This is a genomic window from Cellulomonas avistercoris, from assembly GCF_014836445.1.
In the GTDB taxonomy this organism is placed as follows: domain Bacteria; phylum Actinomycetota; class Actinomycetes; order Actinomycetales; family Cellulomonadaceae; genus Cellulomonas; species Cellulomonas avistercoris.
This window is the reverse complement of record NZ_JACSQV010000007.1, coordinates 38,567-94,586: the sequence shown is the minus strand read 5'-3', so window position 1 is coordinate 94,586 and position 56,020 is coordinate 38,567. Positions and strand designations below refer to the sequence as shown.

The following is a 56,020-nucleotide window of genomic DNA, read 5'->3' as shown; positions in this document are numbered from 1 at the left end:
CCGAGGTGACCCTGGCGCGCGAGCAGCTCGCCGCCACCGTCGACGCGCTCGTCGCCGAGGCGGACCCCCGGCGGCAGGTCGAGCGCCTGCAGCAGAAGGGCCGCCGCCTCGTCTTCGACGCCACCGACGACGCCGCGCTGCCCGAGGACCGCGCACGCGCTCGCAAGGTGCTCGTCATCGCCGGCGCGGTCGTGGCCCTGGTGGTCGTGGGCGTCGTGCGGCGGGCGACCCGGCACTGACGGGGGCGGGCGGGCCTGGCGCCTGCGAGGCGCCCTAGGACCCACCGATGCGCCCCTGCGCGCACGACAGCCGCAGACGCGACGACGGCCGCTGCCAGGCTTCCCCGGGTCCCGGGGCCACCGGCAGCGGCCGTCGTACGTGCGGTCCCGCCGCTGCCCCACCGTGGTGGGGCGGCGGAGCCCGGCCGTCGGTGTCACGCGCACTCCCCCGCGGTGCGCGCCGGACCTCCGGGCGGTCGGCTCCGTGGAGCTCAGGACTGCGGGTTGGACCTCGGCTGGGGAACGCCGTTCAGCAGCTCACGGACCTCGGACTCGCGGTAGCGGCGGTGACCGCCGAGCGTGCGGATCGAGGACAGCTTGCCGGACTTGGCCCAGCGGGTGACCGTCTTGGGGTCGACCCGGAACAGGGTCGCCACCTCGGACGGTGTCAGCAGGGCCTCTGCATCGGACGAGTGCGTGGTGGACACTGCGTACCTCCCTTGTCTAGCCGCCCCGACATGCGCCTTCCGGACACGTTGCGCCTCGGGGCTGCGCGGCTTGGTACTGAATCTGACACATCGGGCACTCCAGGACACGTCGGCGACGTGCGCTCTGCCTCCAGACAGGTGACCCAGGGCGGTCGCGACCATCGCCACATCCCTGGGGCAGCGTCGATGCACCTACCCTAAACCCGTCCGAATCGGGACACATCTCCTCGGACGGCTGAGTCGTTGTCGCCTGTTCGTGTGACGTCCGTCGCGCGGCGGATTTCGCCCGCCCGAGGACGCACTCGGGGGCCGACGCCGTGACCAGCGCAGACGCGCCAAGTCGAAGCGCCTCGACGCTGCGACGTGGGTGAACACCTGGACCATGGACGCGCTCCCGCGCCGCGAAGGGTGCCATATTGTGATGTAACTCACATCCCGAGACGGCCGAAAACGGGCATGCGCGGGCCCCGGCCCGCCGTCGCGCGACCCCGGGAGCACCACGGAGTCACGAAGCGCTGCCCCACGGTCACGAAAACGCCGCACCGCCGGCGGACGTGGCGGAGCCCACCCGACGCAGGTGGTCGGAATGGATCGCGACCATGTACCGTTGCCACACGAAGAGACTCAACAGCACCCCGGGGCCGCACGTGTCAGCACGGAGCCGCCCCGCTTCCACGTTAGAGGGGGTCGATGCCATGGGGCGCGGCCGTCAGAAGGCAAAGCAGACGAAGGTCGCCCGGGAGCTGAAGTACTTCAGCCCCGACACGAACTACCGAGCCCTCGAGCAGGAGCTCTCGTCGCGTAGCCGCAACGATGTCGTCACGGACAGCCGCCGCAGCGCGGTGACCACGGACGACGACGACCCGCCCGGCTGGGGCTGGCCCGGTGACGAGGACCGCTGACCACGCGGGGCGGCGATCCTGACCCGGTCGCACGCCGCACCCGCCGCACCCGCGTCCTGACGGAGTCCCCTCGCACGCCGACGACCTGGCGCGAGCGGACGTCGCCCCGGCCTCGACGACGCCGAGGCTCACGGCCCGAGCAGACTTGTCTGCTCGGGCCGTGCCGTGTCGTCAGCCCTGCCGCGTGGTCGGCCGACGCGGCAGCCCGTGGTCAGCCCACGCGGTAGGCGCCGTGCAGGCGCACGGCGCCGCCCTGGACGCCCTTCGTGCCCGCCACGACGCCCGCGGCGGTCGCGTCGTCGTCCCGCTGCTCCCGCACGCTCCCCAGGACCCACGCGGGCATGCCGCGGAGCCCGGCGGCACGCTGCACGTCGTCGACGACGTCGGCCGACACGACGGCGACCATGCCGACCCCGAGGTTGAGCGTGTTCTCCAGGTCCCCCCAGGGGACCGCGCCGAGCCCCTGCACCAGGCTGAAGACGGGCGGCAGCACCCACGAGGCGCGGTCGACGTCGGCCACCAGCCCGGGCGGCAGCACGCGCGCGACGTTGGCCGCGAGGCCACCGCCGGTGACGTGGCTGAAGACGTGGACGCGGTCGGGACCGAACTCCTCGACGAGCGCCAGGCAGTCCGCCGCGTAGACCCGGGTCGGCTCCAGCAGCTCCTCGCCCAGCGTGCGTCCCAGCTCGTCCACGTGGCGCTCCAGGCCCCACCCGGCGACCTGCACCACGCGCCGCACGAGCGAGTACCCGTTGGAGTGCAGCCCGGACGACCCGAGGGCCACCAGGACGTCGCCCGCGCGCACGCGCTCGGGACCCAGCAGCTCGTCCGCCTCGACGACACCCGTCGCAGCACCGGCCACGTCGTACTCGTCGGGCCCCAGCAGGCCGGGGTGCTCGGCGGTCTCCCCGCCGACCAGCGCGGTGCCCGCGGCCGAGCAGGCGGCCGCGATGCCGCGCACCACGTCGGCGATGCGCTCCGGGACGACCTTGCCGCACGCGATGTAGTCCGTCATGAACAGCGGCCGCGCGCCGACCACGACGATGTCGTCGACGACCATCCCGACGAGGTCGAAGCCGATGGTGTCGTGCACGTCCATCGCCTGCGCGATGGCGACCTTGGTGCCCACGCCGTCCGTGGACGTCGCGAGCAGCGGCCGGCGGTAGCGCGTGAGGACCGAGGCGTCGTACAGACCGGCGAAGCCGCCGACGCCACCGAGGACCTGCGGTCCGTGGGTGGCGCGCACGGCGTCCTTCATGAGCTCGACGGCCCGGTCGCCCGCCTCGGTGTCGACGCCCGCGGAGGCGTACGTGACCGGCTGCGTGGCGCTCACGGGTGCTCGAGCGCGGTCGCGCCACCGGTCGCCGGGACGATGCTGAGCAGGCCGTCCTCCGGCTGCCCCAGGGGCAGCTCGTTCTGCTCGAGCAGGTGCTTGCCCAGCTGCTCCGACGGCGGCAGCTCGATCGGGTAGTGGCCGCTGAAGCACGCGGTGCACAGCTGCGACGCGGGCTGCTCGGTGGCGGTGATCATGCCCTCCTCGGACAGGTAGCCCAGCGAGTCGGCGCCCAGGGACCGGGCGATCTCCTCGACCCCCAGGCCGTTGGCGATGAGCTCGGCGCGCGACGCGAAGTCGATGCCGTAGAAGCACGGCCACTTCACGGGCGGCGCGGTGATCCGGATGTGGACCTCGGCAGCCCCCGACTCGCGCAGCATCCGGACCAGCGCCCGCTGCGTGTTGCCGCGCACGATGGTGTCGTCGACGACCACGAGCCGCTTGCCGCGGATGACGTCCTTGAGCGGGTTGAGCTTGAGGCGGATGCCGAGCTGGCGCAGGGTCTGCGACGGCTGGATGAACGTGCGCCCGACGTAGGCGTTCTTCGTCAGTCCCTGGCCGAACGGGATGCCGGACTTCGCGGCGTAGCCCACCGCCGCGGGCGTGCCCGACTCGGGGACCGGGATCACCAGGTCGGCCTCGACGGGGTGCTCGACGGCCAGGCGGCGGCCCATCTCGACGCGGGCCGCGTGGACCGAGCGGCCGTTGATCGTCGTGTCGGGCCGCGCGAGGTACACGTACTCGAAGACGCAGCCGGCGCGGTCGATGGGTGCGAACCGCGTGGACCGCAGCCCCTCGGCGTCGATCGCGATGAACTCGCCCGGCTCGACCTCACGCACGTACGAGGCACCGACGATGTCCAGGGCGGAGGTCTCGGACGCGACGACCCAGCCGCGCTCGAGACGGCCCAGCACGAGCGGGCGCACTCCCTGCGGGTCGCGTGCGGCGTACAGCGTGCGCTCGTCCATGAAGACCAGGCAGAACGCCCCGCGCAGGCGCGGCAGCACCTCGAGCGCCGTCGCCTCGAGCGTGTGGTCGGGGTCGCCCGCGAGCAGGGCCGTGATGAGCGCGGTGTCGGTCGTGTTGCCGCGCGCGAGCTCGCCGCGGCGCTGGCTGCCGTACCGCTCCGCGACGAGGTCGACGAGCTCGGCGGAGTTGGTGAGGTTGCCGTTGTGCCCGAGGGCGACGGTGCCCGCGGCGGTCGCGCCGAGCGTCGGCTGCGCGTTCTCCCACGTCGACCCGCCGGTCGTCGAGTAGCGCGTGTGACCGATGGCGATGTGCCCCTGCAGGGCGTTCAGCGCCGTCTCGTCGAAGACCTGGGAGACCAGCCCCATGTCCTTGTAGACGAGCAGCTGCGAGCCGTTCGACGTCGCGATGCCCGCGGACTCCTGCCCGCGGTGCTGCAACGCGTAGAGGCCGAAGTAGGTGAGCTTCGCCACCTCTTCGCCGGGAGCCCAGACGCCGAAGACGCCGCAGGCATCCTGCGGGCCTTTCTCGCCGGGTAGAAGGTCGTGGTTGAGACGTCCGTCTGCGCGGGGGGCCACGCCACCATGGTGGCACACCGGTGCCGCGACGCGCGCCGCGGGTCCACCGGGCGGTCGCCCGGCGGGGGTCAGTCCTGCGGCGCGGGGCGCCGACGCCGCAGGCTGCGCCGGTCGGCGAGCACCGCGAGCGCGCCCCCGACGAACGCGCCGACGACGGCGCCGGTGAGCGCCAGCACCCAGCGGACGCCGTTCTGGCCGCCGAGGAACGGCAGGATGCCGCCGTCCTGGCTGCTCACGCCGCTGTCGTGCGACGTCGCGAACGCCACCACGAGCGCGACGACGACGCCGACGAGGGCGCCTGCGACCATGAACGCGCCGTAGCGCGGTGCACGCCGCACGCTCGCCGGCACGGCGGCACGTGCGAGCTCGGCCTCGTCGGGGTGGCCGGAGGGCACGTCGTCCGGGCGGGGGTCGTCGGCGGGGCGGGGGTCGTCGGGCACCTGGCGATCCTAGGTCAGCGGGTCCGGGCGGCCTGCAGCGGCAGCAGGTGCGACAGGTCGGCGCGCTCGCCCGACGCGTGCACGCTGCCGGCGGCGACGGCCTCGTCCCAGGTCAGGTCGCCGGCTGCGAGCGCGAGCCACGTCGTGGGGTCCGTCTCGACGACGTTCGGGGGTGTGCCGCGGGTGTGGCGCGGGCCGGCGACGGCCTGCACGGCACCGTCGGGCGGCACCCGGACCTCGACGGCGTTGCCGGGGGCGACGTCGGCGAGCTCCTCCAGCGTGAAGCGCACGGCGGTGCGCCGCACCGGGGTGCCGGCTGCGGCGGGGTCGGCGCGCCACGCCTGCAGCGCGGCGCGGCCGTCGGCGGGATCGGTTCGACGACGCGGGGGCACGCCCCCATCCTCACCCACGGCGCGGCCCCGGACGACCGCCCGCGGGTCAGCCGCCGGTGGTGTCGGGGCCGTCGCGCAGCCACGCCAGCACGGCGCGCACGCGGCGGTTGTCGTCCGTGCCGACGGGCAGGTCGAGCTTGGTGAAGATGCTGTTGATGTGCTTGGCCACGGCCTTCTCGGTGACGACGAGCGCGGCCGCGACGGACGCGTTGCCACGTCCCTGGGCCATCAGCGCGAGCACCTCGCGCTCGCGTGGCGTCAGACGGTCCAGCGGTGACGCCCGCCGCGCCATGATCGCCGCCACGACCTCCGGGTCGAGCACCGTCCCGCCCGCGGCCACGCGGGCCACGGCGTCGACGAAGTCGGCCGGGTCGGACACGCGCTCCTTGAGCAGGTAGCCGATCGCGCCCTCACCACCGGCGAGCAGCTCGCGCGCGTACAGGTGCTCGACGTACTGGCTGAGCACGAGCACCGGGAACCCGGGGCGCCGCGCACGGACCGCGATCGCCGCGCGCAGGCCCTCGTCGGCGAACCCGGGCGGGAGCCGCACGTCGACGACCGCCGCGTCGACGTCCGGCTCCGCGAGGGCGGCCTCGAGCGCGGTGGCGTCCTCGACGGCGGCGACGACGTCGTGCCCGTACGCGGTGAGGAGCCGGACCAGGCCGTCCCTCAGGAGGGCGTGGTCTTCGGCGAGGACCAGGCGCACGGCACCTCCAGGACGATCCGGGTGGGCCCGCCGTGCGGGCTGTCGACGCCCATGGTGCCGTCGAACGCGGACAGGCGGCGCGCGACGCCCCGCAGCCCGGAGCCGGCCCCGGGGTCGGCGCCCCCGACGCCGTCGTCGGCCACGACGACGCGCAGGCTCGCCCCGCCGGCGGTGAGCTCGACGCGCACGTGCGTCGCGGACGCGTGCCGCACCGCGTTGGTGAGCGTCTCGGCGACCGCGAAGTAGAGCGCGGACTCGAGCGCCGCGGGCGGCCGGCCGGGCAGCGCGCTGACGACCGTGACGGGGACGGGCAGGTCGAGCGCGAGCGCCTGGACCGCGGCGGACAGACCCCGGTCGGCGAGGACGGGCGGGTGGATGCCCTGCACGACGTCGCGCAGGTCGGCCAGGGCGCCGGCCGTCGTCCCGCGGGCCTCCTCGAGCAGCGCGCGGGCGGCGTCGGGGTCGCGGTCGAGCAGGTCGGCGACCATGCCGAGCTGCATCCCGACCGACACCAGCCTGGCCTGCGCGCCGTCGTGCAGGTCCCGCTCGACGCGGCGCAGCTCGGCGGCGGCGTGGTCCACGGTGTCGGCACGCGACTCGGCGAGGTCCTGCACGCGGCGCTCCAGCACGGCACCGGGCCCGGGCGCGAGCAGCGCGGCCTCCGCCCGGGCCCGCAGCCGGGCGAGGGCGTCGGCCCACCACCACCACACCGCGGCGAGCACCACGGCCCCGCCGGCCAGGACCACGACCCACGCCGCGGGGATGCGGAGCAGCGGCGGCAGGACGATCGCGTCCACCGCCGCGCCGACCGCCGCCAGCGGCAGGAGCACGACCAGCAGCGTCAGCAGCGCGCCCCCGGTGGTCGCGAAGGCCAGCCACCCGAGCAGGCTCCACGTCTGCCCGGCGCGCAGCCACCGCCACCCGGTCCGGAAGGGCAGGGCGGCGAGCCGCGAGAGCCGTGCGGGGTCGTCGCCTGCGGCCAGGACGCGCCGCGCGTCGGTGCCGAGCAGCAGACCCCAGTCGGGCGGTTCCCCCGGGCCGTCGCCGGGCAGCGCCACGACCGGCACGTCCCGCCCCAGCGTCCGCGCGGCGAGCCGGGCGTGCACGCGGGCGAGGCCCTGCGCCCCCGCCAGCACCACGCAGAGCAGGGGCAGGCCGACGCCCACGACGCTCAGCACCAGCGCGAGCACCGCGGCGACCAGCAGGACCGCGGCGGGGAACCAGAGCAGGGCCAGGCCGACCGACCGACCGGTCGCGGGCCAGGGGGTGCGTCGCATGCGGCCATCCTGGCCGACCACCCGGGGCCCCGTCGGTGGTGCCAGCACCCCTGCTGACCAGGGACCTCGCGCTCCTGACCGCGGTACCCCTGCCGCGCGAGCGTGGTCGGTGCCCGCATCCCTGCTCTCCCGGAGGCCCTCGTGCGCCGCTACCGACCCGCAGTCCCGTCCCCGTCACGGATACCGCAGCGCGCCGCCCGCTGGAGCGCGACCCACCCGTGGTGGGCCATCGGCGGCTGGTTCGTCCTCGTCGTCGCGTGCGCCGCGCTGAGCGTCCTGGTGCCGACGCAGACCATCGAGGACGCGGACGACCGGGTCGGCGGCTCGGGCCGCGCCGCGGCCTGGGTCGACGAGGCGGGCCTGAAGGACCCGGACGCCGAGCTCGTCCTGCTCACCGCGGACGGCGACGACGCGGCGCTCGAGGCCGGTGCGCGCGACGTCGTGGCCGCGCTGGTCGACGTGCCGGGCGTCGCGGGCGTCGGCGACCCCGTCCCCTCCCCCGACGGCTCGGCCGCGCTCGTGACGGTCGAGCTCGAGCCGGCGGTCGACGACGTCACCGCGCTGCAGCGTGCCGTGGCCGACGTGGCCGCGCGTCACCCGGCGCTCACCGTGGACGTCTCGGGCGAGGTGTCGCTCGCGGACGCGATCGACGAGCGCGTCGCGCAGGACCTGACGTCCGCCGAGGCGGTGTCGCTGCCGGTGACGCTGCTGCTCATGGTCCTGGCGTTCGGCGCGCTGGTGGCGGCGGGCATCCCTGTGCTGCTCGCGGTCGCGAGCGTCGCGGCGACCCTGGGCCTGTCGGCGCTCGCCTCGCACGTCGTCCCCGCGGAGCCGACGGTCGCCAGCATGGTGGTCCTCATCGGCATGGCCGTCGGCGTCGACTACTCGCTGTTCTACCTCAAGCGCGAGCGCGAGGAACGGGCCCGCGGCCGCTCGACGCTCGACGCCGTCGAGATCGCCGCGCAGACGTCCGGCCACGCGATCGTCGTGTCCGGTGTCGCCGTCGTGGTGTCGCTCGCCGCGCTGTACCTGCTGCAGCTCGCGACCTTCGACTCCCTCGCGACCGGCGCGGTGATCGTCGTCGCGGTCTCGGTGGTCGGTTCCATCACCGTGCTGCCCGCGCTGCTGGTGACGCTGGGCCGCTGGGTCGACCGGCCGCGCGTGCCGCTGCTGTGGCGCGTCAACCGCCGGATCGGTCCCGGTGGCATCAGCCGACGCGTCCTGGCGCCGGCCGTGCGCCACCCGCTCGTCGCGGTCCTCGTCGCGGGCGGCGTCTGCGTGCTCGCCGCCGCGCCCGCCCTGGGACTGCGCCTGCACGGCGCCGACCTCGCCACGCTCCCGCCGGACCTGCCGGAGGTCGCGACCCTGACGCGCGTGGGCGAGGTGTTCCCGTCGCGCGGCTCGACGCTGGACGTCGTCGTGCGCGGCTCGGCCGACGAGCGGGACGAGGTCGCGGCGGCGCTCGAGGAGCTGGAGCGCACCGCCGTGGCCACGGGCCGGTTCCAGGACCTGGGCGTCCCCGGGCTGGTCGCCGCCGCCGACGGCCGGACGCACGTGCTCACGCTCGCGGTGCCGCTCGAGAGCTCAGACCCGGCGCTCGACGACGTCGTGCGCGACGTGCGCGAGGACCTCGTGCCCGCAGCCGTCGCGGGCCTGGACGTCGAGCACGCCGTGGGCGGCTGGCCCGCGTACGACCTCGACCACACGCAGCGCCAGTCGCAGCGGATGCCGTGGGTGATCGGCGCCGTGCTGCTGCTGACGTGCGTGACGATGGCGGTCTCGTTCCGCAGCACGTCCGTCGCGCTGGTCTCCACCGCCCTGAACCTGCTGTCGGTGGGCGTCGCGTTCGGCGTCCTGCGGCTGGTGTTCCAGGAGGGCTGGTTCGCCGACGCGCTCGGCTTCACGAGCCCGGGCTTCGTCATCGACTGGGTGCCCCTGTTCGTCATGGTGGTCCTCGTGGGCCTGTCGATGGACTACCACGTGTTCGTCCTGAGCCGCGTCCGGGAGCGCGTGCTGCGCGGCGTCGAGCCGCGGGCCGCGGTGCGGGACGGGATCGCCGACTCGGCGGGCGTCATCACCAGCGCGGCGGCGGTCATGGTGTCGGTGTTCGCGATCTTCGCGACCCTGAGCATGCTGGAGCTCAAGATGCTGGGCGTCGCGCTGGCCGTCGCGATCCTCGTCGACGCGACGGTGATCCGGCTGGTCCTGCTGCCGGGGCTGCTGACGCTCCTGGGCGCGCGTGTGTGGCGCCGCAGCCTGCCGTCGGCGGGCGCGTCGGCCGGAGGCGGGGACGACGACCCCTCCCGGACCCTCGAGGCGCCGGTGGGTGCGCGCTAGCCTCCTGCGACCCCCTCGGCAGAACCCGGGAGAGCTATCCGGCAGGTGCCGGATCGCTCTCTCGTCAGGAGGTGGGGCGGGTCAGACGACGCCGAGCGCCAGCATCGCGTCCGCGACCTTGGTGAATCCGGCGATGTTGGCGCCGAGCACGTAGTTGCCCGGGTCGCCGTACTCCTCGGCCGTCTCGGCGCAGTTGTCGTGGATGCGCGCCATGATGCCCGCGAGGCGCTCCTCGGTGTGCTCGAAGGACCAGGCGTCCCGGCTCGCGTTCTGCTGCATCTCCAGCGCCGACGTCGCGACGCCGCCCGCGTTCGCGGCCTTGCCCGGCGCGTACAGGACACCCGCGGACTGCAGCAGCGCCACCGCCCCGGGCGTCGTCGGCATGTTGGCGCCCTCGGCGACGGCCAGCAGGCCGGCGTCGACGAGGCGCTTGGCGTCGTTCTCGTCGAGCTCGTTCTGCGTCGCGCACGGCAGCGCCACCTGGGCGTCCACCTGCCAGACGCGGGCGGACGCGACGTAGTGGGCGCCGCTGCGGCGCGCCGCGTACTCCGCCACGGGCAGCCGCTCGACCTCGCGCACCTGCCGCAGGATCTCGAGGTCGATCCCCGCCTCGTCGACGACGTACCCGAGGGAGTCCGAGCACGCGACGACGTGCGCGCCGAGCGCCTGCGCCTTCTCGATCGCGTGGATCGCGACGTTGCCGGAGCCCGACACGGTCACGCGCATGCCGTCGAACGACAGGCCGCGCGTCGCGAGCATGCGCTCGGCGAACAGCACGGTCCCGTAGCCCGTGGCCTCGGTGCGCACGAGCGAGCCGCCCCACGTCACGCCCTTGCCGGTGATGACCCCGGACTCGTAGCGGTTGGTGATCCGCTTGTACTGGCCGAACAGCCAGCCGATCTCGCGGCCGCCCACGCCGATGTCCCCGGCGGGGACGTCGGTGTACTCGCCGATGTGGCGGTAGAGCTCGGTCATGAAGGACTGGCAGAACCGCATGACCTCGCCGGCCGAGCGGCCGCGCGGGTCGAAGTCGGACCCGCCCTTGCCGCCACCGATGGGCATGCCGGTCAGCGAGTTCTTGAACACCTGCTCGAAGCCCAGGAACTTGACGATCCCGAGGTACACCGACGGGTGGAAGCGCAGGCCGCCCTTGAACGGGCCGAGGGCCGAGTTGAACTCGACGCGGAACCCGCGGTTGATGCGGACCTGGCCCGTGTCGTCGACCCACGGCACACGGAAGATGATCTGCCGCTCGGGCTCGCACAGGCGCTCGAGCACCGCCGCGTCCACGTACTGGGGGTTGCGCTCGAGCACCGGACCGAGACTCTCGAACACCTCGGTGACGGCCTGGTGGAACTCGCGCTCACCGGGGTTGCGAGCGAGCACCTGTTCGAGGACGCGCTCCAGCTGGACCTGCATGGGTCGACTCCGCTCTGCTCAGCGAGGACGGGAAACTGGTCGAGCGTAGGCCTGCCTCCGGGCACGGGTGAGGGACGTCCGACCCGTGGGCAGCGCCGTGAGCGGCCCCGAACCCACGACGAGGCCGCGGACGCTCCCCGTCCGGGGGGCGTCCGCGGCCTCGTCGTGCGGTGCGCTCAGGCGCTGCGCGTCACCACGTGGCGTTGCGCGCGAGCTCCAGGGCCATCGACTGCCACCACGCACCGGCCGACGGGCCGCCGTTGCAGCTGCCGTCCGACTCGCCCGGGAGCTTGATCCACAGCAGCGCGTCGAGCCCGCTGCCGTCGCTCACCTTGGTGGGACGCTCACCGAGCGCACGACCGCTCGGGTTGCACCACTCCGAGCCGGAGGGGCCGTTGCCGTTGCGCGACGTGTCGATGACGAACGTCCTGCCGCCGGTGAGCTGCGAGATCTGCTGGCCGTAGGCCTTGGTCTCGGCCGTCGTCCGGTAGTTCGACACGTTGAGCGAGAAGCCCACGGCGTCGGAGAACCCGATGCGGTTGAGGCGGTTGGCCGCCTCGGCCGGCGAGAGCCACGCCGAGTGCCCGGCGTCGATGTAGACGCGGGCCCCCTTGGCTGTCAGGGACTTCGCGGCGTACTGCAGGAAGCCGACCCGGTCGCCCTGGCCGTCGCAGTCACCGAGCTGGGCGAGCGCGTCGGGCTCGAGCACGACCCAGGGGTTGCCCTGGATGCCCGCCGCCACCGTGTCGATCCAGCGCGCGTACTCGGACTCGCCGACGCCGCCGCCGGAGTGCGAGCCGCAGTCACGACCCGGGATCGCGTAGACGACGAGCAGCGCGGTCTTGCCCGCAGCCTGGGCGGCGCCGGTGATGTCGCGCACCTCCTGCTGCGCGTGCGACGCGTCGTCCCAGTTGCCGACCCAGTAGGCCTGCGGCGTCAGCGCGATCTTCTCGAGCAGCGCCTTGTCGGTGCCGCTCGCGGCCTGCCAGGCGCGGTACGCCTGGTTGGTCGTGTCGATGTGGAAGTCACCGGAGGAGACCGGCGGCGGCGTGACCGTCGGGGTCGGGGTCGGTGTGGGGGTCGGGGTCGGCGTGGGGCTCGGTGTCGGGGTGGGGGTGGGGCTCGGCGTCGGCGTGGGGGTGGGCGTCGCCGACGGGGTGGGCGTCGGCGTGGCCGACGGGGTCGGCGTGGGCGTCGGGGTGGCCGTCGGACCGACGTCACCCGTGCACGTCGTGCCGTTCAGGGTGAAGGACGTGGGTGCGCCGTTGCTGCCGTTCCAGGAGCCGTTGAAGCCGACCTGGAACCGGGCGTCGGTGCCGACCGAGCCGTTCCAGGGCATGTTGGTCACGGTGACCTGGGAGCCGGACGACGCCGCGACGCCGTTCCACAGCTGCTGGATGCCCTGACCGTCGGGGAACGCCCAGCGCAGGTCCCAGGAGGACAGCGGGTCGCCCAGGTTGGTCACGGTGACGCTGGCGCCGAAGCCGCCGGGCCACTGGCTCGTGACGGCGTAGTCGACGCGGCAGCCGGCGGCGGCCTGCGCCATGGTCGACGTCAGCGCGGTCACGCCGGCGGCCACGACCGCGCCGGCGGCGACGGCCGCGACGACCTGGCCTCGTCGGGTGAACGCCCTCGTTGTGCGGGGGGACATGGACTCTCCTCGGATCGGGTCGGCGTGCGGCGCGTCGGGCGACGTGCGCCGGCTGACGCGCCCGGGGGGCGTCGGCGTCGACGCCGTCCCCGAACGACACGTCGATCACACCCGCTCGGGACCCACGATGGCGAGCGGACGGCCGATCCCTAATCGTTTTGACACGAAACGGACACGACGAGGCCGCGGACGCCTCCCCGTCCGGGGGCGTCCGCGGCCTCGTCCTGCCGTGCGCTCAGGCGCTGCGCGTCACCACGTGGCGTTGCGCGCGAGCTCCAGGGCCATCGACTGCCACCACGCACCGGCCGACGGGCCGCCGTTGCAGGTGCCGTCGGACTCGCCCGGCCGCTTGACCCACAGCAGCGCGTCGAGCCCGCTGCCGTCGTTCACCTTGGTGGGCCGGTCGCCGAGCGCGCGTCCGCTGGGGTTGCACCACTCGCTGCCCGTGGCGCCGTTGCCGTTGCGCGACGTGTCGATGACGAACTTCTTGCCGCCCGTCAGCTGGGAGATCTGCTGGCCGTAGGCCTTGGCCTCCGCGGTCGTCCGGTAGTTCGACACGTTGAGCGAGAAGCCCACGGCGTCGGAGAACCCGATGCGGTTGAGGCGGTTGGCCGCCTCGCTCGCGGAGAGCCACGCGGAGTTGCCGGCGTCGATGTAGACACGGGCCCCCTTGGCCGTCAGCGACTTGGCGGCGTACTGCAGGAAGCCGACGCGGTCACCCTGGCCGTTGCAGTCACCGAGCTGGGCGAGCGCGTCGGGCTCGAGGATCACCCAGGGGTTGCCCTGGATGCCCGCGGCGACGGTGTCGATCCAGCGCGCGTACTCCGACGTCGAGACGCCACCACCCGAGTAGGAGCCGCAGTCGCGGCCGGGGATCGCGTAGACGACGATCTGCGCGGTCTTGCCGGCGGCGCGAGCGCGACCGGTGTAGTCACGCACCTGCTCCTGCGTCGCGCTGGCCGTGGCCCAGTCACCGATCCACAGCGCCTGCGGCGTCAGCGCGATCTTCGCCAGGAGGTTCTTGTCGTTGCCGGACGCCGCCTGCCACGCGGCGTACGCGGACGTGGTGGGGTCGACGTAGAAGTCGCTGCTGCTCACGGGCGGCTGCGACTGCGTGGGCTGGGGGGTCGGCGTCTGCGTCGGGCGCGGCGTCTGGGTCGGCGTCTGCGTCGGGCGCGGTGTGGCCGACGGCGTCGACGTGGGCTGCTGCGTCGGGCCGGAGACCCCGCCCGTGCACGTCGTGCCGTTGAGCGTGAAGGACGTGGGTGCGCCGTTGCTGCCGCTCCAGGAGCCGTTGAAGCCGACCTGGATGGTGCCGTTGGTCCCGACCGAGCCGTTCCACGGCGAGTTGGTCACGGTGACCTGCGAGCCGCTCGTCGACACCTGGCCGTTCCAGAGCGACTGGATCGTCTGGCCGTTCGGGAACGACCAGCGCAGGTCCCACGACGACAGCGGGTCGCCCAGGTTGGTGACGGTGACCGTGCCGCCGAAGCCGCCGGGCCACTGGCTGCTGATCGCGTAGTCGGCACGGCAGCCGGCCGCGGCGCTCGCCGCGGTGGACGTGAGCGCGGTGACGCCGGCGGCGACGACCGCTCCTGCGGCGAGGGCCGCGACGAGCTTGCGGCCGGCGGCGGGGGCCGCCTTCGTGCGGGGGGGCATGGACTCTCCTCGGATCGGGTCGGCCAGCGGCGCGTCGGGGCGACGGGCGTCGGGCCGACGCGCCCGGGGAGGGTCGCCAGCGACACCTCTCCCGAACGACTGCACGATCACACCCGAGCACGGCGCGTCCTGGCGAGCCGAGGGCCGGTGCCTAATCCTTTTTGTGACGATACAGAGGCGCCCTCACCTCTCGGACGAGGCGTGGCCGGGGTCGTCGCCGCCCCGTGGCCTCACCCGCGAGACGCGCCCTGGCTCCGCTGCTGCCGGTGGTACTCACGCGTGACGCGCCGCCACCGCGCCCGCTCCTCCGCGGCCAGGCGTGCGTCCGTGCGCCGGGCCGCGAACTGCGCCTCGCGCTGCAGCTTGCGCCAGCTCGCCAGGCGACGCTCCGGCAGCTCGCCGCTCGCCAGGGCCTCCTGCACGGCGCACCCCGGCTCGGTCACGTGCGCGCAGTCGGTGAACCGGCAGCGTGCGGCGAGCGCGGCCACGTCGGCGAAGGTCGCGTCCAGCGCCTCCGGCGCGGCGACGAGCCCCACGCCCCGGACCCCCGGGGTGTCCACGAGGACGGCCCCGTCCGCCAGCGGCACGAGCTCGCGGTGCGTCGTGGTGTGCCGCCCGCGACCGTCGGCCCGCAACCCGCTCGTGGCCATGACCTCGCGGCCTGCCAGCGCGTTGACCAGGCTCGACTTGCCGGCACCCGACGGACCCACCGCGACGAGCGCGACGCCCGGCGCCAGCAGGGCGCGCACCGGCTCGAGACCCGTGCCCTCGACGACGCTCACGACGTGCACGTCGACGCCGATCGCCACCGCCGCGACCTCCGCGGCCATGCCCTCGGGATCGGGCACGAGGTCGGCCTTGGTCAGCACGACGACGGGCCGCGCACCCGAGCGCCACGCGAGCGTCAGCAGCCGCTCGACGCGCCCCAGGTCGGGGTCGGGGTCCAGGTGCTCGACGACGAGCACGAGGTCGACGTTCGCCGCGACCGGCTGCTCGAGCGACGTGCGTCCTGCCGAGTCCCGCACGACCGCGGTGCGCCGCGGGTGCAGCTCGGTCGCGCGCCATGACGCGTCCGCGTCACCACCCCGGTCCACGTCCACGACGTCACCGACCGTCGGCGGCACGCGCGTGCCGTCCGGCAGCGGCAGCAGGCCGTCGCGCGGCAGGTCCGCCCGGTGCACGACGGCACCCAGGTCGTCGTCCGGGACGACGAGCAGGGCACCCCGGTCCGCACGCACGACGCGGGCGCGCAGCGGCGCACCGTCGTCGACGGCGGGGTGCGCGGCAGACTGGGTCACGCTGCCGACGGTAGGCCGGGGGCACGACGGGCCGCGACGGAATTCCGCCCGCAGGGGCGCACGCGGCCTCAGCCCGCGACGTACTCCGCGCCGCCCGAGACGCCGAACGCCTCCTCGAGCGAGCCGATGCCGTTCTGGTGCAGGTGGGCGGTCAGCTCACGGCCGACCCACCGCAGGTGCCAGCCCTCCGGCGAGTACCCCGTCACGCCGGTGTTCTGCTCGGTGTACCGCACGACGAACCCGAACTCCCACGCGTGCTCGGACAGCCACGCGCCCTCGGCCGTGCGCGTGAAGCACGTCTGCAGGTTGCAGGACGGGTCCGAGCCCGAGTCGATGTCGACCGCCAGGCCGGTCTGGTGCTCCGAGAACCCGGGACGGGCCGAGTAGCGCTCGGCGTGCGCGAACCCGCGCCGCGCCTCGATCGCCGCGCGCGCGTCCGTCTGCTCCGCGTACGAGCGGTACCCGCTGCGCACGACGAGCCGGGCTCCCTGCCCCCCGGCCGCCTCGACCATCGCCCGCAGGTCCGGCTCGACCGCCGCGCGCACGCGCACACCGTCGACGTCGACGAGGTCCGGGGGCTCGTGGTCGCGCGCGACGGGATGCTGCTTGTTGACGATCACCCACGGGCTGCCGGGGTCGCTCGTGGAGTGCTGCGCGAGGTCGAACGTGGGTGCGGCGGACGGCGTGGGCCGCGGCGCCACCGACGGCACGACGATCGCCTGGTCCCACGGCACCTCCTCGGCCAGCCCCTGGATGGCGGTGGTCTGCCCGCCCCACAGCACGGACCACAGTCCGGACGCGACACCGCCGATGCCGACGAGGGCGGCGACCGCCATGACGACGAGCGCGACGCTGCGCCAGGGGCGAGTCCTCATGCGAGCGATGGTAGGTGCGAACCGGACGAATCGGTCACACGGCCACGAACGTCACCCGACGGTGTGCCACCGAGACCTCGTCCAGCCGAACGTCGAGGCTGCCGCCCAGCGCGAGCGCCCCGTCCGACGTCACGGGCGCCACCACGGCAGGATCGCGCAGCTGCAGCGCACCGCGCACCCGCCCGTCGCGCGGCTCGTCGGCGTCGACCACGACCCCCGTGAACGTCTCCCCGACGCGGGGCGCGAGCACGACCGCCTCGACGAGGTCGAGCGCACCGCGGTCGAACGCCGACACGCGACGGCCGGTCCGGGCCATGGTCCCCGGCAGCTCCGGCAGCGCGGCGAGCACCCACGCGGGCACCTCACGCCCGGCGACCGCGGCGAGGCAGACCTCGGTGCCGTAGCGGTCGACCAGCCGGCGCAGCGGCGCGGTGACGTGCGCGTACGGCGCGCGGATCGCCGCGTGCTCGGCGTCGTGGCCCGCCGGCGCCGGTGCCCCGTCGGTGCCGAAGGCCCGGTAGCCGGCGCCGCGGAACAGCGTGGTCGCCTCGCGCAGGAACGCCGCGTGCGGGCCGACGTGCGAGTCGAGCCGCGCGAGCAGGTCCGGGTAGGGCAGCGCGTCGGGCCAGTCGATGCCCAGCGCCGCCGCCGTGCGCCGCAGGCGGGCGACGTCCTTGCGGTCCGCCGGCGGCAGGGTGCGCACGACCCCCGCGCCCGCGTCGAGCATGAGCCGCGCCGCGACGATGCCCGTCAGCAGCGAGATCTGGGCGTTCCACCCCTCGACGGGCAGGGTCGCGCGGAACCGCAGGCCGAAGGTGCCGTCGGCGGTCCGCACGACCTCCTGCTCCGGGACGTCGAGGGACGCACCGCCGCGCTCGCGCTCGCGCGCCTCGCGCAGGACCCCGACGTCGGCCAGGCCGCGCAGCAGGTCGTCGGCGGTGCCCGCGTCGAGGCGCTCCTGGACCTCCTCGTAGGACAGCTGGGCCCGGCTGCGGACGAGCGCACGCTCGACGTGCACGTCGACCGGCTCGCCGTCGGCGTCGAGGTCGATCGACCACAGCACGGCGGGGCGCACCTGGTCGGCGAGCAGGCTCGCGGCACCCTCGGAGAGCACCGTCGGGTGCAGCGGCACGCGGCCGTCGGGGCTGTAGCAGGTCATGCCGCGACGGTGGGTCTCGCCGTCGAGGGCGCCGCCCGGCACGACGAACGCGGCGACGTCGGCGATCGCGTACCGCACGCGCCACCCGTTGCCGCGGCGCTCGACGTGCACGGCCTGGTCGAGGTCGGTCGATCCCGGGGGGTCGATCGTCACGAACGGCACGTCGGTGCGGTCCGCGCGCTCGCCCGGCGCGTGCGGCGCGTGGGGAGCGCGCTGTGCAGCAGAGCCTGCCTCGGCCAGGGCGTCAGGCGGGTACGTGACGGGCAGCTCGACCTCGGCGCGCAGGGCGTCGAGGCCGGCGGCCACCGCACGCGACGTCGCGTCGTCGGAGGGGGCGGGGAGACGGACGGGGCGGCCGGGCACGGCTCGACTGTAGGCGCCGCGAGGTCGACGCACGCGCCGGTCCGCACGGTCCGCACCCGCCGGCGCGCGGTCGCGCGTCTCACCTGGCAAGAAAGCAGACCGCTCTTATCCCCTTTTGGGGACCGCGCGCCTAGCCTGCCGAAAGACGCACGCACCGACCCGGGCACGCCCGGACGCGACGGGAGACACGCACGTGACCACCATCGAGACGCGGCCCCTGCCGCGGACGGGCGCCCGGGGCGCGACCCCCCTGCGGCCGGCCTCGCTGCGCACGTGGCACGAGCCGGCCGGTGCAGCCGTGCGCGGCACCGTCGTCCTGCTCGTCGGCCGCGGCGAGACCGCCGAGGTGTACGAGCGGTTCGGCCGCCGGCTCGCCGCCGACGCCTACCGCGTCGTCGCGGTCGGCGAGGACCACCCCACGCCGCACGCGGTGGCCGAGCTGCTCGCGCCGCTGCCCGCACCGCACGTCGTCGTCGGCACCGACGTCGGCGCGCTGGCCGCCGTCCGGGTCGCCCGCGCGGGGCACGTGGACGGCGTGGTCCTGGCCGGGCTGCCGACATCGGCCGGCGTGCAGGGCCTGACGTGGCAGGCCGAGCTCGACGCGCGCACCGCCTGCACGTCCCACCAGCGGGTGCTGGGCCAGGCCGCGCGCAGCAGCCTCTTCGCCGACGTCACCGCGATCGTCGCGCTCGACCTCACCCGCCCGGACGACGCGCCGCTCGACGTGCCGGTCCTCGCGCTGCACGGCGCCGCCGACCGGATCAGCCCGGCCGAGCAGGCGGTCGCGGCGTACCGCACGCTCGGCGCCCGGCACGTCGCGCTCGTCGCCGACGGTCGCCACGACGTCCTCAACGACGTCGCGCACCGCAGCGTCGCGGCCACGGTCGTGCAGTTCCTCGAGCGCGTCCGCCAGGGCCGCGACCTCCCCGTGCTCGTGGACGACGTCGCCGCGCCCCAGCCGGTGGGGCACGCATGACGCACCCCGCCGCCACCCTGCCCGGCGCCCGCCGATGTCCGGGCCCGCGTCACGTCCACGCCCCCGCCCGACCGGCGGCCGCGTGGCGTCCCGCGCGTCCCCGAGCCGTCCGCCGGACCGGTCCGGCACGCGCTCCCCCGCCCGACCGTCCGCACCCCGCACAGGAGAACCGCCATGACCCGACCCGACCCCGCCCGCGTCGTCGCCCTCGTGGGCAACCCGCGCGCCGGCTCGCGCACCCTGGGCGCCGCCGCGTCCCTCGCCGGGACGCTCGCCACCCACCTCGACGCGGCCGAGCCCGTCCTGGTCGACCTCGCGACGCTCGCACCCGCGCTGCACGTGCAGCCCCGGACCGCCGACCTCGACGCCGCGCTCGCGGCGGTCGCCGGTGCCGACCTGCTCGTCGTCGCGACGCCCGTCCACAAGGCGTCCTTCACCGGTCTGCTCAAGTCGTTCCTCGACCTGTACGGACCCGACGGCCTCGCCGGCGTGACGGCCGTGCCCCTGGTCGTCTCGGCCACGCCCGCGCACGCGCTGGTCGGCGAGGTGCACCTGCGGCCCGTCCTCGTGGAGCTCGGTGCGACCGTGCCCACGCGCGCGCTCAGCGTCGTGGACACCGACCTGCTGGACGTCGGCCCCGCGGTCGACCGCTGGTGGGTGCGTGCCGAACGCCCGCTGCGCCGCGCCGTCGGCTCGTCCGCGCACGCCGGCGACCTCGTGGAGGTGGCCCGATGAGCACGAGCACCCACGACCTGCACGCCCTGGAGCGCGCCCTGGCCGACCACGACGAGCCCGCCCTGTCCCCCGACGCGTACAAGCAGGTGTTCCGGCGTCACGCCGCGGGCGTCGCGGTCGTCGCCCTGCGCGACGAGGACCGGCTCGTCGGGTTCACCGCCACGTCCGTCATCTCGGTCTCGGCCGTCCCGCCGCTGCTGGCCTTCTCGCTCGCGTCCGGGTCCTCGTCGTGGCCCGCGCTGTCACGCGCGGCGACCCTCACGGTCTCGTTCCTCGCCGCCGGCCAGGAGGACGTCTCGACGCGCTTCGCGACCTCTGGCATCGACCGCTTCGCCGCGGGCGGCTGGACCGCGCTGCCGACCGGGGAGCCCGTGATCGACGGCGCGCAGGCCTGGGTGCGCGGCCGCATCGTGCAGCGCACCCCGGTCGGGGACAGCTACCTCGTCTCGGTCCGCGCGCTCGCGCACGGCGTGGCGGACGTCGACCCGCTGATCTACCGCGACCGCGTCTACCACCGCCTGGTCACCCCGACCCCCTGACGCGAGGGCTGGATCGCTCTCCCACGCGAGAGAGCGATCCAGCCAGCCCGCACTCCGCCGCGAGAGAGCAATCCAGCCCGCACTCCGGCGGCGAGAGAGCGATCCAGCCCCTCCCCCGCGGCCAGAGCGGGGCGTCAGCCGAACAGGCGCGGGAGCGTCGCCTCCCACACCTCGCGCGCCTCGGTCAGAGGCAGCGTGAACAGGCCGCGCACCTCGACCGCCGCGGCGTGCGTGTGGTCCTCGTCGTCAGCGGGCGTGCCGGCGCCGGGCGTGCACGTCTCGGCCGTCTCGCCCAGGCGCAGCGCCGGGACGCCGCGCGCGGTGCACAGGTCGTGCAGCCGGACCTCCTCCGAGCGCGGCACCGCGACGATCGCGCGGGCCTGCGACTCGGAGAACAGCGCCTCGAAGGGCGTCACGCCGTCGCGCTCGCACAGCGCGTCGAGGCTCACCTGCACGCCGACGCCGTACCGCAGGCTCGACTCGACGAGCGCGAGCGCGAGGCCGCCCTCGGACAGGTCGTGCGCGGCGTCGACGAGCTCGTCGCGCGCGGCGGCGATGAGCACCTGCGCGAGGCGGCGCTCGGCGTCGAGGTCGACACGCGGCGGCACACCGCCCAGGTGGTCGTGCGCGACGTCGGCCCACGCGGACCCGTCGAGCTCGGCGCGCGTCGTCCCCAGCAGGTAGACGGCCTGGCCGGGCGCGGTCCAGCCGGACGGCACGGCCTCGGCCACGTCGTCGAGCACGCCCAGGACGCCGACGACCGGTGTCGGGTGGATCGCGGAGTCGATCTGGCCGGGCTCGCCCGTGCCGTTGTACAGCGACACGTTGCCGCCGGTCACGGGCACCTCGAGCGTCTGGCACGCGTCGGCCAGACCTCGGATGGCCTCGACCAGCTGCCACATGGTGTCGGGGTGCTCGGGGCTGCCGAAGTTGAGGCAGTCCGTCACGGCCAGGGGCCGCGCGCCGACGGTGGCGACGTTGCGGTACGCCTCGGCGAGCGCGAGCTGCGCACCCGTGTAGGGGTCGAGCTTGGTGTAGCGGCCGTTCGCGTCGGTCGCGAGGGCCACGCCCAGGCCCGTCGTCTCGTCGACGCGCACGACGCCCGAGTCGTCCGGCTGCGCGAGCGCGGTGTTGCCCTGGACGAAGCGGTCGTACTGGTCGGTGACCCACGCGGGCGAGGCGAGGTTCGGCGAGGCCAGCAGCTGCAGCAGCGTGGCACGCAGGTCGTCGCCACCCGCGGGCCGCACGTAGCGTGCGGCGCCCTCGGGCGTGCTGACCGAGTCCGCGACCAGGGCGTCCTGCCAGGCGGGGCGCGCGTACGGGCGGTCGTACACCGGGCCGTCGTGCGCGACCGTCTTGGGGTCGACATCGACGATGCGCTGGCCGAAGTGGTCGATGGTCAGGCGCCCGGTGCCGGTGACCTCGCCGATGACGGCGGTCTCGACGTCCCACTTGCCCGTGATCGCGAGGAACTCGTCGAGCTTCTCGGGGGTGACGACGGCCATCATGCGCTCCTGCGACTCCGACATGAGGATCTCGCCGGCCGTCAGGGTGGGGTCGCGCAGCAGGACGTTCTCGAGGTCGACGTGCATGCCGCCGTCCCCGTTGGACGCGAGCTCGCTCGTGGCGCAGGAGATGCCCGCGGCACCCAGGTCCTGGATGCCCTCGACGACGCGCGCGGCGTACAGCTCGAGGCAGCACTCGATGAGCACCTTCTCCATGAACGGGTCGCCGACCTGCACGCTCGGGCGCTTCGACGGCTTGGTGTCGTCGAATGTCTCGGACGCGAGGATCGACGCCCCGCCGATGCCGTCGCCACCGGTGCGCGCACCGAACAGCACGACCTTGTTGCCGACGCCCGACGCGTTGGCCAGGTGGATGTCCTCGTGCCGCAGCACGCCCAGGCACAGCGCGTTGACCAGCGGGTTGCCCTGGTAGGAGGCGTCGAACACGAGCTCGCCGCCGATGTTCGGCAGCCCGAGCGAGTTGCCGTACCCGCCGACACCGGCGACGACGCCGTGCACGACGCGCGCGGTGTCGGGGTGCGCGGGATCGCCGAACCGCAGCTGGTCCATGACGGCCACCGGGCGCGCGCCCATCGAGATGATGTCGCGCACGATGCCGCCGACGCCCGTCGCGGCGCCCTGGTAGGGCTCGACGTACGACGGGTGGTTGTGCGACTCGACCTTGAAGGTCACGGCCCAGCCGTCACCGATGTCGACGACGCCCGCGTTCTCGCCGATGCCCACCAGCAGGTGCTCGCGCATCGCGGGCGTGGCCTTCTCCCCGAACTGGCGCAGGTGGGTCTTCGAGGACTTGTACGAGCAGTGCTCGGACCACATCACCGAGTACATCGCGAGCTCGGCGGCCGTGGGGCGGCGGTCGAGGATGTCGCGGATGCGCTGGTACTCGTCGGCCTTGAGGCCGAGCTCGGCATAGGGCTGGTCGAGGTCGGGCGTCTCCGCGGCGTGCTCGACGGTGTCGGACGTGTGCGGGGCGGACGGGACGTCGGGGCGCGCAGGTGCGGTGGTCATCGGTTCCCTCGATGGAGGCCGGGTCCTGAAGGGGGCGCTCGCCCGCGCAGGTTCCCGCGCCGCAGGTCGGCAGACGCCTCAGGGTACCGGCGCACGGGCATCACCCGGGGCGGGTGTCCACCACCCGTCCGACGGCGAGCCGCCCGGGTGAAATCGGGCGCGACGTCCCCTCGTCGGCCGCACGGACGGACCCCGGGAGGGGGACGGCACCGGACTCTCATGCCCTTCTCACCCGCTTCGTCCCTTCTGCCCGATAACCTCCGACCTGCCAGGTCAGCGGGGGTGGTGAAGGGCCCGACCCCGCTGGTCGGGCCCTTCACCACCCCTTCCCCGAATGTCGAGGTCAGATGTCCGCGCGCCGCACGTCCGTGCTCACCGCCGCCACCGCCGCGGTCCTCACCACGCTCACGCTCGTGGGTGCGGCGACGGCCGCGAGCGCCGGGTCGGACGCACCGACGCCGTACCTGGTCACGCGAGCCGGCGTCGAGCTGCCCGCGGGGGCGTCGTTCCCGGTGCACGGGCACGTCAACGTCGTCTTCACCTCGGCGCTCGGGACCGCGTCGCGCAACGTCCACATCGAGGGGCCGGGCACGCGGTTCGGCGACCTCGCCGGCACGTCGGCGCTCACGTGGGAGCGCGCCGGTCTGCCGCCGGACGCGTGCGTCACGTGGGTGCAGGTCGGTGGGTACGACGAGCACTTCGGCGAGGGCGGCCAGGCGCCGGTCTGCCGCACGGACACCCCCGCGCCGGTCGCGCCGCCGACGGGGCCGACGCCTGTCGACGCCCCGCCCGCGGCACCCGCGACGCCCGCGACGACGCCACCGCCCGCTCCCGCCGCGTCGCCCACGGCCGACGCGCAGGCCCCGGCTCCGGCGCCCCCCGCGGCGGAGCCTGCCGCCCCGGTCGCCGGCCCCGAGACCGCCGCCGCGCCCGCACCTGCCGCGGCACCCACCGCGACCGAGCGCGCCGAGGTGCTCGCGGCCGGCGCACCCACGCCGAGCCCGACGCCGACCGCGCTCGCCGCCACCGCCGAGCGCTCCGAGGTCCTCGCGGCGACGGGCGCCCGCACGGGTGCGCTGCTGGGCGGTGCGGTCCTGGCGCTGGCCCTGGGCAGCGCCCTCGTCGTGTGGCGCCGCCGCCGCGCCACCCCCTGACCACCCGCCGCCCGGTGGACGGCCGGGCGGAAGGGAGCGTGAAGCGTTGCTGCCGTACTCCGGCAGCAACGCTTCTCGCTTTCCGGGTGCGGACCGCCGACCGCGTCAGGCGTCGTCGTCGGTGGGGTTGCAGCGGGTCATGAGCAGGGTCGTCGTGCTCACCTCGGGGCGCCACGGCTCGAGGTTCCACGACGCCTTGTCGCGTGCGCCGAGCACATGGCACCAGAGCTGGGCCTGCATGGACGGGGATGCGGCCTCGGGCTCCGCGAGCGCGAGCTGGGACACGAGCGCCTGCTGCGCGGCGAGGCTCCCGCCGCGCACCCAGTCCGCCGGGACCACCAGGAGCGACCGTCCGCCGTCGGCGTCACCCCACGTGGCGGACGACACCGCCGCGGTCCCGACGACGAACGAGGCGGAGGTGCTCGCGGCCTCGAGCGCCAGCACGTCACCCTGCGAGCGCCAGGCTCCCGGTGCGCCGTCGTCGCCGACGGGCGCGGTGAGGGCCGCGACGACCGTGCCGGCCGCGTCCTGGAGCGTCACCGAGCCGTCGCTCTGGAGACCGGCCTGCCCTCCCTCCGGCGGCGCGATCCAGGCGAGGGTGCCGGCGCGGCCCGTCACGGTGGTGAGGGTCGTGCCGTCCGTCGCGTCCTGGACCTGCACGGTGCCGCCGTCGGCCGGGAGCAGCGCACCGGAGGCGCGGCCGGCGGGTGGGGCGTCGGCGAGCGGGGTCCCCGCGTCGCGCACCTGCCCGCTCGCGGGCACGGGGAGGGCGCTCGGCGTCTCCGCTCCGGGGCTCACGGGCGCCGCCGACGTCGGGGCCGGGGCGGGCGCGTCACCGGGGGGCGCGCAGCCGGCCGCGAGCACCACGAGGCCCGTCACGACCCCGCACCACGTCACCCGCCGGCCCACGGCGCGACGGTAGCCGCCCGAGAGGTCTCACGAGGACGCCTTCGGGCGACACCCATGGACATCACCCCGGCCAGGTGGGAGATTGCCCGCACCCGACGAAGGGACGCCCCATGCCCGGCACCGAACCCCGCGACCGGCCCCCGGTCGAGCCCGCCGTGGACTTCCGGCACCTTCCCGAGCCGATCGCGCTCGCCGACACCGTCCCCGGCCAGGACGTGAGCCCCGTCCCGGACCCTGACGGCGGCCGCGACCCGAACCACGAGTGGATGCTGCGCCACGGCTGAGACCGCACGACCGGCACGCTGCCGCCGCACCGCTCGCCGCGGTCGTCCCGCTCGCCGCCGCCCGACCCGCGTGGTGTGCTGCACGCGTGGACGGCTTCACGCGTAACGGCCTGCGGTTCGACGTGCGCGACGCCGGACCGGCGGCCGGACCGGCGGCGGTGCTGCTGCACGGGTTCCCGCAGGACGGGTCGGCGTACGACGCCGTGGTCCCGCTGCTGACGCAAGCGGGCGTGCGGGTGCTGGTCCCCGACCAGCGCGGGTACAGCCCGGGCGCCCGCCCGCCCGGTCGACGCGCGTACGCGGTGCCGGAGCTCGTCGACGACGTCGTCGCGCTCCTCGACGCCGCCGGTGTCGACGAGGCGCACGTGGTGGGGCACGACTGGGGTGGCGCCGTCGCCTGGGCCGTCGCCGCGCGCCGCCCGCGCCGTGTCGCGTCGCTCACCGTGCTGGGCACGCCGCACCCCGCGGCGATGCGCGCGGGTCTGCTGCGGGGGCAGGCCCTGCGCTCCTGGTACGTCGGCGCGTTCCAGGTGCCGGGGCTGCCCGAGCGCGCGCTGCTCGCGGACGGTGGCGCCCGCCTGCGCGACGCCCTGGTCCGCTCGGGCCTGGCGCCGCACCGCGCCGCGCAGTACGCCGCCCGCATGTCGGAGCCCGGCGCGCTCACGGCGGCCCTCGCCTGGTACCGCGCGCTGGGCGTCCCGCGCTCCGGCAGCACGGGACGCGTGCGCGTCCCGACGACGTACGTGTCGGCCCGTCGCGACCCGTTCTTCGCGCCCGCGTCGGTCGAGGCGACGGCGCACCACGTCGACGCGGCGTTCACGCGCGTCGACCTCGACGCCGACCACTGGCTGCCCGAGCACCGACCCGCCGACGTCGCCGCCGCGGTCCTCGGTCAGGTGCGTGCGTGAGGCTCTGGTCCCTGCACCCCTCGCTGCTCGACCGCCAGGGCCTGACGGCGTGCTGGCGTGAGGGGCTCCTCGCGCAGGCGGTGCTCGCGGGCCGGACTCGCGGCTACACGCAGCATCCCCAGCTCGTGCGGTTCCGCCGTCAGCCGGACCCGCTCGTGGCCGTCGCGGCGTACCTGCACGCCGTCGCGGACGAGGCCACCGCGCGCGGCTACCGGTTCGACACCACGCGCGTCGACGTCCCGGAGGGTGAGCGGACGCGCACCGCGCCCCAGGTTCCGGTGACCGACGGGCAGCTCGCCCTCGAGTGGCGGCACCTGCTGGACAAGCTCGCGGTCCGCTCCCCCGAGCGGTACGCGGTCGTCGAGCAGTCCGGCGGGCCGGTGCCGCACCCGCTGTTCGTCGTCGTGCCGGGTGGCGTCGAGGAGTGGGAGCGGGCCACCTGATCCTGGGGCCGACGTAGCGCCGGCGCCCGACGCACGGCACCCTCGGAGGGCGACACCCGCACCTCGACACCTGAAGGGCACTCTCGATGACGACCATGACCTTCCTCGGGCACTCGTGCGTCCGCCTCGACCGCGACGGGCAGTCCCTCGTGATCGACCCGGGGGGCTTCAGCGCACCCGACGCGCTCGACGGCGCGACGGGCGTGCTCGTCACGCACGAGCACGCCGACCACGTCGACCCGGGGGCGCTGCAGGCCGCCCTGGCGACCGTTCCGGGTCTGGAGGTGTGGGGGCCGGCGGCGGTGGTCGATCTCCTCACGGCGGCCGGCGTCGACGCGGCCAGGCTGCACGCCGTCGCCCCGGGGGACACGGCCGACGTCGTCGGGTTCTCGGTGACGGCGCTCGGCGGGCAGCACGCCGTCATCCACCCCGACATCCCGCGCATCCACAACCTCGCCTACCTGGTCGACGGGACCCTGCTGCACCCGGGCGACTCGTTCACCCCCGCCCCGGCCGACGCGACCGTCGAGGTGCTGCTGCTGCCCGCCGCCGCGCCGTGGCTGAAGATCTCCGAGGCCGTCGACTACGCCCGCTCGGTGGGTGCGAGCACGGTCGTGCCCATCCACACCGGGATCTACAACGACAACGGCATCGGGTTGGTCGACCGGGTCCTCGGCGGACTCGTCGGCGAGGGGTACCGGCGGCTGGCGCCCGGGGAGACGCTCGACGTCAGCGGCGGCTGAGCGGCGGGCGTCCTCGCCGGCAGGGGTCAGGACGGGGCAGCGTCACCCTGCTGCGCGCCGCGAGCCTCGTCGAGCGCACGCTGCGCCCGCTTCGGGGCACGGCGCCGCCACGCGGCCTCGAGCAGCTCGCCCGCGTGGCCCCAGTCCGGATCGCTCGCGGGGTCGACGAGCATCCCGACCCAGCCCTGCGCGCCGTCGTACGAGGGGACGAAGAAGCGCACCGGGTCCTCCGCGAGCAGCTCGCGCTGCTCCTCGCGGGTCGTCCCCACGCGCAGCGCGAGGCGACCGTCGTCGTGGTGGTCGACCGTGAGCCACGCGAACCGCCGGCCACCGAGGACGACGGCGGTGTGCCCGTGCTCGCTGGGCGGCAGCACCGTCACCTCGGGCAGCCCGGCGGCGAGCTCGACGAGACGCTCGCGTGCGTGGTCGGCGTCGGCCTCGGTCCACGACGTCCCCATGTGGCCGACGCTAGCGACCAGCGGGTGCCACGGCACGCGTTCCGGGCCGGCACCTCCGACGGGTCACGGTCCCTTCGACGACCACCCGTCGGTGTGCATCCGCTCGACACCGTCGAGCAGCAGGTCGAGCGCGAAGGCGAACTCCGCGTCGGCGTCGCAGCCGGCCCCGGCGTGGGACGCCGTCGTCGCCATGCGGATGATCGCCGGGTAGGTGGCGGCGAGGGCCGTCACGGCCTGCTCACGCTCCGCAGGGTCGGCGGGCAGCGTCGGCGTGGGGAGCACGTCGCGCGTGAGCCCCCACATGCGCGTGCTGAGCGCGTGCATCGCGTGGTGGACCAGGTCGACGGACAGGCCACCGCCGAGCATGACGTCGATGAGCGAGTCCATGTAGGACAGGACCGCCGGGCCGGCGCTCGTCCGCGTCTCGACGGCTGCCTGGGCCCACGGGTGCGTCGTCATGACGTCGCGTGCGGACAGGATGCGCGTGCGCAGCGCGAGCTTCCACGGCTGCCCGTGGGGGGCGGGCGCGATGTCGCGCACGATGTGCTCGACCATGCCGTCGACCAGCGCCTCGCGGTGCGCGACGTGCTTGTAGAGGGCCATCGGGGTCACGCCGAGGGCGTCGGCGAGCCGCCGCATCGACATCGCCTCGAGTCCGATCCCGTCGGCGAGCGTGACCGCGGCGTCGAGGAGACGCGTCCGGTCGAGCGACGGGCGAGCCGGGGCGGTTGACACGTATACAGCGTATACCTATGGTCGTCGGCGCGCCGGTATACGGCGTACACCTACGACGATCGGCGCCTCATGCCTCGCTCCGCACGCACCCACGAACGCGCAGCCGGCGCGCTGTACCTGTCGACCCACGCGACGTCCGTGCTCGCCGTGGTGGCCTACGACGCGGGAGCGCCCGCGATCGGCGTCCTGCTCGAGGTCGCGCTCGCCCTGGGCTGCCTCGCCACCGGCGTGCTGCTGCTCGCGCTCCTGCGGCACCATGGCCAGGCACGCGCCCTGACGTTCGCGCTGCTGCGCACGCTCGAGGCGGCGGTCATCACCGCCGGGACGCTGCCGATGCTCGCGCTGGCGTGGGGCGGGCCCGCGTCCGCCGGGCTCGGGGACACCCTCGTCGACCTGCACACCGCCGCGTTCCTCGTCGGTCAGGGCCTGGTCATCAGCGTCAACACCATCGTGCTGGGATGGCTGCTCGTCGACGCCGACGTCACCCCCCGCGCGCTCGGCGTGCTCGGCGTCGCGGCCGGCGTCGTCGTGCTCGGCAGCAACACGGCCCAGCTGCTCGGCCTCGTCCCGCAGGGTGGTGCCGTCGCGGGGATCTGCGCGGTGCCCGTCTTCGCGTTCGAGATCTGGTGGGCGGTGCTGCTGCTCACGCGCGGGCTGCGACCGCGAGGGCACGCGCTCCAAGGGGACGTCGTGACGGCACCCTCGCCCACCCACGCGGACGCCGCACCGACGAGCAGCCGCCCGTGACCTCGACCAGGCGCTTGCCCACACCGATCGCCTTGATCGCGACCTTCGCGGCCTTGAACATCTTTCCCCACGGCACCGCGTTCAACGCCGTGGAGATGCACGCCCCCACATCACCCTCACTGATGCACTTCCTCGCATCGGTGAACCCGATCAGGTCCAGCACCAACCCGACGATCTCGTCACCGATCTGCGCGACGAACGCCTCCGCCTCGGCCACCGCCTTCTTCGCCGCCGCCCGCTGCGTCACGTACGGATCGGTCGCCGTCGGCTGCGGCGCCCCGCTCAGGTGATGCGGGCGCGGCCCCCTCCCCGTGGGATCCGTCATCGCCGTGGGACGGTTCGACGCGTACGCGTACGACGACACCGCGGTCACCTGCCCCGAGCCCACCACCGGGTCCACCGAGTCGAACCGACCCGTCCCCGTGTCGTAGTTGCGCGCCCGCAGGTGGTACCGGCCCGACTGCGTGTCGTCGCGGTACCCCCCGGTGAACTGCATCGGGTTGCCCGGCGCGTCCTCGGCCAACTGCTGCCCACCGGCCTCCAGGTCGGTGCCGCGTGCTCCACCGAACGGGTCGTAGTCGTAGGACCACTGCGCCGCACCGCCCGCCGACACCACCGCCGACGTCCCGCCCAGCCAGTCCCGCACGTAGTGCGAGAACTGCTCCCCGCCCTCGGCCAGACCCAGCGGAGAGCCGTCCGGCGCGTACAGGAACGAGGTCGTGCCCTCCCCGTCCGTGCCGGTCCGCGTCTCCGTCGCGATCGTCGGCAGCCCGCCGTTGACGTCCCACGCCCACGCCGTCGACCCGGTCGCCCCGGCCTCGTCCGTGCTCGTGGACGACAACCGCATCCCCGCCGCGTCGTACGCGTACGTCGTGGACACGCCGTCCGACGTCGCCGAGGCGAGCGTGCGGTCCAGGTGGTACTCGTACGTCTCCTCACCGTCGGACGTCAGATTGCCCTCGGCGTCGTAGGTGAGCTCCCGCGTCCCGGCCTCCACGTCCGGGATGCCGGTGAGAGTCCCGGAGACGGTCGTCTGCTCGCGGGTGAGCTGGTCGCCCGCGTCGTAGGTCGCCGTCGTCGTGGCCTTGCCGGTCGCCGTGGTGACCGCGTGCGACGTGCGGTTGCCGACCAGGTCGTAGCCGTAGTCGTACCGCTCGGCGGCCGGCGCCCCCGGTGCGCAGCTCTGGGCGCCGTAGCAGGCGGACGTCAGGCGGTGCGCCTTGTGGTACGCGTACGACGTCGCCTCGACGACCTCCGGTCCGCCGGCGTTGCGGGTCTGCGTGATGAGCGTCGGGTTGCCGACGGCGTCGCGCACCACGTCGTGCGCCGAGACGACCTCGCCCCCTGCGCGGGTCGTCGCGACACGTGTCATGCGCCCGGCCGCGTCGTACTGGCGCGCCTCCGTCAGGCCGGTCGACTCCGGGAACGTGATGGACGTGAGCTGGTCCGCCACGTCCCAGCCGAAGCCGTACGTCGCCGAGTGACCCGCACCCGCCGCCGTGAGCGACGTCAGCCGGTCCGCGACGTCGTACGACGCCGTGACCTTGGTGCCGTCCGGGTACGTGCGCTCGGTGAGGTTGTCCTGGTCGTCATACCCGTAGGTGAACTTCTCGACCGCGCCGCCGACGTCGGTGCGCGTCACCTCGGCCAGACGCCCGGTCGTGTCGAACCTGTGCTCCCGCACGCCGCGCGGGTCGGCCATCGAGACGAGGCGGTTCTTCGCGTCGTACCCGAACGTGAAGAGCTCACCCTCGGTGCCGAGCTTGCGGCTCAGGGTGAGAGCATTCTCATCGCTCTCGGGTGCACACAGGCCACTCCCGGGGGACCCTCAGCCACCCTTCGACGGGTGTCCAGCGGCCCCGCCGCGCGCGCTCAGCGCTCGGGCATCGTGTACAGCGCCACCCGCACGGTCGCCGGCTCCCCGTCGAACAGGACGCGGATCTGCTGGCGCATGTCGCTGGGCCGGCTCGCCTCGCACGCCCACGCGTCCTGCGGGACGGCGTCGAGTCCGTAGGCCGCGAGCTCGTCCGCCGTCAGGCTCAGCGAGACGCGCGGCGCACCGATGCCCGCGTCGACGCACATCGCCTCGACCTCGTCGGCGGGCGCGGAGAAGGTGACCAGCCAGGCGTCCGTCATGGTGTCGTCCGTCCGCGGCTCGGCCTGCGCGTCCGCGGCCCCCGCCGGGAGCGCGAGCCCGTACGACGTGAGGACGCTCGCGGGGTCGTCCGCCCCCGCCGACGTCGCGTCCGCCGAGGGAGCGGCCGCCGTCGTCGTGGCAGCGGGCGGCGTGCGCTCGTCGCCCGTCCCGCACCCGGCCGCCAGGAGCACAGCCGCCAGGGTGACCCCCGTCGTGACCGCCCGCGCCGTGCCGCGACCTCGGGTCGTCGTGCTGCTCATCGTGTGCCCTTCCTGGAGGTGACGGCGGACTCGCCGGTCGCGGTGAACTCCTGCGCCACACCTGCACGGTGCAGCTCGGCGAGCTGCTCGTCGGTGACGTCGAGCGGCCCGATGGTGACGCCCTTGCCGCCGTCCCAGTTGTACCGGTCGCGCAGCACCAAGGACGTCGTCGTCTCGTAGGTCCACGCGGGTTCGGTCGCGGTCGGGGGGTAGACCGTGACCTCACCGACCGCCGACCACTGGATGCCACCCATGGCGTAGTACCAGTCGTTGCTGAGGTGGGAACCGATGTAGAACCCGCTCCACGGCGTGCTCAGCGGGTAGGTGACGGGCTCGGTGAACCCGGCCTCCTGTGCCTGCAGCAGGGCGGTGACACCCATCTCGTCCTGCAGACCCTGGTACTCCGTGGCGAGCGCGGGGACGTCCGCGAGCAGGGCGTCGACGTCCTGCTCGAGCGGCTCACCGCTGTTGCCGAGGAAGTGCAGGAGGTTGCGGGACGCGTGCGGCCAGGCGCCCGAGAGGGTGTTCGCGCCCGCCTCCGCGGCGAACTTCGTCGCCTCGTCGTCCACGCCGGAGCCCTCCGACGCGTAGGCGCCCGCGCCCGGGTCGACGGGCTCCCAGGTCGGCGGCTCCGCGAGGCTCACGCTCTCGCCGAGGAACGCGATCCCGAGCCCGAGGGTCTCGTTCGGGTTCGCCGTGCCCGGCGGCGGGCCCGGCACCGGGTCCGCGCCGCGCCGGTCGTCACGTCGACTCCCCCGTGCGTCGCGCGCCGTGTCGCGGCGGCCGGCGTCCGACCCCACGACCTTGCCCTGCGTCGGGCCGGCCGCCTCGCCGCCCGTGCCGGGGTCGGCGGGCGCCGCGGCAGGGACGGGAGCGCCGTCGTCACCGGGTCCCCCGGACCCCGGCTCGCCCGCCGTGCCGCACCCGGTGCCGCCACCGACCGAGCAGAACGCCCGCTCGATCCCGGCCGTGACGGCCGACGCCACCCCGCCGGCCGCCGCGACCACCAGCCCCACGACGACCACGGCCAGGACCACGACGCCGAGGTACTCGACGGAGCCCGCGCCCCGGTCCCGTCGCGCGGCCCGCACCCGGGCATCTGGCTGCGAGGGAGGTCGGGGGGGCACAAGCGGACAAACTACCTGCCGGCGGCGGGGTCGCCGGACCACCGCCGCCGGCGCGAGGTCAGCGGGTGACGTGCTTCTCGGGGATCGGCGCGTCGCCCGACGCGCGCTGCGCGCGGTAGTACGCGCGTGCCTCGTCCTGGCGCTGCTGCTCCTGGCCCGACGCGATCGGCGCGCGCAGGTGCTCGGGGCCGTACCCGAACGCGTCGACGAGGTCCTGCGCGTGCGGCCGCAGCCGCACCAGCAGGCGCTCGATGTACGACGTCACGGCGCGCGCGCGGCCCGCCGACAGCCGCCCGTTGACCAGGTACCAGGCGAGGTTGCGCTCGATGAGCGTCAGGCCGAACAGGTCGCGCACCCACGTCAGGACCTGCCGGGTCCCGGCGTCCTCGACGCGCTCGACGGCCCGCGTGAACGCCTCCCACTGCACGCGCTCGGCGTGCGCGCGCGCGGCCTCGATGAGGTCGTGCTGGTGGGCGTTGAACAGGTCCGCGGCCCTCTCGGGGCTCATCTTGCGGGCCGGCGCGAGCGCCTGGGCGGCGTGCGCGACCATCGTCTCGACGCGGTCGGTCAGCAGCTCGCGCTGCGTGTCGGTGTCGCGCAGCTGCCCGACGGACCGCCGTGCGTCACCCCGGTCGCCGAGCGTCTGGACGGCACGCACCAGGGGCGTGCGGTGCAGCGCGGCGTCGGTCACCCGGTCGACGACGAACCGCGCGAGGTCGCTGCGGTCGCTCTGCACGGCGGCCAGCGACTTGGCGTAGTCCCCCAGCAGGCGCTTGGCGACCAGCTGGTAGAGCACGGTGTTGTCACCCTCGAACGTCGCGTAGACGTCGAGGTCCGCGTGCAGGCCCGTCAGCCTGTTCTCGGCCATGTACCCCGCGCCGCCGCACGCCTCGCGGCACTCCTGCAGGGTGCGCAGCGCGTTCCACGTCGACGTGGGCTTGAGCGCGGCCGCGAGCGTCTCGAGGTCCTCCCGCTGCTCGGGGGTGTCGCCGCGACCGGAGAAGACCTCGTCGAACGCGGCGAGCAGCTCCTCGTGCGCGAACGCCGTCGCGTACGCGTCGGCGACCAGCGGCAGCAGGCGACGCTGGTGCTGGCCGTAGTCCAGCAGGACGACCTCGTCACCGGCCCCGCCGGCGAACTGGCGGCGCTGGTTCGCGTAGGTGACCGCGATGGCCAGCGCGATCTTGCTGGCGTTGGCCGCCGCGCCGTCGAGCGAGACGCGGCCCTGCACGAGCGTGCCGAGCATGGTGAAGAACCGGCGGCCGGGGCTCTTGATAGGCGAGGAGTACGTGCCGTCGGGCGCGACGTCGCCGTACCGGTTGAGCAGGTTGGTGCGCGGCACGCGGACCCCGGTGAAGTGCAGGCGGCCGTTGTCGATGCCATTGAGACCACCCTTGACGCCGTCGTCCTCGCCGCCGACGCCGGGCAGGAACTCGAGCGTCTGCGGGTCGCGGATCGGGACGTAGAAGGCGTGGACGCCGTGGTTGACCCGCGGGCCGCCGGGCGCCGCCGTGACGAGCTGCGCGAAGACCACGGCAGCGGTGCCGTGCACGGCCGCGTTGCCCAGGTAGTCCTTCCACGCGGCGCGGAACGGCGTGTGGATGACGAACTCCTGCGCCTGCGCGTCGTACTCGGCGGTCGTGCCGATCGACGCGACGTCCGACCCGTGGCCCGCCTCGGTCATCGCGAAGGCGCCGGGCACCTGCAGGTGCATGGCGTCGGACAGGAACGTGTCGTGGTGGTGCGCCGTGCCCAGGTGCAGGATCGCCGAGGCGAAGAGCCCCCACTGCACCCCCGCCTTGATCTGCAGCGACGGGTCGCCGGCGACGAGCTCCTCGAAGCGCGCGAGCGAGCCGCCGTGGTCGTCGGCGCCGCCCAGACGGGCGGGGAAGGACCGCAGCACGTCGTGCTCGGCCTCCAGCCGCCGCAGCTGCGTGAGCACGCGCTCGCGGTGCTCGGCGACCGACAGGCCCTCGATCTTCTGGAAGTCGGGGTCGGCCACGATCGCGCGCGACTGGCGCCGCAGCTGCGCGTACGTGCCCAGCAGGAGCTCCTCGAGCGCGGCCACGTCGACCCGCGGGGGCACCGCGGCGGCCGTCGTGCCGGTGGTCGGGCGTTCGGTCGTCGCGGTCATCGCTGCTCCCTGGGGGTGGGGGCGGCGCCGTCGCCGCCCGTGGGCTGCTGGTCCGCCGGGTGGGCGGGGGTGGTCTGCGGGGGACGCGGGTGCTCGCGCGCGAGCAGGCCGACGGGGCCGGCCCACAGCCAGGCCGCGACCTGCGCGGTGAGCGCCTCGCGGTCGGGCGTGCCGGGCTCACCGCGGTGGGCCAGCCACCACTCGCCGGCGCCGCGCACGAAGCCGACGGCCCCGGCCGCCCACGACTCGGCGAGCGCGACCGTCGCGGGGTCGGGGCCGGCGTCGGGCGTCGGGGCGTCGGGCGCGCCGTCGTCGGCCCCCGGGCGGCGAACCACGCGGGCGGCGTCCCGGTCCTCGGTCAGGCCGCGCGCGAAGGGCGCCGCGACCAGGGCCGTGACGGAGTCGAGGAAGTGGCCGAGCGGGCCGCCGGACTCCACGGACCCGTCGCGCGTCACGAACGCGTAGACGTGCGGCGACGACTCGATCATCTCGAGGTAGACGGCGACCATCGCTCGCAGGCCGTCGCGGGGTGTGGGCGCGACGAGCAGGACGCCCTCGAGGGCGCCCCTGATCTGCAGGACGACCGCCTCGGCGACCGCGATCTGCAGGCCCGTCTTGTCGCTGAAGTAGCGGTAGACGATCGACTTGGAGGTCCCGGCGGCGGCGGCGATCTCCTCCATCGAGACGTCCGGCCCGCGGTGGTGGACGGTGCGTCGTGCGACGCGCACGAGCTCGGCGCGTCGCGCCTCGCGGTGGTCGGCCCAGCGCGTCGAGCGGCCGTCGGGCGGCGTGTCGTCGTCCGACGCGGCGGGCCGGGGGCCCGCAGGCACGAGGCCGGGGACCACGCGCGGGTCGGGCGCGTCGTCGCGTGCGCGGTGCGGAGAGGTCGTCGTCGACGCTCCCGGAGTGACGGGGCTCACGCAACCGAAGGTATCAGGTACTGTGGGTTGCGGACATCATTCCGGGACGTTCGTCCCTCTCCGGAGGGCACGGGGTCCGCTAGCCCGTCATCGACGTCGATGCGAGAGGGAGCGCCACATGGCCGCCCGCACCCCCAGCACCTCCCCGTCCACCGCACCGAGCACGCCGCCCGACGCCCCGCGCCGCGCGTACGTCCTCGGCGGCAACCGGATCCCGTTCGCCCGCGCCGGCGGCACGTACGCGCAGGCGAGCAACCAGGACATGCTCACGGCCGCCCTCGACGGGCTGGTCGCGCGCTTCGGCCTGCAGGGCGAGTCGATCGGCGAGGTCGCCGCCGGCGCCGTGCTCAAGCACAGCCGCGACTTCAACCTCACGCGCGAGGCCGTGCTCGGCTCGGCGCTCGCCGCCACGACGCCCGCGTACGACGTGCAGCAGGCCTGCGCGACCGGCCTGGAGACCGTCGTCTCGCTGTCCAACAAGATCCGCCTCGGCCAGCTCGAGTCCGCGATCGCCGGCGGCGTCGACACGACGTCCGACGCCCCCATCGCGGTCAGCGACCGGCTGCGTCGCGTGCTGCTCGACCTGTCGCACGCCAAGACCCCGCAGCAGCGGCTCCAGGCCATCGCGCGCCTGCGCCCCAAGGACCTCGCGCCGGCCACGCCGCGCACGTCCGAGCCGCGCACGCACCTGTCGATGGGCGAGCACCAGGCGCTGACCACCGCGCAGTGGCACATCACGCGCGAGGCGCAGGACGAGGTCGCGCTGCGCAGCCACCAGCGCCTCGCCACCGCGTACGACGCCGGGTTCTTCGACGACCTCGTCACGCCGTACCGCGGCCTGACGCGCGACGCGAACCTGCGCGCGGACACGTCGCTGGAGAAGCTCGCGAAGCTCAGGCCGACGTTCGGCCTGGGCCTGGACGCCCCCGCCACGATGACGGCCGGCAACTCCACACCGCTGACCGACGGTGCGTCGACCGTGCTGCTCGGCTCGGCCGAGTGGGCCGCCGCGCACGACCTCACGCCGCTCGCGGCGGTCGTCGACGCCGAGGCCGGCGCCGTCGACTTCGTGCACGGCGTCGACGGGCTGCTCATGGCGCCGGTCTTCGCGGTCCCGCGCCTGCTCGCCCGGCACGGCCTGAGCCTGGCCGACCTCGACTACGTCGAGATCCACGAGGCGTTCGCCTCCACGGTGCTGACGACGCTCGCCGCCTGGGAGTCCGAGGACTTCGGCCGCGAGCGCCTGGGCCTGGACGGCGCGTTCGGCACCGTCGAGACGGACCGGCTGAACGTGCACGGGTCGTCGCTGGCGGCCGGGCACCCCTTCGCCGCGACGGGCGGACGCATCGTCGCGACCATCGCCAAGGAGCTGCACGCGCGCCGCGCGGCCCAGGTCGCCGCCGGCAACGACGCGCCCGTGCGCGCCCTGGTCTCGATCTGCGCCGCCGGTGGCCTCGGCCTGACGGCCCTCCTCGAAGCCGCCTGACCCACCCCCCCTCGTCCGCGAGAGAGCAATCCCGTCACCCACCGTTCCCCGGTGGGAGAGCAGCCCAGCACCGCCCGACGACGCAGGAGTCGCGATGACCGACCGTTACCTCGAGCTCGTCAACAGCGGGCTCACCCAGAAGCTCGCGAAGCAGCTCGGCCTGCCCCGGCCCGCGGTGCTGCGCCGCCACCGCCCGGGGCAGCCGCTGCTCGACGGGCCCGCGCTCGTGCTGGGCTCGGGGCCCGACGCCGACGCGCTCGCCTCGCTGCTGTCGTCGCCCGCGGGCGGCGCCACGCCGACGGGCGACGCACCGGCCGTCCTCGACGGCTGGGACCTCGAGGTGCACCGGCACGCGTCGCCCGAGGTGCGGTACGCCGCGGTGGTCCTCGTCCTGACGGACGTCGAGCACCCCGACGACCTGACGGCGCCCGTGCTCGCGGCCGCGTCGACCCTCAAGGGGCTGCGTCGCGGCGCCCGCGTCGTCACGGTCTCGCGCCCCGCGCTCGACTCCGACGCACCGGCCGTCGCCGCGGCCCGGCAGGGCGTCGACGGCTTCCTGCGGTCGCTCGCCAAGGAGCTGCGCAACGGTGCGACGGGCAACGGCGTCGTCGTCGCGCAGGGCGTGCCCGTCACGGCGCCGAGCGTCGTCGCGGCGCTGCGGTTCTTCCTCTCGGCGCGCTCGGCGTTCGTCGACGGCCAGCTGCTCGAGGTCGACTCCGACGCGGGCGAGCTGCCGACGGACTGGGACAAGCCGCTGGCCGGCAAGGTCGCTGTCGTCACCGGTGCGGCGCGCGGCATCGGGGCCTCGATCGCCGACGTGCTCGCGCGCGACGGCGCCACGGTCGTGGCCGTCGACGTGCCCGCCGCCGGCGAGCAGCTCGCGCAGGTCGCCAACCGCGTGCGCGGCACCGCCCTGCAGCTCGACGTCACGGCGCCCGACGCGGGCGAGCGCATCCTCGAGCACGCGCGGACGCGCCACGGCCGGCTCGACATCGTCGTCCACAACGCGGGGATCACGCGCGACAAGCTGCTCGCCAACATGAGCGACGACAAGTGGGCGTCGGTGCTGGCCGTCAACATCGCGTCGCAGCTGCGCATCAACGAGGCCCTGCTGACGTCCGGGGACTTCGTCGACGCGCCGCGCATCGTGTCGCTCGCGTCGACCTCCGGCATCGCGGGCAACCGCGGCCAGACCAACTACGCGGCGTCCAAGGGCGGGGTCATCGGCATGGTGCGGGCGACCGCTCCGCTGCTCGTGCCGTTCGGCGGCACCGCGAACGCGGTCGCGCCGGGCTTCATCGAGACGGAGATGACCGCACGCATCCCGGCCGTCACGCGTCAGGTCGCGCGCCGGCTCAACTCGCTGCAGCAGGGTGGTCTGCCCGTGGACGTCGCCGAGGCGATCGCGTTCCTCGCGTCGCCCGCCGCCGGCGGCGTCGTCGGACGCACGCTGCGCGTGTGCGGCCAGAACATGGTGGGCCGGTGACCTCGCCGGCCACGCAGGTCGTCCTGCCGCGGGTCCCGTCGCTCGGCGGGCTGTACGGACGCGGGCTCGTCGCGTCCGCCCGGCTCGGCGTCACCGGCGGGGCGCGGTCCGCGGCGCGCGCGCTGCCGGACGTCACGTACGTCGTCGACGACGTCCGCGCGCAGGCCGACCACCTGACCGCCTACCAGCACCTGCTGCACGAGGCCGCGACGGACGCGCTGCCCGCCGGCTACGTGCACGTGCTCGCGTTCCCGGTGGCGATGGCGCTCATGGTGCGGCCGGACTTCCCGCTGCCGCTGCTGGGCATGGTGCACGTCGCCAACCGCGTCGAGCAGCACCGGGCCCTGACGCTGGGCGACCGGCTGGCGGTCCGCGCGTGGGCGCAGGACCTGCGTCCCCACCGCGCCGGCACGCAGGTCGACCTCGTCACCGAGGTCGCGTCGGGCGGGGACCTCGCGTGGCGGGGCGTCTCGACGTACCTCGCGAAGGGCGTGCGCCTGCCTGACGCGCGCGACGAGGCCCGCGACGACGCCGCGCGGCAGGCCTTCACGCCGCCGGTGCGCACGGGCCGGTGGGAGCTGCCCGCGGACGTGGGCCGGCGCTACGCGGCCGTCTCGGGCGACCGCAACCCCATCCACCTGTCGCCGCTCACGGCACGGGCGCTCGGGTTCCCGCGCGCGATCGCGCACGGCATGTACACGGCGTCGCGCGCGCTCGCCGACGTGGGCGCCGCGCGCGGCGACGCCTTCACGTGGTCGGTCGAGTTCGCGGCCCCCGTGCTGCTGCCCGCGACGCCCGACGTCCGCGTCGCCCCGGCCGACGACGGCCACGAGTTCGCGGTCTGGCACCCCCGCACGGGCCGCCTCCACCTCACGGGCAAGGTCACCCCCCACCCCTGAGACCCGCCCCCTCTCCCCCACCCCCTCTTGTGGGCGCGCAGAGAGCCCAGGACTCACCCTTGCGGGCGTGAGAGAGCAATCCAGTCCGCCCCACGATCGAGCTGGATTGCTCTCTCGCGCCGACAAGGGGGCGGGGCGGGGGAGCTGGATTGCTCTCTCGCGCCGACAAGGGGGCGGGGCGGGGGAGCTGGATTGCTCTCTCGCGGGGGGAAGGGGTGGGTGCGGGCTGTCGGCGCCGGGTGGGAGGCTCGGGGGATGCTGAGCGGTGACGCCTACGACCTCGAGCCCGACGCCGACCTCGACGCCATGCGGTTCGCGGGGCTCGACCTGAGCGGTCGGGACGCGTCGCGCGCACGCATCCTGGAGTGCGAGGTGGACGACTGCGACCTCGACGGGACGGTGCTCGACGGCGCGCGCGTCCTCGACACGTCGTGGACCGCGGTGCGCGCGGGCGCCCTGCGGGCACCGTCGTCGACGTGGCGCGACGCGACGCTCACCGACCTGCGCGTCGGCGCGTTCACCGCGTTCGCCTCGACGTGGACGCGCGTGACCGTGACCGGCGGCAAGATCGACTACCTCGACCTGCGGGAGTCGACGGTCGAGGAGCTGCGGCTGGAGGGCGTCACGCTGGGTGACCTCGACCTGAGCCACGCGCGCGTCAAGCGCCTCGTCGTCGTCGACTGCGACGTGCGCCGCCTCGACACGACGCAGGCCCGCCTCACCGACTGCGACCTGCGCGGCGCGCGGCTGCGCGTCCTCGAGGGCGTCGGAGGGCTGGGCGGCGCGAAGGTCACGCGCGACCAGCTGCTGGACCTGGCACCGCTGCTCGCCGCCCACGTCGGGCTGGTCGTCGACGACTGACGCGCGTCACCACCCCGCGAGCGCGACGACCTCCGTGGCGATCTCCGCCGGGGTGCGGCCGTCGGTGGCCATCCGGTGCACGTCGTCACCCGCCGCGGCCTCGAGGCGGCCCGCCGCGGCGTCCGAGCGCGTCACGTGCGCGTCGTACGACTCGCCCTGCTCGCGCCGTCGCAGACGCTCGCGCGCGACACCGTCCGACGCCGTGAGCAGTACGGACGTCACGTGCGGCCGGTCCCCCACGGCGGCCGCGAGGAGGTCGGCCTGCAGGACCGACACCGTGTTGGTGTAGACCAGCCGCCGGTGGCCCAGCGACCGGTACCGGCGCCACACGTCCGCGAGGTTCGCCGCGGCGACGCCGTGCTCCCAGGGCGCCGGGTGCGCGAGGTCGAGCGCGTCGCCCTCGACGACCGCGTGCGGCAGGTCCCGCGCGACGAGCAGGTCGTGGACGGCCGACGCCACGGTCGACTTGCCGGCGCCGGACCGCCCGCCGATCAGCAGCACCGACGTGCGCGCGCCGTCCGCCCGGTCCCCCGCGAGCCGCGCCTCGAGCCGGGCCCGCACGTCGGGCCACTCGTCGGCGAGGACCGAGAAGTACAGCGAGTCCTGACGCGTGCCGTCCGCCGCGACGCGGTGCCCGCGCAGCCGGCCCTCGGGGCGTGCGCCGAGCTTGGTGACGGCCGCGATCGACCGTGCGTTGCGCGCCTCCACGCGGTAGGCGACGCGCGCGACGTCCCACGTCCCGTACGCGTGGGACATGAGCAGCAGCTTGCACGCGGGGTTCACGTGCGTGCCCCACACGCGGGGGTCGTAGTAGGTGTGCCCGATCTCGAGGCGCCCCATCGTCAGGTCGACGTCGTAGAAGGACGTCGACCCCACGACCTCGCCGTCGGCGAGCACGGCGAAGGCGTAGCGGCCGGGCGTCGACAGCGCGGTCCCGACGACGTCGCGCAGCGCGGCGACACCGCGCGGTGTGGCCGACGTCATGCCGGCCCACACCCGGTCGTCGACGAACCGCGCCAGCGCCTCCGCGTGCTCGACCGCGAGCGGGACCAGCCGGACACCATGACCCTCGAGGGTGAGTTCGTGCAGCACGGGCCCATGCTCCCGCACGGCCCGCCACCGACGCCCCCACATTCCACCGCCACCACCCCCGCCGAGCGCGGTACTCGCCGCTCGACCGCGGTACTCGTTGCACCCGCGCTCGACGGGTGAGTGCCGCGCTCGGCGGAAAGGGGGCGGGGGGTGGGGGTCAGTCGTCGAGGGCCGGGCCGCAGGCGGCGGCGGCGGTGGCCGCCAGGTGGTCCAGGCCCGCGACCTCGATGAGCGGGCGCGTGTCGTCCACGACCGACCAGCAGCCGTCGACGACCTCGTACTCGGCCTGCGCGCCGCGCCGCAGCAGGTCCGCGAGCGCGAGCAGGAGCCGGTCGACGTGCTCGGCCGTCGTGCCGACCCCGACGGACGCCCGCACGGCGCCGTTCGACGCCCCGAGGTGCGCGAGCAGCGGGTGCGCGCAGAACCGCCCGTCGCGCACGCCGATGCCGTGCTCGGCGGACAGGTACGCCGCGACGAGGCCCGGGTTGAGGTCGCCCACGACGAACGTCACGACCCCGACCGGGTCGACCGAGTCCGGCCAGATCCGCGCGACGCGGACCCCGTCGAGGGCCTCGAGCCCGGCGACCAGCCGCGTGCGCAGCGCCTGCTCGTGGGCCTCGAGCGCACCGGCCGGCAGGGCCGCGAGCGTGTCGCACGCCTGCGCGAGGGCGATGGCACCCAGCACGTTCGGTGAGCCCGCCTCGTGCCGCGCCGGTGCCGGCTGCCAGACCGTCCGGTCGGCCCGCACGTCGCGCACCGCACCTCCCCCTGCGAGGTACGGCGTGCCCGTGTCGAGCCAGTCCCGGCGGCCCACCAGCGCACCCGCGCCGAACGGGGCGTACGTCTTGTGGCCCGAGAACGCGACGTAGTCCACGCCGCTCGCCGCGAGCGAGAACCCGCGGTGCGGCACCAGCTGCGCGCCGTCGACGGCCACGCGTGCACCGGCGGCGTGGGCGATCTCGACCACGCGGTCCAGGGGCAGCGCCTCGCCCGTCACGTTGGACGCCCCGGTGAGCGTCAGCAGCGCGTACGGGCGCCGCGCGAGCTCGGCGCGCAGGGCGTCGAGCGTCGCGGCGACGGTCGGCTCGAGCGGCAGGATCGTGGCGACGCGCCCGGTCCCCGCGTGCGCGCCGCCGCTGCGCTGCACCCACGGCAGCAGGTTGGCGTGGTGCTCGACGTCCAGGACGAGCACGGCCCCGCCGGCGGGCACGACGCCCGCGAGGAGGTTGAGCGAGTCGGTCGTGTTGCGCGTGATGACGGCGACGTCGTCCGGGCGGGCACCGACGAACCGCGCGACCGCCTCGCGCGACGTCTCGTACAGCGCCGTCGAGACCTGCGACAGGTACCCGGCGCCGCGGTGCACGGACGCGTAGAGCGGCAGCACCTCGCTGATGCGTGCGGTGACGGCCTCGAGCGCGGGCGCGCTCGCGGCGCAGTCGAGGTTGGCGTAGGTGCGGCTGGTGCCGTCGACGAGCGGCACGGTGGTGGACGCACCGACGACGGGCAGCAGGGGCGCCTCGCCGCGGGGTGCGGCCGGGGCCGAGGTCGCGGTGCCCGTGACCTCGTCGGCACACGCGAACAGCTCGGTGATGGACGTCATGGTGCTCCTCCGGAACGGTCCGGGGACCCCCAGGAGGTCCCGCGCTTGCCGGCACCGAACGGTGCGCGGCCTGGTCGTCACCCGGGGCACCCCACCGCGGAGGAGGGTTGCCGGCCAGCGAGCCGGGGCTTGACGCTGGCGCTCATGACCTGGGTCGAGGATCGGCGTCCCGACGGGCGCGTGTCAACGCCGACACGGCGTTCCTCCCAGCATCCGAGACGGCGCGTCTCGGATGCTGTCGTTCACGGGCGTCGGGGTGGGGCCAGGTCGCGGACCATGACGACGCTGCGGTACGTCTTGCCCGGCCACTGCACGGTGTCGGCGTCGACGAAGCCCCACCGGCGGTACATGGCGCGCAGCCCCGTCGCGGGCACCGCGGTGTCGAGCCCCACCGACCGCATGCCGCGCTCGACGGACCACGCGCGCACGGTCGCCCAGAGCCGCGTCGCCAGCCCGCGCCCGCGCGCGTCCGGGTGCACGGCCAGCTGGTTGAGCCACACGCGGTCGGGCTCGAGCGCGAGGCTGGTGAGCGACCTGATCCCGCGGCCGGGCGGGCTCGACGCCGTCACCGTGCCCACGAGCTCCCCGGCCCGGTCGACCAGCACCCACGACGCCCCCACCCGCAGGCTCCGGCGGGCGGTCGTGGCCTCGTCCTGGGACGCGCCGGTGAAGTTGAGGCCGTCGGCCGCCAGGTCGGCGTACGCGGCGTGCAGCAGGCGCGTCAGCGCGGGCACGTCCTGCGCCGTCACGGGTCGCAGCACGGGGTCCTCGGGGGCATCCATCGCGCACCACCCTGGCACGCGTGCGCGACGCCCCGCACGGCGGCACCCGGGATGAGACGCCCCGCCGGGCCGTGACGGGCGTGGCGTAGCATCTCGCCCGACCATCCAGAGCGGCCGAGAGATCTGGCTCGACGACGCCGCAGCAACCCGCACGGGAGACCGTGGCCGAGGGTGCTACCGCCAGAGACGATGGGAGGACCATGAGCGTGCAGCCACGCCCCGCACCCGGTTACGCCGGGGACATCACGCCGACCGAGGCCTGGGACCTGCTGGCCGAGCGGGACGACGCCGTGCTCGTCGACGTGCGCACCGACGCCGAGTGGCGCTACGTCGGCGTGCCCGACCTGCGCCGTCTGGGACGTCAGGCCGCGCTCGTCGAGTGGGTCTCCTACCCGTCGGGGCAGCCGAACCCGCGGTTCGTCGACCAGGTCGCGGCCACGGGCGTCACCCCGGGCGACGGACGCCCCGTCGTGTTCCTGTGCCGGTCGGGCCAGCGCTCCATCGGCGCGGCGCAGGCGGCGACGGCCGCGGGCTACGGCCCGGCGTACAACGTGCTCGACGGGTTCGAGGGCGCCACGGGCCCCGACGGCCACCGCGGGCACACCGGCTGGCGCGCCGAGGGCCTGCCGTGGGTCCAGCCGTGAGCACGCCCCCGCCCGGCCCCGGCGACTGGGACGACCACCGCCTCGACCGCGCCACCCTGCGGCCCGACACGCTGGCGGTGCGCGGCGGGCTCGTGCGCAGCGAGTTCGGCGAGATGTCGGAGGCGGTCTTCCTCACCCAGGGCTACACCTACGCCACGGGCGCGCAGGCGGAGGCGGGCTTCGCCGGCGACGTCGACCGCTTCCTGTACTCGCGTTACGGCAACCCGACCGTCACGAGCTTCGAGGAGCGCCTGCGCCTGCTCGAGGGCGCCGAGGCCTGCTACGCGACCGCGACCGGGATGTCCGCGGTGTTCACGTCGCTCGCCGCGCTCGTCCGCTCCGGGTCGCGGATCGTCGCGGCCCGGGCGCTGTTCGGCTCGTCGGTCGTGATCTTCGACGAGATCCTCGCCAAGTGGGGCGTGCGCACCGACTACGTCGACGGGCACGTGCCCGAGCAGTGGGAGCAGGCGCTCGCGACGCCCGCCGACGTCGTGTTCTTCGAGACGCCGTCCAACCCCATGCAGGACCTGGTCGACATCGCGCACGTGAGCCGTCTCGCGCACGCCGCCGGCGCGACCGTCGTGGTCGACAACGTCTTCGCCACCCCCGTGTTCTCCCGCCCGCTCGACCACGGCGCCGACGTGGTCGTGTACTCGGCGACCAAGCACATCGACGGGCAGGGCCGGGTGCTCGGCGGCGCGATCCTCGGCTCGTCGCCGTACGTGCGCGGGCCCGTCCAGACGCTGCTGCGCAACACCGGACCCTCGCTGTCGCCGTTCAACGCGTGGGTGCTGCTCAAGGGCCTGGAGACGCTGAGCGTGCGGGTGCGCCACCAGGCGGCGTCCGCCCTGACGCTGGCACGGTGGCTCGAGGAGCAGCCGCAGGTCGCGCGGGTCCGCTACCCGTTCCTCGAGTCGCACCCGCAGCACGACCTGGCGCGTGCGCAGCAGACCGGCGGCGGCACGGTCGTCACGTTCGACCTCGCCGTCGCGGACGACGCGACGCCCGAGGCAGCGAAGACCGCCACGTTCGGCGTCCTCGACGCGCTGCGGGTCGTCGACATCTCCAACAACCTCGGCGACGCCAAGTCGATCGTCACGCACCCGGCGACGACGACGCACCGCAGGCTCGGCCCCGCGGGCCGGGCGACCGTCGGCATCGGCGAGTCGACGGTCCGGCTGTCGGTCGGGCTCGAGGACGTCGAGGACCTGCGCGACGACCTCGCGCAGGCGCTGGCCACGCTCGCGCGCTGACGCGGCCCGGGGGCCGACGCGCGTCGCGGCGGGCGCGCGTCAGCCGGCCGGGACCAGGCCGACGGCGACGGTGGAGTCGGACGCCGCGACCACGTTCACGTCGACGGCGCCGCCCGGCACCTCGAACGGGTCGCTGTCGGCCATGGTCGAGCCGCCCTCGATCATCGGGATGCACGGCGCCTGGTACGACGTGAGGTCGTTGCCCGCGGCCGCGACCGTGACCGTGACCGGCGCACCGTCGGTCGACGTGCACGCGACGCGCAGCAGGTGCGGACCGGCCGTGGTCTGCGCGACCTGCGCGGTCTCGGTCCCGCCGCCGGTGATCTCGGCCGCCAGCGCCTGGACGGCGCCGCCGGAGGCCTCGAGCGCGGCGGTCTGGTCCGCCACGGGGGGCAGCTCGGTCGCACCCTTGCCCTCGCCCGTGACGGGCGGGAGGGACATGTTCTCCTCCGGGGCGTCCGCGCCGTCGGGCGTGGTGGTGCCGTCGGAGCACGCGGCGAGCGCGAGCAGCAGGAGGGGGACCGCAGCGAGACGTCGTCGGGATCGCATGGCGGGGACGGTAGCGCAGCGACCTGTGCAACGGGCACCCCTGTCCACCAGAGGGACGAACCGTGCGTACCGGACGGACGGGACGGGGTCGGCGTCCGGCCGCCCGAACGGGTGAGAAGGTGCCTGCATGCACTTTCGCTTCCTCGGCAACTCCGGCCTCAAGATCTCCGAGCTCACCTACGGCAACTGGTTGACCCACGGGTCCCAGGTCGAGAACGACACGGCCACCGCGTGCGTGCGCGCCGCGCTCGACGTCGGCATCACGACGTTCGACACGGCCGACGTGTACGCCAACACCGTCGCCGAGTCCGTCCTGGGCGACGCGCTCGTGGGCGAGCGGCGCGAGTCGCTCGAGATCCTCACGAAGGTCTACTGGCCCACCGGGCCGAAGGGCCCCAACGACACCGGGCTGTCGCGCAAGCACGTCCGCGAGTCGATCGACGGCTCGCTGCGGCGCCTGCGCACGGACTACGTCGACCTGTACCAGGCGCACCGGTACGACCACGAGACGCCGCTCGAGGAGACGATGCAGGCGTTCGCCGACGTCGTGCGCCAGGGCAAGGCCCTGTACATCGGCGTCAGCGAGTGGACCGCCGACCAGATCCGCGCGGGCCACGCGCTCGCGAAGGACCTGGGCGTGCAGCTCGTCTCGAACCAGCCGCAGTACTCGATGCTGTGGCGCGTCATCGAGCCCGAGGTCGTCCCGACCTCGCGCGAGCTCGGGGTCTCCCAGATCGTCTGGTCCCCCATCGCGCAGGGGGTCCTGACCGGCAAGTACGAGCCGGGCGCCCCGCTGCCCGCGGGCTCGCGCGCGACGGACGAGAAGGGCGGGGCGAACATGATCAAGTCGTTCCTGCGCGACGACGTCCTCGAGCGGGTCCAGGGCCTGCGCCCGGTCGCCGACGAGCTCGGCCTGACGATGGCGCAGCTCGCGATCGCGTGGGTGCTGGCCAACGACAACGTGTCCGCGGCGATCATCGGCGCGTCGCGTCCCGAGCAGGTGCACGACAACGCCAAGGCCGCGGGCGTCGAGCTCCCCGCCGAGGTGCTCGCGCGCATCGACGAGGTCCTCGGTGACGTCGTCGTGGCGGACCCGGCCGAGACTGCCAAGGCCTCGCCGCCGAAGCGCCTGGTCTGACCCTGTCCCACGGACGCCCCCGCACCGGTCCGGTGCGGGGGCGTCGTCGTCACAGCTCGACGGTCGCGTTCTCCCCGCCGTCGTACGCCTGCCCGGTGACCTTGGCCTTCACCAGGCTGACGACGGTCGCGAGCCGACCGCCGGGGCTGTCCCAGTACTCGACGCTCTGCGCACGCAGCCGCACGAGGCACAGCTGCGGGGTCGTCGGGCCGTCGGGGTACCACGCCGCGGCGACCGGGTTCCACAGCTCCTCGATCTTGGCCTGGTCCTGCACGACCTCCGCCGTCCCGGACACCGACACCCACGACGACGACCCCGCGAACGCGGCGTTCGCGGGCGAGCCGGCCCGGATCTCGGCCACCTTGTGGGAGTCGAGCGTCGTGAAGAACCACAGGTCGCCGTCGAACTCGACGTCCTGCACGCCCATCGGCCGGCTCACCAGGGCGCCGGACGCGTCGAGCGTCGTGAGCATCGCCAGGTGGTGGTCACCGAGCAGCTCGCGGACCTTGGCCAGCGCCTCCTCGTGCGTCGGGCCGTCGTCGGCCGCCGGGGCGTGGCCGTGCGTCGGGGTCTGCTCGTGCGGTGTCGCGGTCATGTCACCCTCCGTCCACCGGTCGCGGCGGGCGCCCGTCCGGTGCTGCCACGCTAGGAAGGGTGCCGCGCCGCCGCATCCGGGGGACGGCCGGCCGGAGCTCCGTGGCGGCGGCCTCGCGTCAGCCGGCGACGGCAGCGAGGGTCGCCGCGTACCCGCGCGACCGGCCCACCAGCGCGAGCGCGACCGTGTCGACGCCGGTCCGGGCGGCCAGCGCGGTCGCGTCCGCGGTCAGGCGACCGGCCGGGGCGATGAGCCACGTCGTGGACGGCGACCACGTGAGGGCGGCGAACGCCTCGGCGTACGCGACGGCGGCCCGGCGGCGGGCAGCGTCGGCGTCGTCGTGCGCGACGACCGCCTCGACCTCCAGGACGAACCGCACGTCGGCCCGGTCGCGCCCGACGGCGCGGACCTCGTCCTCGAGCACCTCGACGAGCGCGCGCACGGCCGCCGCGGTCGGCAGCGCCGCGGAGTGGACGATGCGCACGACGTCGGCCCGGGCGGCCGCGAGCGCGAGCGTCGTCGGGTCGAGCGCGTCGGCGTCGAGCAGGAACTCGGTCGCGTCGTCACGACGCGAGGACGCGGCGACCTCGACGGTCGGTGCGGCCGGGCGGGCGGCCGCACGGGCGGCGGTGCGGGCGGCGGGGGTCGCGCGGAGCGGCGCGAGGAGGTGCTGAGCCACGGGGATCGTCCTCGGGGGTGGTGCGGGTGCGCAGCCGGGCGGAGCCGCAGGCGCGCGGGGTCGTCAGCTCAGCGACAACACACCCGGACCGAGAACATGCGCACACCCTAGCGGGCGGCCGCGTCGCGCGTCACCCCCTCGTCCGTCCCACGGCCGGGTGCCGGGTGCGGCGCGGGGCTGTTGGATGGGGCCGTGGACGACGACGACATCGCCCCGGGGGACGTCACGCCGGCGACGCGGCTGGCGGTGTCCCTCGTCGTCGGCGCCCTCGCGGGCGTCGCCACGGAGCGCGCCCTGCCGGACGCGACCGCCGTGACTGCGCTGCTCGTCGGGTGGGCGACCGCCGCGACGTGCTTCTCGGTCTGGAGCTGGACCTTCCTGTGGCCGCTCGACGCCGAGCAGACGCGGACCCACGCCACGCGCGAGGAGCCGACGCGCGCGGCCGCGTACGCGCTCCTGCTGGCGGCGTGCGTCATGAGCCTGGTCGGCATCGTCGTGGTGCTCTCGGGCGCCGAGGGACGCGCCCGCGAGATCGGGGTCACCGCCGCGATGGCCGCCGTGCTCGCGTCGTGGGTGGTGCTGCACACGCTGTTCACGGTCCGGTACGCGCTCGACTGGTACGACGGGCCCACGGGCGGCGTGGACTTCCACCAGGACGCCCCGCCCCGGTACTCCGACTTCGCCTACCTGGCGCTCACGGTGGCGATGAGCTTCGCCACCTCCGACCCGGACCTCGTCGACTCCGACGCCCGGCGGCTCGTCCTGGTGCACGCGCTGCTGTCGTACCTCTTCGGCACCTTCCTGGTCGCGCTGCTCGTCAACGTGGTGGCGGCGCTGTGAGCCTCACGCGCCGAGCAGCGAGCGCAGCGTCCAGGCGTTGCGCACGGCGTTGCCGCCGCCGTCGTTGTTGAAGTAGGCGACCACGTCGTGCCCCGCGGCCGACCACTCGCCGATGCGGTCGGCCCACCAGCGCAGGTCGTCGTCGGAGTACGAGCCGGCATACAGGTGCTGGTGGTCGGGGCCGTGCAGGCGCACGTAGACGAGGCGCGACGTCGCGCGCAGGACGCACGGGATCCCCGCTCCCGACACCACGCACCAGGCGGCGCCGTGGCGCGCGAGCAGGTCGAGGACGGCGTCGTCCTGCCACGACGGGTGCCGCAGCTCGACCGCGACCTGCACCCAGTCCGGGAGCGTGCCGAGGAACCAGTCGAGCCGGGCGTCGTCGCGCTCGGCGTCGGGGCGCAGCTGCACGAGCAGCGCCTCCCGGCGTCCCCGCAGCTCGTGCCAGGACCGCGCGATCCGCTCCGACCACACCTCGGGCCCGTACAGCCGCCGTGCGTGCGTCAGCCCGCGCGGTGCCTTGACCGACATCGTGAAGCCCTCGGGCAGCCGCTCGCGCCACGACGCGAACGCGGCCTCGCGCGGCCAGCGGTAGAAGCTCGCGTTGAGCTCGACGGTGTCGAACGCCTCGACGTACCGCGCGAGCCGGTCACGGGCCGGCAGGCCGGGGCGGTAGAGGACGCCGTCCCAGTGGTCGTACGACCACCCGGACGTGCCGATGCGGATCGTCACCCCCGCACCTTGGCCCGTGGCACGCGGGCCCGCACGTCGGCCGTCAGACCGCGCGCGCGAACCACAGCGACACGGGCAGCTCCTGCCACGCGCCGGCGGGCGGTGCGACCGGCCGGTACCCGAGCGCCCGGTACAGCGTGATCGCCTCGGGCTGCCGGATGCCGGTGTCGAGGACCACGCGCGCGGCACCGTGCGTGCGGGCGTCCTCCTCGACCAGGGCGACGAGGCGCCGTGCGAGGCCGCGGCCACGCGCGCCCGGTGCGACGTAGAGCCGCTTGAGCTCGGCCGCGTCGGAGCCCCAGCCGGGTGCGCGCCGGTGCGTCGCGCAGGCGACGGGGAGCCCGTCGTGCCGGACCACGAACGTCGTCACGGCGCTCGCACCGTGCTCGGCGTCGAGCAGCTCGAACGCGCCGGGCCCGGTCAGGGCGTGCTCGGGGTACAGCGGCGCGAGCTCGTCGACCATGGCGCGGCGCAGCGCGGAGGCGTCCGGGTGGTCCCAGGCGACACGCTCGACCGTCACCTCCCCGGGTGCATCCGCCCGGGTCTCGGCCCGCGACGGCACCGCGGCGGGCCGCAGGTCCTTCGCGAAGCACCGCGACTCCAGGACCCCTGCGTACTCGCCGTAGTTCTCGACCGCCCGGTAGCCGGCGCCCAGGTAGAGGCCGATCGCCTCGGGCTGCAGGACGCCCGTCTCGAGCACGAGCCGGTCGAACGCGCGCTCGACGGCGGCGTCCTCGAGCGCCGCGAGGACCGTGCGCGACATGCCGCGGCCGCGCAGCGGCGGGCGCACGTACATGCGCTTGAGCTCACCCGTGCCGGGCCCGAGGTCGTCGGACGCGTCGCGCAGCGCCCCGCACGCGACCGGCGCACCGTCCGCGCGCACGAGCACCATCGCGACGATCGCGTCGCCGGTCATCGCGTGGCCGATGTCGTCGTCGCCGTAGCGCGCGCGCAGCTCGGCCTGCTGCGCGGTCCGCAGGGCGGTGGCGTCCGCGTCGTCCCACGCGACGTGCTCGACGCGGACGTCCTGCGGCGTCGGCACCGTCACGGCCGTCAGCCGACGAGGGCCTGCAGGACCGACGTGAAGAAGCGCAGCCCGTCGGTCCCCGAGCGCGGACCTGCGGCACCGTCGGGGCCGAAGCCGGCCTCGACCGCGTGCTCCGGGTGCGGCATGAGGCCCACGACGTTGCCGGCGGCGTTGCTGATGCCGGCGATGTCGCGGCGCGACCCGTTGGGGTTGCCGCCCTGGTACCGGAACACGACGCGCCCCTCGCCCTCGAGCTCGTCGAGGGTGCGCTCGTCGGCGACGTACTGCCCGTCCTGGTTCTTCAGCGGGATCGTGATGCGCTCACCCGCGCTGTACGCCCGCGTCCACGCGGTGTCGGCGTTCTCGACCGACAGCACCTGCTCGCGGCACAGGAAGTGCAGGTGGTCGTTCTTGATCATCGACCCGGGCAGCAGGTGCGCCTCGGTGAGGACCTGGAAGCCGTTGCAGATGCCGAGCACCGGCAGGCCCCGGCCGGCGGCGTCGACGATCTCACCCATGACGGGCGCGAACCGGCTGATCGCCCCGGCGCGCAGGTAGTCGCCGTAGGAGAACCCGCCCGGCAGCACGACCGCGTCGACGCCCTTGAGGTCGGCGTCCGCGTGCCACAGCGCGACCGGCTCGCCACCCGCCAGGCGCACCGCGCGGGCGGCGTCCCGGTCGTCCAGCGTGCCGGGGAACGTGACGACCCCGATACGTCCCATCAGGCCAGGCCCTGCGACGTGACGGTGGCGGCGGCGTCGGCCTCGATGTCGGCGACGCGCACGACGTCCTCGATGACGGGGTTCGACAGCACCTGCTCGGCCGCCGCCGCGGCGGCGTCGAGGACCTCCGGCGTCACCGGTCCGTCGACCTCGAGCTCGAACCGCTTGCCCTGGCGGACCGCGGTGAACTGGCCGAAGCCCAGACGCGGCAGCGCGTTCGCGACGGCCTTGCCCTGCGGGTCGAGGATCTCGGGCTTCGGCATGACGTCGACGACGACTCGTCCCACGGGTGCTCCCAGGTTCGCGCGAGGGGGTTTCGCTGCCGATCCTACGGCGCCCCGCGACCACGAGGCCGACGACCCCTCGAACGTGGACACGTCACAGGGTCGTGTGGCTCCAGGCGCCCGCGACGAGCGTCGCGGCGACCCGGGTCGCGCGCACCCCGCCCGGCGTCGCGGCCGCCGCCACGGGGTCGTCGTCGAGCACCACGAGGTCCGCCGGGCCGCCGACGCGCAGCCCGAGCGGCTGCCCGTCGACGGACGACGCGAGCGCCGTCACGACGTCGACCGCCTGCTCCGGGTGCCACGCCGGGCGGTCGTCGCCCGTGCGCCGCACCGCGGCGTCGACCGCGAGCCACGGGTCCAGCGGCGCGACGGGGGCGTCCGACCCCAGGGCCAGCGGGACGCCCGCCGCGTGCAGTGACGCGAACGCGAACGCGCGGTCGGTACGCCCCGCCCAGTGGCGGTCGGCCACGTCACGGTCGTCGGGCAGGTGCGCGGGCTGCACGCTCGCCGTCAGGCCGAGCGCCGCGAACCGGGGTACGTCCGCGGGGTCGAGCAGCTGCGCGTGCTCGACCGACCCGCGGGCGCCGCTCGCCGCGAACGCGTCGAGCACCAGGGTGTTGGCCGCGTCGCCGATCGCGTGGACCGCGCAGCGCAGCCCGTGCGCGTGCGCGTGGCGCAGCAGCGGCACCAGCTCGTCGGCCGGCACGTTGAGCACGCCGTGCGCCAGCGCACCCTCGACGCCCGGGTACGGGTCGTGGCACCAGGCCGTGCGCGTGTTGAGCGAGCCGTCGACGATGACCTTCAGCGGGCCCTGCGTGACGCGCGGGCCCGCGAGCCGGTCACCGGTCTGCAGCTCCTCGGCGACGACGCGGTCGAGGTAGGAGGGCCACACGCCCGCGCGCACGCGCACGGCCGGGTCGCCCGTCGCGGCCCGGCGGCGCCACACGGTCACGTTGTCCGCGATCTCCAGGTCGACCACACCGACGACACCGCGCGCGGCCGCGGCCCGCAGCGCGTCGGCCACCTGCGCGTCCTGCGTCGCGTCCGGGACGTGGTCGAGCGCGCCCATGAGCGGCATCCACTCGGACTCGCGCAGCACGCCCGTGGGGTGCTGCGCCACCCCGAACATCCGCAGGCCCGCGGTCGACACCCACGCGCAGTGCAGGTCGCCCGAGACGAGCACGACGGGCACGTCGCTCGCGACCGCGTCGAGCAGGGCCGCCGACGGCGCGTCGGGCCACGTGCCGTCGCGGAACCCGAGCCCCACGAGCGGTCGCCCCGCCGCGGGCGGGTCGGTCCGCAGCCGCTCGGCCACGAGCGCGACCGCGTGCGCCGCGGACGCGGCCCCCGACACGTCGAGGCGGCCGCGCGCGAGCGCCCACTGCGTGAGGTGCGTGTGCTGGTCCCACAGCCCCGGCAGGACGAGGCGGCCGTCGAGGTCGACCACGTCCACCCCGGGGCCGGCGTCCGCCGCGGCGCCGATCACGCTGATGCGCCCGTCGCGCAGCACGACGTCGACCGGGGCGTCCCGGCCGAGCAGCCGGGCGCGGTGCAGGACGAGCGGACGGACGGCGTCCACGGGACCTCCGAGACGTGGGACGAGGGACGGACGAGGCGCTGGGAGACTACGCCGTCGTCCGCCGCGGGCCGGCCGATGTCGGTAGCGTGGCGGCGTCCGGCACGTCCGCTCGTGGGCAGGGGTGGCACATGGGGTACGACCCGACGTTCCTGGGACCGCTGGTCCCCCTGCCGGTCGCCGCGCAGCCGGTGCGCGAGCTGCCCGCCACGCACTTCACGGTACTGCTGGACCCGGCCCGCCGCCTCGCCGCCGCGACGGCGGTCAACGTCGACGGCGTGACGCTGCAGGACGTGCCGCGCGACGACGACTGGCACCTCGACCCGCGCGTCCCGGCCTGCGAGCAGACGGGACCGGAGCTGTACGCGCGCAACGACCTGGACCGCGGCCACCTCGTGCGCCGGCGCGACCCGGTGTGGGGCGATCCTGGCGTCGCCGCGCAGGCCTCGCGCGAGACGTTCGCCTACCCCAACGCGGCGCCCCAGGCGTCGGAGTTCAACCAGGGCCGCGAGCTGTGGCTGGGGCTCGAGGACCACGTGCTGGAGCACGCCCGTGCGCAGCGGCTGCGGCTGTCGGTCCTCACCGGGCCGGTGCTCGCGGGTGACGACCCGGTCTACCGGGGCGTCCGCCTGCCGCTGCGGTTCTGGAAGGTGGCCGCGTGGGCGCTCGACGGCGGGCGACGCCTCGCCGCGGCGGCGTTCGTCCTCGACCAGAGCCCGCTGCTGCCGGCGACCGAGCTCGCGGCGCGCACGCACGCCGCCGCCGCGGCCGACCAGCCCCCGCCGCTCGGGCCGTTCCGCACGTTCCAGGTGCCGGTCGCCGACGTCGCCGACCTCACGGCCCTCGACCTCGGCCCGCTCACGGCCGCGGACGTGCTGGCCGTGACGGCGCCGCAGTCGCGCGCGTGGCGCGAGCTGGCGGCGCTCGCGGAGGTCGACCTCGGCACGTGACGCCGCACGTGCGACCCCGCGACGTGCCGCGGGGTCACACGTCGAGCGTGCGTCCCGTGAGCCGGTGGAACGCGTCGAGGTAGCGGTCGCGGGTGCGTTCGACGACGTCCGCCGGCAGCGCGGGCGGGGGCGTGTCGGACGCGCGGTCCCAGCCCGACGCGGGCGACGTCAGCCAGTCCCGCACGTACTGCTTGTCGAAGCTCGGCTGCGCGTGGCCCGGCTCCCACGCGTCGGCCGGCCAGAAGCGCGACGAGTCCGGCGTGAGCACCTCGTCGCCGAGCGTGACCGCGCCCGTCGCCGGGTCGGTGCCGAACTCGAGCTTGGTGTCCGCGAGGATCACGCCGCGCTCGCGCGCCACGGCCTCGGCACGCGCGTAGACGGCGAGCGTGAGGTCCCGCAGCCGCTCGGCGAGCTCCGGGCCGACGGTGTCGACGACCACCGAGAACCGCACGTTCTCGTCGTGGTCACCCAGCGCGGCCTTCGTCGCGGGCGTGAAGATCGGCTCGGGGAGCCGCGAGCCGTCGACGAGGCCGTCCGGCAGCGCGATGCCCGTGACGTGGCCGTCGTGGCGGTACTCGTCCAGGCCGGACCCCGTGAGGTAGCCGCGCGCGACGCACTCGACGGGGAACATGTCCAGGCGCCGGCAGACCATCGCGCGGCCCGCGACCGCGTCGGGAACGTCGGTGGACACCACGTGGTTCGGCACGAGGTCGGCGAGCTGCTCGAACCACCACAGGCTCAGCTGCGTCAGGACGACCCCCTTGCCGGGGATCCCGGGCGACAGCACGTGGTCGTACGCGGACACGCGGTCCGACGCGACGACGAGCACGACGTCGCCGTGCAGGTCCCGCAGCGCGACCCCGGCGTCCGAGCCGTCGGGCTCGTACAGCTCGCGGACCTTGCCGGAGTAGACGTGCCGCCATCCGGGCAGCTGCGCGGGGACGTCGAGAGGTGCGTTCACGGGCACAGTGTGGCGTGCGACGCGGGTACGGGGCGACGCACGACCGTCCAGCGGTCGCGC

At 75.1% G+C, this 56,020-nt stretch carries 55 protein-coding genes and 2 riboswitches (1 of these 57 only partly in view); of the genes, 21 read left to right on the top strand and 34 right to left on the bottom strand.

Annotated features, from left to right (window positions below; all coding sequences use genetic code 11):
• Positions 1 to 239, top strand: partial view of a DUF3618 domain-containing protein gene (locus H9657_RS09675; RefSeq protein WP_191782803.1) — the 3' portion only. It extends 49 nt beyond the left edge of the window; 239 of the gene's 288 nt are visible here — the last part of the coding sequence; its start codon lies off the left edge, out of view; it ends in the stop codon at positions 237 to 239.
• Positions 240 to 490: 251 nt separating this feature from the next.
• On the opposite strand, the gene H9657_RS09670 is transcribed toward H9657_RS09675, so the two are convergent.
• Positions 491 to 706, bottom strand: a complete 216-nt coding sequence (locus H9657_RS09670) for a BldC family transcriptional regulator (protein ID WP_191782801.1) — start codon at positions 704 to 706, stop codon at positions 491 to 493.
• 695 nt (positions 707 to 1,401) lie between these two features.
• On the opposite strand from H9657_RS09670, the gene H9657_RS09665 reads away from it, so the two are divergent.
• On the top strand, positions 1,402 to 1,608 hold the full coding sequence (locus H9657_RS09665) for a DUF3073 domain-containing protein (RefSeq protein WP_191782799.1): 207 nt from the start codon (positions 1,402 to 1,404) through the stop codon (positions 1,606 to 1,608).
• A gap of 211 nt (positions 1,609 to 1,819) precedes the next feature.
• On the opposite strand, the gene purM is transcribed toward H9657_RS09665, so the two are convergent.
• The 6 genes from purM to H9657_RS09635 form a co-directional block, all read right to left on the bottom strand.
• Positions 1,820 to 2,941, bottom strand: a complete 1,122-nt coding sequence (gene purM / locus H9657_RS09660) for a phosphoribosylformylglycinamidine cyclo-ligase (RefSeq protein ID WP_191782797.1) — start codon at positions 2,939 to 2,941, stop codon at positions 1,820 to 1,822.
• Positions 2,938 to 4,485, bottom strand: coding sequence for an amidophosphoribosyltransferase (gene purF, locus H9657_RS09655; protein ID WP_191782795.1), 1,548 nt, complete (start codon positions 4,483 to 4,485; stop codon positions 2,938 to 2,940). Before purF ends, purM begins: the two co-directional genes overlap by 4 nt.
• Before the next feature lie 68 nt (positions 4,486 to 4,553).
• Positions 4,554 to 4,925: a phage holin family protein gene (locus H9657_RS19055; protein ID WP_191782792.1), complete on the bottom strand. Its 372-nt coding sequence runs from the start codon at positions 4,923 to 4,925 to the stop codon at positions 4,554 to 4,556.
• Between the two features lie 14 nt (positions 4,926 to 4,939).
• Positions 4,940 to 5,317 (bottom strand): sterol carrier family protein, encoded by a 378-nt coding sequence (locus tag H9657_RS09645; RefSeq protein WP_191782790.1) that lies wholly within the window; start codon positions 5,315 to 5,317, stop codon positions 4,940 to 4,942.
• A 46-nt stretch (positions 5,318 to 5,363) separates the two neighbouring features.
• Complete coding sequence (locus H9657_RS09640; RefSeq protein WP_191782788.1) at positions 5,364 to 6,023, bottom strand: response regulator; 660 nt, start codon at positions 6,021 to 6,023, stop codon at positions 5,364 to 5,366.
• Complete coding sequence (locus tag H9657_RS09635; protein WP_191782786.1) at positions 5,987 to 7,300, bottom strand: sensor histidine kinase; 1,314 nt, start codon at positions 7,298 to 7,300, stop codon at positions 5,987 to 5,989. Before H9657_RS09635 ends, H9657_RS09640 begins: the two co-directional genes overlap by 37 nt.
• Before the next feature lie 141 nt (positions 7,301 to 7,441).
• Here H9657_RS09635 and H9657_RS09630 point away from each other — a divergent pair, with 141 nt between their 5' ends.
• Positions 7,442 to 9,637 carry an MMPL family transporter gene (locus tag H9657_RS09630; protein WP_191782783.1) on the top strand — a complete coding sequence of 732 codons (2,196 nt, stop codon included), beginning with the start codon at positions 7,442 to 7,444 and terminating at the stop codon, positions 9,635 to 9,637.
• 81 nt (positions 9,638 to 9,718) lie between these two features.
• Here H9657_RS09630 and gdhA read toward each other — a convergent pair whose 3' ends face one another.
• The 6 genes from gdhA to H9657_RS09600 all read right to left on the bottom strand — a co-directional run bounded on the left by gdhA (position 9,719) and on the right by H9657_RS09600 (position 18,061).
• Positions 9,719 to 11,056 (bottom strand): NADP-specific glutamate dehydrogenase, encoded by a 1,338-nt coding sequence (gene gdhA / locus H9657_RS09625; RefSeq protein ID WP_191782782.1) that lies wholly within the window; start codon positions 11,054 to 11,056, stop codon positions 9,719 to 9,721.
• Between the two features lie 190 nt (positions 11,057 to 11,246).
• Positions 11,247 to 12,707, bottom strand: a complete 1,461-nt coding sequence (locus tag H9657_RS09620; RefSeq protein WP_191782780.1) for a glycoside hydrolase family 6 protein — start codon at positions 12,705 to 12,707, stop codon at positions 11,247 to 11,249.
• A 249-nt stretch (positions 12,708 to 12,956) separates the two neighbouring features.
• Positions 12,957 to 14,366 carry a glycoside hydrolase family 6 protein gene (locus H9657_RS09615; RefSeq protein WP_191782778.1) on the bottom strand — a complete coding sequence of 470 codons (1,410 nt, stop codon included), beginning with the start codon at positions 14,364 to 14,366 and terminating at the stop codon, positions 12,957 to 12,959.
• 230 nt (positions 14,367 to 14,596) lie between these two features.
• Positions 14,597 to 15,664 carry a ribosome small subunit-dependent GTPase A gene (gene rsgA, locus H9657_RS09610; RefSeq protein WP_318241404.1) on the bottom strand — a complete coding sequence of 356 codons (1,068 nt, stop codon included), beginning with the start codon at positions 15,662 to 15,664 and terminating at the stop codon, positions 14,597 to 14,599.
• Between the two features lie 68 nt (positions 15,665 to 15,732).
• Entirely contained in the window at positions 15,733 to 16,539 is an 807-nt protein-coding gene (locus tag H9657_RS09605; protein WP_191782776.1) for a M15 family metallopeptidase, read from the bottom strand.
• 34 nt (positions 16,540 to 16,573) lie between these two features.
• On the bottom strand, positions 16,574 to 18,061 hold the full coding sequence (locus H9657_RS09600) for an RNB domain-containing ribonuclease (protein ID WP_191782774.1): 1,488 nt from the start codon (positions 18,059 to 18,061) through the stop codon (positions 16,574 to 16,576).
• Positions 18,062 to 18,254: 193 nt separating this feature from the next.
• On the opposite strand from H9657_RS09600, the gene H9657_RS09595 reads away from it, so the two are divergent.
• The 3 genes from H9657_RS09595 (at position 18,255) to H9657_RS09585 (ending at position 20,311) form a co-directional block, all read left to right on the top strand.
• Positions 18,255 to 19,037, top strand: coding sequence for an alpha/beta hydrolase (locus H9657_RS09595; RefSeq protein ID WP_191782772.1), 783 nt, complete (start codon positions 18,255 to 18,257; stop codon positions 19,035 to 19,037).
• Between the two features lie 174 nt (positions 19,038 to 19,211).
• The gene (locus tag H9657_RS09590) at positions 19,212 to 19,772 is read left to right on the top strand and encodes an NADPH-dependent FMN reductase (protein WP_191782770.1); all 561 of its coding nucleotides are present in this window, start codon (positions 19,212 to 19,214) and stop codon (positions 19,770 to 19,772) included.
• Complete coding sequence (locus tag H9657_RS09585) at positions 19,769 to 20,311, top strand: flavin reductase family protein (RefSeq protein ID WP_191782769.1); 543 nt, start codon at positions 19,769 to 19,771, stop codon at positions 20,309 to 20,311. Before H9657_RS09590 ends, H9657_RS09585 begins: the two co-directional genes overlap by 4 nt.
• Before the next feature lie 134 nt (positions 20,312 to 20,445).
• Here the strand turns inward: H9657_RS09585 and purL are convergent, their stop codons facing one another.
• Positions 20,446 to 22,845: a phosphoribosylformylglycinamidine synthase subunit PurL gene (purL, locus tag H9657_RS09580; protein WP_191782767.1), complete on the bottom strand. Its 2,400-nt coding sequence runs from the start codon at positions 22,843 to 22,845 to the stop codon at positions 20,446 to 20,448.
• A 347-nt stretch (positions 22,846 to 23,192) separates the two neighbouring features.
• Here purL and H9657_RS09575 point away from each other — a divergent pair, with 347 nt between their 5' ends.
• Positions 23,193 to 23,999, top strand: coding sequence for a hypothetical protein (locus tag H9657_RS09575; RefSeq protein WP_191782765.1), 807 nt, complete (start codon positions 23,193 to 23,195; stop codon positions 23,997 to 23,999).
• A 105-nt stretch (positions 24,000 to 24,104) separates the two neighbouring features.
• On the opposite strand, the gene H9657_RS19650 is transcribed toward H9657_RS09575, so the two are convergent.
• On the bottom strand, positions 24,105 to 24,908 hold the full coding sequence (locus H9657_RS19650) for a DUF2599 domain-containing protein (RefSeq protein ID WP_318241403.1): 804 nt from the start codon (positions 24,906 to 24,908) through the stop codon (positions 24,105 to 24,107).
• Between the two features lie 110 nt (positions 24,909 to 25,018).
• On the opposite strand from H9657_RS19650, the gene H9657_RS09565 reads away from it, so the two are divergent.
• From H9657_RS09565 to H9657_RS09550, 4 genes are all read left to right on the top strand, one after another.
• A complete protein-coding gene (locus tag H9657_RS09565; RefSeq protein ID WP_191782763.1) occupies positions 25,019 to 25,192 on the top strand; it encodes a heme biosynthesis protein HemY in 174 nt (57 codons plus the stop codon).
• A gap of 86 nt (positions 25,193 to 25,278) precedes the next feature.
• Positions 25,279 to 26,100 carry an alpha/beta fold hydrolase gene (locus H9657_RS09560; protein ID WP_191782761.1) on the top strand — a complete coding sequence of 274 codons (822 nt, stop codon included), beginning with the start codon at positions 25,279 to 25,281 and terminating at the stop codon, positions 26,098 to 26,100.
• Positions 26,097 to 26,543 (top strand): pyrimidine dimer DNA glycosylase/endonuclease V, encoded by a 447-nt coding sequence (locus tag H9657_RS09555; RefSeq protein ID WP_191782759.1) that lies wholly within the window; start codon positions 26,097 to 26,099, stop codon positions 26,541 to 26,543. Before H9657_RS09560 ends, H9657_RS09555 begins: the two co-directional genes overlap by 4 nt.
• Positions 26,544 to 26,629: 86 nt before the next feature.
• Positions 26,630 to 27,286: an MBL fold metallo-hydrolase gene (locus H9657_RS09550; protein WP_191782757.1), complete on the top strand. Its 657-nt coding sequence runs from the start codon at positions 26,630 to 26,632 to the stop codon at positions 27,284 to 27,286.
• A gap of 26 nt (positions 27,287 to 27,312) precedes the next feature.
• On the opposite strand, the gene H9657_RS09545 is transcribed toward H9657_RS09550, so the two are convergent.
• Together H9657_RS09545 and H9657_RS09540 are read right to left on the bottom strand one after the other, a co-directional pair.
• Complete coding sequence (locus H9657_RS09545) at positions 27,313 to 27,744, bottom strand: MmcQ/YjbR family DNA-binding protein (RefSeq protein WP_191782755.1); 432 nt, start codon at positions 27,742 to 27,744, stop codon at positions 27,313 to 27,315.
• A 63-nt stretch (positions 27,745 to 27,807) separates the two neighbouring features.
• Positions 27,808 to 28,479: a TetR/AcrR family transcriptional regulator C-terminal domain-containing protein gene (locus H9657_RS09540; RefSeq protein WP_191782753.1), complete on the bottom strand. Its 672-nt coding sequence runs from the start codon at positions 28,477 to 28,479 to the stop codon at positions 27,808 to 27,810.
• 69 nt (positions 28,480 to 28,548) lie between these two features.
• Between H9657_RS09540 and H9657_RS09535 the strand changes: the two genes are divergently transcribed.
• Positions 28,549 to 29,226, top strand: coding sequence for a DUF4386 domain-containing protein (locus H9657_RS09535; RefSeq protein WP_191782751.1), 678 nt, complete (start codon positions 28,549 to 28,551; stop codon positions 29,224 to 29,226).
• On the opposite strand, the gene H9657_RS09530 is transcribed toward H9657_RS09535, so the two are convergent.
• The 5 genes from H9657_RS09530 to H9657_RS09510 all read right to left on the bottom strand — a co-directional run bounded on the left by H9657_RS09530 (position 29,123) and on the right by H9657_RS09510 (position 35,804).
• Positions 29,123 to 30,928 carry an RHS repeat-associated core domain-containing protein gene (locus tag H9657_RS09530; protein ID WP_404813151.1) on the bottom strand — a complete coding sequence of 602 codons (1,806 nt, stop codon included), beginning with the start codon at positions 30,926 to 30,928 and terminating at the stop codon, positions 29,123 to 29,125. The genes H9657_RS09535 and H9657_RS09530 overlap by 104 nt on opposite strands.
• A gap of 170 nt (positions 30,929 to 31,098) precedes the next feature.
• A complete protein-coding gene (locus tag H9657_RS09525; RefSeq protein WP_191782750.1) occupies positions 31,099 to 31,623 on the bottom strand; it encodes a hypothetical protein in 525 nt (174 codons plus the stop codon).
• On the bottom strand, positions 31,620 to 32,714 hold the full coding sequence (locus H9657_RS09520; protein ID WP_191782748.1) for a hypothetical protein: 1,095 nt from the start codon (positions 32,712 to 32,714) through the stop codon (positions 31,620 to 31,622). Before H9657_RS09520 ends, H9657_RS09525 begins: the two co-directional genes overlap by 4 nt.
• Before the next feature lie 94 nt (positions 32,715 to 32,808).
• Positions 32,809 to 34,884, bottom strand: a complete 2,076-nt coding sequence (locus tag H9657_RS09515) for an acyl-CoA dehydrogenase family protein (protein ID WP_191782746.1) — start codon at positions 34,882 to 34,884, stop codon at positions 32,809 to 32,811.
• Positions 34,881 to 35,804: a TetR/AcrR family transcriptional regulator gene (locus H9657_RS09510; RefSeq protein ID WP_191782744.1), complete on the bottom strand. Its 924-nt coding sequence runs from the start codon at positions 35,802 to 35,804 to the stop codon at positions 34,881 to 34,883. The genes H9657_RS09515 and H9657_RS09510 overlap by 4 nt, the downstream gene beginning before the upstream one ends.
• Before the next feature lie 118 nt (positions 35,805 to 35,922).
• Between H9657_RS09510 and H9657_RS09505 the strand changes: the two genes are divergently transcribed.
• The 4 genes from H9657_RS09505 to H9657_RS09490 all read left to right on the top strand — a co-directional run bounded on the left by H9657_RS09505 (position 35,923) and on the right by H9657_RS09490 (position 40,536).
• Positions 35,923 to 37,290, top strand: coding sequence for an acetyl-CoA C-acetyltransferase (locus H9657_RS09505; protein WP_191782742.1), 1,368 nt, complete (start codon positions 35,923 to 35,925; stop codon positions 37,288 to 37,290).
• Between the two features lie 94 nt (positions 37,291 to 37,384).
• The gene (locus tag H9657_RS09500) at positions 37,385 to 38,776 is read left to right on the top strand and encodes a 3-oxoacyl-ACP reductase (RefSeq protein WP_191782740.1); all 1,392 of its coding nucleotides are present in this window, start codon (positions 37,385 to 37,387) and stop codon (positions 38,774 to 38,776) included.
• A complete protein-coding gene (locus tag H9657_RS09495; RefSeq protein ID WP_191782738.1) occupies positions 38,773 to 39,675 on the top strand; it encodes a MaoC/PaaZ C-terminal domain-containing protein in 903 nt (300 codons plus the stop codon). Before H9657_RS09500 ends, H9657_RS09495 begins: the two co-directional genes overlap by 4 nt.
• Before the next feature lie 255 nt (positions 39,676 to 39,930).
• Positions 39,931 to 40,536: a pentapeptide repeat-containing protein gene (locus H9657_RS09490; protein WP_191782736.1), complete on the top strand. Its 606-nt coding sequence runs from the start codon at positions 39,931 to 39,933 to the stop codon at positions 40,534 to 40,536.
• A gap of 6 nt (positions 40,537 to 40,542) precedes the next feature.
• Here H9657_RS09490 and H9657_RS19645 read toward each other — a convergent pair whose 3' ends face one another.
• From H9657_RS19645 to H9657_RS09470, 3 genes are all read right to left on the bottom strand, one after another.
• A complete protein-coding gene (locus tag H9657_RS19645; protein WP_318241402.1) occupies positions 40,543 to 41,628 on the bottom strand; it encodes a GNAT family N-acetyltransferase in 1,086 nt (361 codons plus the stop codon).
• 157 nt (positions 41,629 to 41,785) lie between these two features.
• Positions 41,786 to 43,228, bottom strand: coding sequence for an aminotransferase class V-fold PLP-dependent enzyme (locus tag H9657_RS09475; protein WP_191782734.1), 1,443 nt, complete (start codon positions 43,226 to 43,228; stop codon positions 41,786 to 41,788).
• A 36-nt stretch (positions 43,229 to 43,264) separates the two neighbouring features.
• Positions 43,265 to 43,378, bottom strand: a riboswitch (SAM riboswitch).
• A 92-nt stretch (positions 43,379 to 43,470) separates the two neighbouring features.
• Positions 43,471 to 44,010 (bottom strand): GNAT family N-acetyltransferase, encoded by a 540-nt coding sequence (locus H9657_RS09470; RefSeq protein WP_191782732.1) that lies wholly within the window; start codon positions 44,008 to 44,010, stop codon positions 43,471 to 43,473.
• A gap of 98 nt (positions 44,011 to 44,108) precedes the next feature.
• Positions 44,109 to 44,206: riboswitch (SAM riboswitch) on the top strand.
• Positions 44,207 to 44,210: 4 nt separating this feature from the next.
• On the opposite strand from H9657_RS09470, the gene H9657_RS09465 reads away from it, so the two are divergent.
• Together H9657_RS09465 and H9657_RS09460 are read left to right on the top strand one after the other, a co-directional pair.
• Positions 44,211 to 44,654, top strand: coding sequence for a rhodanese-like domain-containing protein (locus tag H9657_RS09465; protein ID WP_191782730.1), 444 nt, complete (start codon positions 44,211 to 44,213; stop codon positions 44,652 to 44,654).
• Positions 44,651 to 45,907: an O-succinylhomoserine sulfhydrylase gene (locus H9657_RS09460; protein WP_191782728.1), complete on the top strand. Its 1,257-nt coding sequence runs from the start codon at positions 44,651 to 44,653 to the stop codon at positions 45,905 to 45,907. Before H9657_RS09465 ends, H9657_RS09460 begins: the two co-directional genes overlap by 4 nt.
• A 39-nt stretch (positions 45,908 to 45,946) precedes the next feature.
• Here the strand turns inward: H9657_RS09460 and H9657_RS09455 are convergent, their stop codons facing one another.
• Positions 45,947 to 46,456, bottom strand: a complete 510-nt coding sequence (locus tag H9657_RS09455; protein ID WP_191782726.1) for a hypothetical protein — start codon at positions 46,454 to 46,456, stop codon at positions 45,947 to 45,949.
• 127 nt (positions 46,457 to 46,583) lie between these two features.
• Between H9657_RS09455 and H9657_RS09450 the strand changes: the two genes are divergently transcribed.
• Positions 46,584 to 47,594, top strand: coding sequence for an aldo/keto reductase family protein (locus tag H9657_RS09450; RefSeq protein WP_191782724.1), 1,011 nt, complete (start codon positions 46,584 to 46,586; stop codon positions 47,592 to 47,594).
• 49 nt (positions 47,595 to 47,643) lie between these two features.
• Here the strand turns inward: H9657_RS09450 and H9657_RS09445 are convergent, their stop codons facing one another.
• Positions 47,644 to 48,189, bottom strand: a complete 546-nt coding sequence (locus H9657_RS09445; RefSeq protein WP_191782722.1) for a pyridoxamine 5'-phosphate oxidase family protein — start codon at positions 48,187 to 48,189, stop codon at positions 47,644 to 47,646.
• Between the two features lie 118 nt (positions 48,190 to 48,307).
• A complete protein-coding gene (locus H9657_RS09440) occupies positions 48,308 to 48,868 on the bottom strand; it encodes a hypothetical protein (RefSeq protein ID WP_191782720.1) in 561 nt (186 codons plus the stop codon).
• A 192-nt stretch (positions 48,869 to 49,060) separates the two neighbouring features.
• Between H9657_RS09440 and H9657_RS09435 the strand changes: the two genes are divergently transcribed.
• Positions 49,061 to 49,708 (top strand): DUF1345 domain-containing protein, encoded by a 648-nt coding sequence (locus tag H9657_RS09435; protein WP_318241400.1) that lies wholly within the window; start codon positions 49,061 to 49,063, stop codon positions 49,706 to 49,708.
• Positions 49,709 to 49,711: 3 nt separating this feature from the next.
• Here H9657_RS09435 and H9657_RS09430 read toward each other — a convergent pair whose 3' ends face one another.
• From H9657_RS09430 to H9657_RS09410, 5 genes are all read right to left on the bottom strand, one after another.
• A complete protein-coding gene (locus H9657_RS09430) occupies positions 49,712 to 50,440 on the bottom strand; it encodes a DUF72 domain-containing protein (protein ID WP_191782718.1) in 729 nt (242 codons plus the stop codon).
• 43 nt (positions 50,441 to 50,483) lie between these two features.
• Complete coding sequence (locus tag H9657_RS09425; protein ID WP_318241399.1) at positions 50,484 to 51,488, bottom strand: GNAT family N-acetyltransferase; 1,005 nt, start codon at positions 51,486 to 51,488, stop codon at positions 50,484 to 50,486.
• Between the two features lie 5 nt (positions 51,489 to 51,493).
• Entirely contained in the window at positions 51,494 to 52,189 is a 696-nt protein-coding gene (gene purQ / locus H9657_RS09420) for a phosphoribosylformylglycinamidine synthase subunit PurQ (RefSeq protein ID WP_191782716.1), read from the bottom strand.
• The gene (purS, locus tag H9657_RS09415; protein ID WP_191782714.1) at positions 52,189 to 52,476 is read right to left on the bottom strand and encodes a phosphoribosylformylglycinamidine synthase subunit PurS; all 288 of its coding nucleotides are present in this window, start codon (positions 52,474 to 52,476) and stop codon (positions 52,189 to 52,191) included. Before purS ends, purQ begins: the two co-directional genes overlap by 1 nt.
• 91 nt (positions 52,477 to 52,567) lie before the next feature.
• Positions 52,568 to 54,052, bottom strand: a complete 1,485-nt coding sequence (locus H9657_RS09410) for an amidohydrolase (RefSeq protein WP_191782712.1) — start codon at positions 54,050 to 54,052, stop codon at positions 52,568 to 52,570.
• A gap of 128 nt (positions 54,053 to 54,180) precedes the next feature.
• On the opposite strand from H9657_RS09410, the gene H9657_RS09405 reads away from it, so the two are divergent.
• Complete coding sequence (locus H9657_RS09405; RefSeq protein WP_191782710.1) at positions 54,181 to 54,999, top strand: DNA/RNA non-specific endonuclease; 819 nt, start codon at positions 54,181 to 54,183, stop codon at positions 54,997 to 54,999.
• Between the two features lie 34 nt (positions 55,000 to 55,033).
• Here H9657_RS09405 and H9657_RS09400 read toward each other — a convergent pair whose 3' ends face one another.
• A complete protein-coding gene (locus H9657_RS09400) occupies positions 55,034 to 55,960 on the bottom strand; it encodes a phosphoribosylaminoimidazolesuccinocarboxamide synthase (protein WP_191782708.1) in 927 nt (308 codons plus the stop codon).
• Between the last annotated feature and the right edge of the window lie 60 nt (positions 55,961 to 56,020).

Bases quoted from the DNA above. Each gene is read 5' to 3' on its own strand.
- H9657_RS09665 (WP_191782799.1), top strand. From the start codon at position 1,402: ATGGGGCGCGGCCGTCAGAAGGCAAAGCAGACGAAGGTCGCCCGGGAG.
- H9657_RS09635 (WP_191782786.1), bottom strand. From the start codon at position 7,300: ATGCGACGCACCCCCTGGCCCGCGACCGGTCGGTCGGTCGGCCTGGCC.
- gdhA (WP_191782782.1), bottom strand. From the start codon at position 11,056: ATGCAGGTCCAGCTGGAGCGCGTCCTCGAACAGGTGCTCGCTCGCAAC.
- H9657_RS09620 (WP_191782780.1), bottom strand. From the start codon at position 12,707: ATGTCCCCCCGCACAACGAGGGCGTTCACCCGACGAGGCCAGGTCGTC.
- H9657_RS09615 (WP_191782778.1), bottom strand. From the start codon at position 14,366: ATGCCCCCCCGCACGAAGGCGGCCCCCGCCGCCGGCCGCAAGCTCGTC.
- H9657_RS09605 (WP_191782776.1), bottom strand. From the start codon at position 16,539: ATGAGGACTCGCCCCTGGCGCAGCGTCGCGCTCGTCGTCATGGCGGTC.
- H9657_RS09590 (WP_191782770.1), top strand. From the start codon at position 19,212: ATGACCCGACCCGACCCCGCCCGCGTCGTCGCCCTCGTGGGCAACCCG.
- H9657_RS09585 (WP_191782769.1), top strand. From the start codon at position 19,769: ATGAGCACGAGCACCCACGACCTGCACGCCCTGGAGCGCGCCCTGGCC.
- purL (WP_191782767.1), bottom strand. From the start codon at position 22,845: ATGACCACCGCACCTGCGCGCCCCGACGTCCCGTCCGCCCCGCACACG.
- H9657_RS09575 (WP_191782765.1), top strand. From the start codon at position 23,193: ATGTCCGCGCGCCGCACGTCCGTGCTCACCGCCGCCACCGCCGCGGTC.
- H9657_RS09565 (WP_191782763.1), top strand. From the start codon at position 25,019: ATGCCCGGCACCGAACCCCGCGACCGGCCCCCGGTCGAGCCCGCCGTG.
- H9657_RS09550 (WP_191782757.1), top strand. From the start codon at position 26,630: ATGACGACCATGACCTTCCTCGGGCACTCGTGCGTCCGCCTCGACCGC.
- H9657_RS09545 (WP_191782755.1), bottom strand. From the start codon at position 27,744: ATGGGGACGTCGTGGACCGAGGCCGACGCCGACCACGCACGCGAGCGT.
- H9657_RS09535 (WP_191782751.1), top strand. From the start codon at position 28,549: ATGCCTCGCTCCGCACGCACCCACGAACGCGCAGCCGGCGCGCTGTAC.
- H9657_RS09530 (WP_404813151.1), bottom strand. From the start codon at position 30,928: ATGGCCGACCCGCGCGGCGTGCGGGAGCACAGGTTCGACACGACCGGG.
- H9657_RS09525 (WP_191782750.1), bottom strand. From the start codon at position 31,623: ATGAGCAGCACGACGACCCGAGGTCGCGGCACGGCGCGGGCGGTCACG.
- H9657_RS09515 (WP_191782746.1), bottom strand. From the start codon at position 34,884: ATGACCGCGACGACCGAACGCCCGACCACCGGCACGACGGCCGCCGCG.
- H9657_RS09505 (WP_191782742.1), top strand. From the start codon at position 35,923: ATGGCCGCCCGCACCCCCAGCACCTCCCCGTCCACCGCACCGAGCACG.
- H9657_RS09500 (WP_191782740.1), top strand. From the start codon at position 37,385: ATGACCGACCGTTACCTCGAGCTCGTCAACAGCGGGCTCACCCAGAAG.
- H9657_RS09490 (WP_191782736.1), top strand. From the start codon at position 39,931: ATGCTGAGCGGTGACGCCTACGACCTCGAGCCCGACGCCGACCTCGAC.
- H9657_RS09475 (WP_191782734.1), bottom strand. From the start codon at position 43,228: ATGACGTCCATCACCGAGCTGTTCGCGTGTGCCGACGAGGTCACGGGC.
- H9657_RS09470 (WP_191782732.1), bottom strand. From the start codon at position 44,010: ATGGATGCCCCCGAGGACCCCGTGCTGCGACCCGTGACGGCGCAGGAC.
- H9657_RS09465 (WP_191782730.1), top strand. From the start codon at position 44,211: ATGAGCGTGCAGCCACGCCCCGCACCCGGTTACGCCGGGGACATCACG.
- H9657_RS09455 (WP_191782726.1), bottom strand. From the start codon at position 46,456: ATGCGATCCCGACGACGTCTCGCTGCGGTCCCCCTCCTGCTGCTCGCG.
- H9657_RS09450 (WP_191782724.1), top strand. From the start codon at position 46,584: ATGCACTTTCGCTTCCTCGGCAACTCCGGCCTCAAGATCTCCGAGCTC.
- H9657_RS09445 (WP_191782722.1), bottom strand. From the start codon at position 48,189: ATGACCGCGACACCGCACGAGCAGACCCCGACGCACGGCCACGCCCCG.
- purQ (WP_191782716.1), bottom strand. From the start codon at position 52,189: ATGGGACGTATCGGGGTCGTCACGTTCCCCGGCACGCTGGACGACCGG.
- H9657_RS09405 (WP_191782710.1), top strand. From the start codon at position 54,181: ATGGGGTACGACCCGACGTTCCTGGGACCGCTGGTCCCCCTGCCGGTC.